The 56,428-nt window shown below is 64.1% G+C and carries 53 protein-coding genes and 1 tRNA gene (1 of these 54 cut by a window edge); 22 read left to right on the top strand and 32 right to left on the bottom strand.

From position 1 onward, the window contains the following. From lon to CT676_RS30650, 5 genes are all read right to left on the bottom strand, one after another. Window positions 1–1,505: the 5' portion of an endopeptidase La gene (lon, locus tag CT676_RS30670; RefSeq protein WP_135215995.1), read on the bottom strand. 916 nt of this gene lie to the left of the window's left edge; only the first 1,505 of its 2,421 coding nucleotides appear in the window; its start codon is at window positions 1,503–1,505; the stop codon falls past the left edge of the window. Window positions 1,506–1,829: 324 nt separating this feature from the next. Then, on the bottom strand, window positions 1,830–3,101 hold the full coding sequence (clpX, locus tag CT676_RS30665) for an ATP-dependent Clp protease ATP-binding subunit ClpX (RefSeq protein ID WP_014494834.1): 1,272 nt from the start codon (window positions 3,099–3,101) through the stop codon (window positions 1,830–1,832). 461 nt (window positions 3,102–3,562) lie between these two features. Then, the gene (locus CT676_RS30660) at window positions 3,563–4,195 is read right to left on the bottom strand and encodes an ATP-dependent Clp protease proteolytic subunit (RefSeq protein ID WP_063982958.1); all 633 of its coding nucleotides are present in this window, start codon (window positions 4,193–4,195) and stop codon (window positions 3,563–3,565) included. A gap of 401 nt (window positions 4,196–4,596) precedes the next feature. After that, on the bottom strand, window positions 4,597–5,958 hold the full coding sequence (gene tig / locus CT676_RS30655) for a trigger factor (protein ID WP_063982957.1): 1,362 nt from the start codon (window positions 5,956–5,958) through the stop codon (window positions 4,597–4,599). Between the two features lie 174 nt (window positions 5,959–6,132). Then, window positions 6,133–6,217 (bottom strand) — tRNA-Leu (locus CT676_RS30650). A gap of 154 nt (window positions 6,218–6,371) precedes the next feature. Between CT676_RS30650 and CT676_RS30645 the strand changes: the two genes are divergently transcribed. After that, entirely contained in the window at window positions 6,372–7,712 is a 1,341-nt protein-coding gene (locus CT676_RS30645) for a multicopper oxidase domain-containing protein (protein WP_135215994.1), read from the top strand. Window positions 7,713–7,717: 5 nt separating this feature from the next. Here CT676_RS30645 and CT676_RS30640 read toward each other — a convergent pair whose 3' ends face one another. Both CT676_RS30640 and CT676_RS30635 read right to left on the bottom strand, forming a co-directional pair. Continuing rightward, window positions 7,718–8,155 carry a GNAT family N-acetyltransferase gene (locus CT676_RS30640; RefSeq protein WP_135215993.1) on the bottom strand — a complete coding sequence of 146 codons (438 nt, stop codon included), beginning with the start codon at window positions 8,153–8,155 and terminating at the stop codon, window positions 7,718–7,720. Then, window positions 8,155–9,654, bottom strand: a complete 1,500-nt coding sequence (locus tag CT676_RS30635; protein ID WP_135215992.1) for an NAD(P)H-hydrate dehydratase — start codon at window positions 9,652–9,654, stop codon at window positions 8,155–8,157. Before CT676_RS30635 ends, CT676_RS30640 begins: the two co-directional genes overlap by 1 nt. 383 nt (window positions 9,655–10,037) lie before the next feature. On the opposite strand from CT676_RS30635, the gene CT676_RS30630 reads away from it, so the two are divergent. Next, a complete protein-coding gene (locus tag CT676_RS30630) occupies window positions 10,038–10,376 on the top strand; it encodes a P-II family nitrogen regulator (RefSeq protein ID WP_007603495.1) in 339 nt (112 codons plus the stop codon). A 152-nt stretch (window positions 10,377–10,528) separates the two neighbouring features. Further along, window positions 10,529–11,938 (top strand): type I glutamate--ammonia ligase, encoded by a 1,410-nt coding sequence (gene glnA / locus CT676_RS30625; protein ID WP_063982953.1) that lies wholly within the window; start codon window positions 10,529–10,531, stop codon window positions 11,936–11,938. Window positions 11,939–12,052: 114 nt separating this feature from the next. On the opposite strand, the gene CT676_RS30620 is transcribed toward glnA, so the two are convergent. From CT676_RS30620 to CT676_RS30605, 4 genes are all read right to left on the bottom strand, one after another. After that, entirely contained in the window at window positions 12,053–13,186 is a 1,134-nt protein-coding gene (locus tag CT676_RS30620; RefSeq protein WP_135215991.1) for an asparaginase, read from the bottom strand. Between the two features lie 81 nt (window positions 13,187–13,267). Further along, window positions 13,268–14,029 carry a slipin family protein gene (locus CT676_RS30615; RefSeq protein WP_063982951.1) on the bottom strand — a complete coding sequence of 254 codons (762 nt, stop codon included), beginning with the start codon at window positions 14,027–14,029 and terminating at the stop codon, window positions 13,268–13,270. Continuing rightward, complete coding sequence (locus tag CT676_RS30610) at window positions 14,026–15,429, bottom strand: nodulation protein NfeD (protein WP_085400722.1); 1,404 nt, start codon at window positions 15,427–15,429, stop codon at window positions 14,026–14,028. Before CT676_RS30610 ends, CT676_RS30615 begins: the two co-directional genes overlap by 4 nt. A 171-nt stretch (window positions 15,430–15,600) precedes the next feature. Beyond that, window positions 15,601–15,858, bottom strand: a complete 258-nt coding sequence (locus tag CT676_RS30605) for a tautomerase family protein (RefSeq protein WP_071913326.1) — start codon at window positions 15,856–15,858, stop codon at window positions 15,601–15,603. A gap of 151 nt (window positions 15,859–16,009) precedes the next feature. Here CT676_RS30605 and CT676_RS30600 point away from each other — a divergent pair, with 151 nt between their 5' ends. Then, window positions 16,010–16,987, top strand: a complete 978-nt coding sequence (locus tag CT676_RS30600; RefSeq protein ID WP_071913321.1) for a helix-turn-helix domain-containing protein — start codon at window positions 16,010–16,012, stop codon at window positions 16,985–16,987. A 50-nt stretch (window positions 16,988–17,037) separates the two neighbouring features. Here CT676_RS30600 and CT676_RS30595 read toward each other — a convergent pair whose 3' ends face one another. Both CT676_RS30595 and CT676_RS30590 read right to left on the bottom strand, forming a co-directional pair. After that, window positions 17,038–17,811, bottom strand: a complete 774-nt coding sequence (locus CT676_RS30595; RefSeq protein ID WP_071913319.1) for a gamma-glutamyl-gamma-aminobutyrate hydrolase family protein — start codon at window positions 17,809–17,811, stop codon at window positions 17,038–17,040. A gap of 90 nt (window positions 17,812–17,901) precedes the next feature. Beyond that, window positions 17,902–18,618 (bottom strand): hypothetical protein, encoded by a 717-nt coding sequence (locus tag CT676_RS30590; protein ID WP_135215990.1) that lies wholly within the window; start codon window positions 18,616–18,618, stop codon window positions 17,902–17,904. 137 nt (window positions 18,619–18,755) lie between these two features. On the opposite strand from CT676_RS30590, the gene CT676_RS30585 reads away from it, so the two are divergent. Beyond that, window positions 18,756–19,889, top strand: coding sequence for an AI-2E family transporter (locus tag CT676_RS30585; protein WP_135215989.1), 1,134 nt, complete (start codon window positions 18,756–18,758; stop codon window positions 19,887–19,889). A 76-nt stretch (window positions 19,890–19,965) separates the two neighbouring features. On the opposite strand, the gene CT676_RS30580 is transcribed toward CT676_RS30585, so the two are convergent. The 6 genes from CT676_RS30580 to CT676_RS30555 all read right to left on the bottom strand — a co-directional run bounded on the left by CT676_RS30580 (window position 19,966) and on the right by CT676_RS30555 (window position 23,652). Further along, window positions 19,966–20,262, bottom strand: coding sequence for an antibiotic biosynthesis monooxygenase family protein (locus CT676_RS30580; protein ID WP_028155908.1), 297 nt, complete (start codon window positions 20,260–20,262; stop codon window positions 19,966–19,968). Between the two features lie 99 nt (window positions 20,263–20,361). Then, window positions 20,362–20,598, bottom strand: a complete 237-nt coding sequence (locus CT676_RS30575; RefSeq protein WP_028149020.1) for a hypothetical protein — start codon at window positions 20,596–20,598, stop codon at window positions 20,362–20,364. A 70-nt stretch (window positions 20,599–20,668) separates the two neighbouring features. Next, on the bottom strand, window positions 20,669–21,889 hold the full coding sequence (locus tag CT676_RS30570) for a GGDEF domain-containing protein (protein ID WP_135215988.1): 1,221 nt from the start codon (window positions 21,887–21,889) through the stop codon (window positions 20,669–20,671). A 230-nt stretch (window positions 21,890–22,119) separates the two neighbouring features. Further along, entirely contained in the window at window positions 22,120–22,599 is a 480-nt protein-coding gene (gene rpsI / locus CT676_RS30565) for a 30S ribosomal protein S9 (protein WP_007611021.1), read from the bottom strand. 1 nt (window position 22,600) lies between these two features. Beyond that, entirely contained in the window at window positions 22,601–23,065 is a 465-nt protein-coding gene (gene rplM / locus CT676_RS30560; protein WP_008137961.1) for a 50S ribosomal protein L13, read from the bottom strand. A gap of 158 nt (window positions 23,066–23,223) precedes the next feature. Beyond that, the gene (locus CT676_RS30555) at window positions 23,224–23,652 is read right to left on the bottom strand and encodes a PaaI family thioesterase (protein ID WP_135215987.1); all 429 of its coding nucleotides are present in this window, start codon (window positions 23,650–23,652) and stop codon (window positions 23,224–23,226) included. Window positions 23,653–23,738: 86 nt separating this feature from the next. On the opposite strand from CT676_RS30555, the gene CT676_RS30550 reads away from it, so the two are divergent. The 4 genes from CT676_RS30550 to CT676_RS30535 all read left to right on the top strand — a co-directional run bounded on the left by CT676_RS30550 (window position 23,739) and on the right by CT676_RS30535 (window position 27,142). Beyond that, entirely contained in the window at window positions 23,739–24,563 is an 825-nt protein-coding gene (locus tag CT676_RS30550; RefSeq protein ID WP_135215986.1) for an enoyl-CoA hydratase, read from the top strand. A 123-nt stretch (window positions 24,564–24,686) separates the two neighbouring features. Further along, window positions 24,687–25,271 carry a CoA-binding protein gene (locus CT676_RS30545; RefSeq protein WP_135215985.1) on the top strand — a complete coding sequence of 195 codons (585 nt, stop codon included), beginning with the start codon at window positions 24,687–24,689 and terminating at the stop codon, window positions 25,269–25,271. A 127-nt stretch (window positions 25,272–25,398) separates the two neighbouring features. Then, window positions 25,399–26,679, top strand: coding sequence for an O-acetylhomoserine aminocarboxypropyltransferase (locus CT676_RS30540; RefSeq protein WP_135215984.1), 1,281 nt, complete (start codon window positions 25,399–25,401; stop codon window positions 26,677–26,679). Window positions 26,680–26,797: 118 nt separating this feature from the next. Beyond that, window positions 26,798–27,142, top strand: coding sequence for a hypothetical protein (locus CT676_RS30535; protein ID WP_063982941.1), 345 nt, complete (start codon window positions 26,798–26,800; stop codon window positions 27,140–27,142). 5 nt (window positions 27,143–27,147) lie between these two features. Here the strand turns inward: CT676_RS30535 and CT676_RS30530 are convergent, their stop codons facing one another. Continuing rightward, window positions 27,148–28,230, bottom strand: coding sequence for a COX15/CtaA family protein (locus tag CT676_RS30530; protein WP_135215983.1), 1,083 nt, complete (start codon window positions 28,228–28,230; stop codon window positions 27,148–27,150). Window positions 28,231–28,340: 110 nt separating this feature from the next. On the opposite strand from CT676_RS30530, the gene CT676_RS30525 reads away from it, so the two are divergent. Beyond that, window positions 28,341–28,556: a DUF2842 domain-containing protein gene (locus CT676_RS30525; protein ID WP_014494810.1), complete on the top strand. Its 216-nt coding sequence runs from the start codon at window positions 28,341–28,343 to the stop codon at window positions 28,554–28,556. On the opposite strand, the gene CT676_RS30520 is transcribed toward CT676_RS30525, so the two are convergent. Then, a complete protein-coding gene (locus CT676_RS30520) occupies window positions 28,553–29,596 on the bottom strand; it encodes a polysaccharide deacetylase family protein (RefSeq protein ID WP_135215982.1) in 1,044 nt (347 codons plus the stop codon). The genes CT676_RS30525 and CT676_RS30520 overlap by 4 nt on opposite strands. Window positions 29,597–29,708: 112 nt before the next feature. Between CT676_RS30520 and CT676_RS30515 the strand changes: the two genes are divergently transcribed. Then, the gene (locus CT676_RS30515; protein WP_135215981.1) at window positions 29,709–30,890 is read left to right on the top strand and encodes a GNAT family N-acetyltransferase; all 1,182 of its coding nucleotides are present in this window, start codon (window positions 29,709–29,711) and stop codon (window positions 30,888–30,890) included. Window positions 30,891–31,085: 195 nt separating this feature from the next. On the opposite strand, the gene CT676_RS30510 is transcribed toward CT676_RS30515, so the two are convergent. Continuing rightward, window positions 31,086–33,368: an exopolysaccharide transport family protein gene (locus tag CT676_RS30510; protein ID WP_135215980.1), complete on the bottom strand. Its 2,283-nt coding sequence runs from the start codon at window positions 33,366–33,368 to the stop codon at window positions 31,086–31,088. 201 nt (window positions 33,369–33,569) lie between these two features. Here CT676_RS30510 and CT676_RS30505 point away from each other — a divergent pair, with 201 nt between their 5' ends. The 3 genes from CT676_RS30505 (at window position 33,570) to CT676_RS30495 (ending at window position 37,781) form a co-directional block, all read left to right on the top strand. Further along, window positions 33,570–34,703, top strand: a complete 1,134-nt coding sequence (locus CT676_RS30505; RefSeq protein ID WP_135215979.1) for a glycosyltransferase family 4 protein — start codon at window positions 33,570–33,572, stop codon at window positions 34,701–34,703. A gap of 120 nt (window positions 34,704–34,823) precedes the next feature. Beyond that, the gene (locus CT676_RS30500; protein WP_167768209.1) at window positions 34,824–36,374 is read left to right on the top strand and encodes an undecaprenyl-phosphate glucose phosphotransferase; all 1,551 of its coding nucleotides are present in this window, start codon (window positions 34,824–34,826) and stop codon (window positions 36,372–36,374) included. A gap of 150 nt (window positions 36,375–36,524) precedes the next feature. Continuing rightward, window positions 36,525–37,781: an O-antigen ligase family protein gene (locus tag CT676_RS30495; protein ID WP_167768208.1), complete on the top strand. Its 1,257-nt coding sequence runs from the start codon at window positions 36,525–36,527 to the stop codon at window positions 37,779–37,781. On the opposite strand, the gene CT676_RS30490 is transcribed toward CT676_RS30495, so the two are convergent. Next, complete coding sequence (locus CT676_RS30490; protein ID WP_166105847.1) at window positions 37,750–38,226, bottom strand: MarR family transcriptional regulator; 477 nt, start codon at window positions 38,224–38,226, stop codon at window positions 37,750–37,752. The genes CT676_RS30495 and CT676_RS30490 overlap by 32 nt on opposite strands. 147 nt (window positions 38,227–38,373) lie before the next feature. On the opposite strand from CT676_RS30490, the gene CT676_RS30485 reads away from it, so the two are divergent. Next, complete coding sequence (locus CT676_RS30485; RefSeq protein WP_135215975.1) at window positions 38,374–39,570, top strand: FAD-dependent monooxygenase; 1,197 nt, start codon at window positions 38,374–38,376, stop codon at window positions 39,568–39,570. Between the two features lie 140 nt (window positions 39,571–39,710). Here the strand turns inward: CT676_RS30485 and CT676_RS30480 are convergent, their stop codons facing one another. The 4 genes from CT676_RS30480 to CT676_RS30465 are packed head-to-tail and all read right to left on the bottom strand — an operon-like array spanning window position 39,711 to window position 43,663. Further along, entirely contained in the window at window positions 39,711–40,886 is a 1,176-nt protein-coding gene (locus CT676_RS30480; protein WP_135215974.1) for a saccharopine dehydrogenase NADP-binding domain-containing protein, read from the bottom strand. Between the two features lie 29 nt (window positions 40,887–40,915). Continuing rightward, entirely contained in the window at window positions 40,916–42,094 is a 1,179-nt protein-coding gene (locus CT676_RS30475) for a saccharopine dehydrogenase NADP-binding domain-containing protein (protein ID WP_135215973.1), read from the bottom strand. Window positions 42,095–42,103: 9 nt separating this feature from the next. Then, the gene (locus CT676_RS30470; RefSeq protein ID WP_028155890.1) at window positions 42,104–42,886 is read right to left on the bottom strand and encodes a DUF169 domain-containing protein; all 783 of its coding nucleotides are present in this window, start codon (window positions 42,884–42,886) and stop codon (window positions 42,104–42,106) included. A gap of 60 nt (window positions 42,887–42,946) precedes the next feature. Further along, window positions 42,947–43,663, bottom strand: a complete 717-nt coding sequence (locus CT676_RS30465; protein ID WP_223154008.1) for a YdcF family protein — start codon at window positions 43,661–43,663, stop codon at window positions 42,947–42,949. Between the two features lie 232 nt (window positions 43,664–43,895). Here CT676_RS30465 and CT676_RS30460 point away from each other — a divergent pair, with 232 nt between their 5' ends. From CT676_RS30460 to CT676_RS30450, 3 genes are all read left to right on the top strand, one after another. After that, on the top strand, window positions 43,896–44,837 hold the full coding sequence (locus CT676_RS30460) for an acetamidase/formamidase family protein (RefSeq protein ID WP_135215972.1): 942 nt from the start codon (window positions 43,896–43,898) through the stop codon (window positions 44,835–44,837). Between the two features lie 200 nt (window positions 44,838–45,037). Further along, a complete protein-coding gene (locus CT676_RS30455; RefSeq protein WP_007603456.1) occupies window positions 45,038–45,235 on the top strand; it encodes a hypothetical protein in 198 nt (65 codons plus the stop codon). 72 nt (window positions 45,236–45,307) lie between these two features. Beyond that, on the top strand, window positions 45,308–45,811 hold the full coding sequence (locus tag CT676_RS30450; RefSeq protein WP_135215971.1) for a GcrA family cell cycle regulator: 504 nt from the start codon (window positions 45,308–45,310) through the stop codon (window positions 45,809–45,811). A gap of 268 nt (window positions 45,812–46,079) precedes the next feature. Here the strand turns inward: CT676_RS30450 and CT676_RS30445 are convergent, their stop codons facing one another. Continuing rightward, on the bottom strand, window positions 46,080–47,609 hold the full coding sequence (locus tag CT676_RS30445) for a porin (protein ID WP_135215970.1): 1,530 nt from the start codon (window positions 47,607–47,609) through the stop codon (window positions 46,080–46,082). Between the two features lie 407 nt (window positions 47,610–48,016). Between CT676_RS30445 and CT676_RS30440 the strand changes: the two genes are divergently transcribed. Then, window positions 48,017–48,523 (top strand): MarR family transcriptional regulator, encoded by a 507-nt coding sequence (locus CT676_RS30440; protein WP_135215969.1) that lies wholly within the window; start codon window positions 48,017–48,019, stop codon window positions 48,521–48,523. A gap of 116 nt (window positions 48,524–48,639) precedes the next feature. Here CT676_RS30440 and CT676_RS30435 read toward each other — a convergent pair whose 3' ends face one another. The 3 genes from CT676_RS30435 to CT676_RS30425 all read right to left on the bottom strand — a co-directional run bounded on the left by CT676_RS30435 (window position 48,640) and on the right by CT676_RS30425 (window position 52,093). Further along, window positions 48,640–49,758 (bottom strand): alpha/beta hydrolase, encoded by a 1,119-nt coding sequence (locus CT676_RS30435; RefSeq protein ID WP_028152625.1) that lies wholly within the window; start codon window positions 49,756–49,758, stop codon window positions 48,640–48,642. A 309-nt stretch (window positions 49,759–50,067) separates the two neighbouring features. Continuing rightward, entirely contained in the window at window positions 50,068–51,039 is a 972-nt protein-coding gene (locus tag CT676_RS30430; protein ID WP_135215968.1) for an SDR family NAD(P)-dependent oxidoreductase, read from the bottom strand. Window positions 51,040–51,184: 145 nt separating this feature from the next. Further along, on the bottom strand, window positions 51,185–52,093 hold the full coding sequence (locus CT676_RS30425) for a dihydrodipicolinate synthase family protein (RefSeq protein WP_028152627.1): 909 nt from the start codon (window positions 52,091–52,093) through the stop codon (window positions 51,185–51,187). 342 nt (window positions 52,094–52,435) lie between these two features. On the opposite strand from CT676_RS30425, the gene CT676_RS30420 reads away from it, so the two are divergent. Further along, on the top strand, window positions 52,436–52,675 hold the full coding sequence (locus tag CT676_RS30420; protein ID WP_028152628.1) for a hypothetical protein: 240 nt from the start codon (window positions 52,436–52,438) through the stop codon (window positions 52,673–52,675). 122 nt (window positions 52,676–52,797) lie between these two features. Here the strand turns inward: CT676_RS30420 and CT676_RS30415 are convergent, their stop codons facing one another. Next, window positions 52,798–53,772 carry an alpha/beta fold hydrolase gene (locus CT676_RS30415; protein WP_167768207.1) on the bottom strand — a complete coding sequence of 325 codons (975 nt, stop codon included), beginning with the start codon at window positions 53,770–53,772 and terminating at the stop codon, window positions 52,798–52,800. 164 nt (window positions 53,773–53,936) lie between these two features. Between CT676_RS30415 and CT676_RS30410 the strand changes: the two genes are divergently transcribed. Then, a complete protein-coding gene (locus CT676_RS30410; protein ID WP_231142100.1) occupies window positions 53,937–54,521 on the top strand; it encodes a TetR/AcrR family transcriptional regulator in 585 nt (194 codons plus the stop codon). 94 nt (window positions 54,522–54,615) lie between these two features. Beyond that, window positions 54,616–54,891, top strand: a complete 276-nt coding sequence (locus CT676_RS30405) for a hypothetical protein (RefSeq protein WP_244623311.1) — start codon at window positions 54,616–54,618, stop codon at window positions 54,889–54,891. The last annotated feature ends 1,537 nt before the right edge of the window (window positions 54,892–56,428 follow it).

Raw genomic sequence — 56,428 nt, 5'->3', positions numbered from 1 at the left:
TTCTCGGTGTAGCCCGCGATCCGGATGATCTCCATGCGGTCCATCAGCGGCCCCGGAATATTGAGCGTATTCGCGGTCGTGATGAACATCACGTTGGACAGATCGTAGTCGACCTCGAGGTAGTGGTCGTTGAAGGTCCCGTTCTGCTCGGGGTCCAGGACCTCGAGCAGCGCCGAAGACGGATCGCCGCGGAAATCGGCGCCCATCTTGTCGATCTCGTCCAGCAGGAACAGCGGATTGGACGACTTCGCCTTCCGCATCGACTGGATGATCTTGCCGGGCATCGAGCCGATATAGGTGCGGCGGTGACCGCGGATCTCGGCCTCATCGCGCACGCCGCCGAGCGAGACGCGCACGAACTCACGTCCGGTCGCCTTCGCGATCGACTTGCCGAGCGAGGTCTTGCCGACGCCGGGCGGTCCGACGAGGCAGAGGATCGGGCCCGTCAGCTTGTTGGCGCGCGACTGCACCGCGAGATACTCGACGATACGGTCCTTGACCTTCTCCAGCCCGTAGTGATCGGCATCCAGAACCGCCTGCGCCGATTCCAGATCCTTCTTCACCTTGGACTTCTTGTTCCACGGGATCGACAGCAGCCAATCCAGATAGTTGCGCACGACGGTCGCTTCCGCGGACATCGGCGACATCTGGCGCAGCTTCTTCAATTCATGCTGCGCCTTCTCGCGCGCTTCCTTGGAGAGCTTGGTCTTGGAGATCTTCTCTTCGAGATCGGCGAGTTCGTCGCGACCGTCGTCGTCGCCGAGCTCCTTCTGGATCGCCTTCATCTGCTCGTTGAGATAATACTCGCGCTGGGTCTTCTCCATCTGGCGCTTGACGCGCGAGCGGATGCGCTTCTCGACCTGCAGCACCGAGATCTCGCTCTCCATCAGGCCCAGCACCTTCTCGAGGCGCGTGGTGACCGACAGCGTCTCCAGGATTTGCTGGCGATCCGCAATCTTGACGGCGAGATGCGAGGCAACGGTGTCGGCGAGCTTGGCGAAATCGGTGATCGCCTGCACGACCCCGACGACCTCGGCCGAGATCTTCTTGTTGAGCTTCACATAGCTCTCGAAATCGGACACGACCGAGCGCGACAGTGCCTCCGCCTCGACCGACTTCGCATCGGTGTCGGCGAGCGCAATCGCGGTCGCTTCGTAGTACTCGCTGCGATCGGTGTATTTCTGCACGCGCGCACGCTCGAGCCCTTCGACCAGCACCTTCACGGTGCCGTCGGGAAGCTTCAAGAGCTGAAGCACGCTGGCGAGCGTACCGGTCTCGTAAATGGCATCGGGCGCCGGATCATCGTCGGACGCGTTCTTCTGCGTCGCGAGCATGATCAGCGCGTCGTTCTTCATCACCTCTTCGAGCGCGCGGATCGACTTCTCGCGACCGACGAAGAGCGGAACGATCATGTGCGGGAAGACGACGATGTCGCGCAGCGGCAGCACGGGATAGGCGTGCGTTTCGCCATGGACGATGGTTGGCCGGGGTTTTGGATTAGTCATGGCCTTTTCCTTTTGCTTTACCCCCTTGCACGCAGCCCGCCATGCTCATGCGCAACCGCCACAAGGTGCCGAGGTGATCCACAAAACCGGCCTACCATTCTAAGGTTGGACCGGGCTTGCCGGATCGGAACTGAGGCGAATCTTGAAGAGAATTTTCGCTCGCCGTCGACATTAGGTGGCTATCGACCGGGGGGGTGTCAAGTCATTGAAAGACGCGCGCCATCAGGCGCTTACGCACGCGTATAAGCGACGCAACATCGGCTGCGGAGAACCATTCCGCAGCCGCTACTATCAAAGACGATTGGAGCGTTCCAGCGCCGCAAATCAGGCGCTGGCGTTCTCGACGGCGCGATCGGACCGATCGGCGTAGATGTAGAGCGGACGGGCCGTACCTTCCACGACTTCGCGCGAAATCACGACTTCTTCCACACCTTCCAGGCCCGGCAGGTCGAACATGGTCTCGAGCAGGATCGCCTCGAGGATCGAACGCAGACCACGCGCGCCGGTCTTGCGCTCGATCGCCTTGCGGGCGACCGCGCCAAGCGCCTCGTCGGCGAAGGTCAGCTCGATGTTCTCCATCTCGAACAGCCGCTGGTACTGTTTCACCAGCGCGTTCTTCGGCTCGGTGAGGATCTTCTTCAGCGAAGTCTCGTCCAGATCCTCGAGCGTCGCCACGACCGGCAGACGGCCGACGAATTCGGGGATGAGACCGTACTTCAGGAGGTCCTCAGGCTCGACGTGGCGGAAGATCTCGCCGGTACGGCGATCCTCCGGCGCGAGCACCTGGGCGGCGAAGCCGATCGAGGTCGACCGCCCGCGCGCCGAGATGATCTTCTCGAGGCCGGCGAACGCACCGCCGCAGATGAACAGGATGTTGGTGGTATCCACCTGCAGGAACTCCTGCTGCGGATGCTTGCGGCCGCCCTGCGGCGGGACCGAAGCCACCGTGCCTTCCATGATCTTCAGCAGCGCCTGCTGCACGCCCTCACCCGACACGTCGCGCGTGATCGAGGGATTGTCGGACTTGCGGCTGATCTTGTCGATTTCGTCGATGTAGACGATGCCGCGCTGGGCGCGCTCGACATTGTAGTCGGCGGCCTGGAGCAGCTTCAGGATGATGTTCTCGACGTCCTCGCCGACATAGCCGGCTTCGGTCAGCGTCGTGGCATCGGCCATCGTGAACGGCACGTCCAGGATGCGGGCGAGCGTCTGCGCGAGCAGCGTCTTGCCCGAACCGGTCGGACCGATCAGCAGGATGTTCGACTTCGCGAGCTCAACGTCGTTGTGCTTGGTCTGGTGGTTGAGGCGCTTGTAGTGATTGTGCACCGCGACCGACAGGACCTTCTTCGCATGGCTCTGGCCGATGACGTAATCGTCCAGGACCTTGCAGATTTCCTTCGGCGTCGGAATGCCGTCGCGCGACTTCACGAGCGAGGATTTGTTTTCCTCGCGGATGATGTCCATGCAGAGCTCAACGCACTCGTCGCAGATGAAGACCGTGGGACCCGCGATCAGTTTGCGGACTTCGTGCTGGCTCTTGCCGCAGAACGAGCAATACAGTGTGTTCTTGGAGTCGCTCGTGCCGACCTTACTCATTCATGTCTCCGTCCGCGGTTCGATCCCGCTCCGCTCGATCGCTCCATTCCGGCACGCATGCCGTATGAAGTTCAAATAGAGCAAATTCCGTACCAAAAAAGACCCTACGCGTTAGATCCCGTGCGAATCACGGTCACTCGATTCTCCGCGATCATAGCCGATCAATCGTAGCCAACCATGCTGTCACCCGACTATCAAGAATTCGCTAATCGAGGGGGCGCTGGCTACCCGTGACAATACCGTGATTTCACGTCTTGGCACGGACGAAGTGATCGAAATCGCCCCGGAGTTGCTGGATTGCCACGAAAAACAAGCACGAAAGCGGAACTTTCTGCCTGTCGCGGGGCGCAAGACTGTTTTTTGCGCCGCCGCGTAGTGCGCCGTTAACGTGAACGTCGCCCTGACGATCCCGAGAAATCCCCATAGGTATTCCAGGGATCGATGTTGCAGCCCCGTTCGCGTTACTGCGGTTTCGCCGCCGGCTCTTCGGCGCGCTTGTCGATGACCCTGTCGACCAGGCCGAACTCCTTGGCGTCGTTCGCGGTGAGGAACTTGTCGCGTTCCAGCGCGTCCTCGATCGTCTTGTAGGTCTGACCGGTGTGCTTCACGTAGATCTCGTTGAGCCGCTTCTTCAGGTTCAGGATTTCCTGCGCGTGCAGCATGATGTCGGTGGCCTGGCCCTGGAAGCCACCGGAGGGCTGATGCACCATGATGCGCGCGTTCGGCAGCGAGAAGCGCATGTCCTTCTCGCCGGCGCAGAGCAGCAGCGAGCCCATCGAGGCGGCCTGGCCCGTGCACAGCGTCGAGACCGGCGGGCGGATGAACTGCATGGTGTCGTAGATCGCAAGGCCCGACGTCACCACGCCGCCCGGCGAGTTGATGTACATCGAGATTTCCTTCTTCGGATTTTCCGCTTCAAGGAACAGGAGCTGCGCGACCACCAGCGTCGACATGCCGTCCTCGACCGGCCCGGTCAGGAAAATGATGCGCTCCTTCAACAGGCGCGAGAAGATGTCGTAGGCGCGCTCGCCACGGTTGGTCTGCTCGACCACCATGGGCACGAGGTTCATGTAGGTTTCAACCGGATCGCGCATGAGTCACCTAGGGTTTTAGGAGGCGGACATTGCCAGTCTTGGCTGCCAGTTTGGCTGGATTTGCCGGAAGGCCGATGGACGCCAGTGATGCAGGAAGTGGGTAGAGGTAGAACGCTTGGTATAAGACTTGGGTACAGGGCGTACCGACAGATATAGCCCAATTCGCGCCAGACAAGTGCGGAGCGAATTAAGGCTTAATCCACGGGGCACTTGAAGCTGATTCTCGCAAACAGGCCCAGCCAGCCAGTTGGCTAGCCGGGCCCCTTTGCTGATCATCCTTAATGGAAGGCTTTCCTAGAGCCCCGTTCCGATTGAATCGGAACGGGGCTCTAGATTCTAAGTTTGACGCGTTTTCTTTACGCGAACCGGTATCCACTTCGCTCGAAAACGCTCTAGAGCCTTCAGGCTGCGGTCTTTTCCGCGTCCTCGTCCTTGTAGAGGTCCTCGCGCGAGACCTTCTTCTCGGTCACGTTGGCGAGCTCGAGGATGAAGTCGACGACCTTGTCCTCGTAAATCGGTGCACGAAGCTGGGCCAGCGCCTGGGCGTTGCTGCGGTAATAGTCCCAGACTTCCTTCTCGCGGCCCGGCATCGAGCGAGCGCGCTCGATCACGGCGCGGCCGACCTCGTCGTCGGTCACGGTGATCTTGTTCTTCTCGCCGATCTCGGACAGCACGAGGCCGAGCCGAACGCGGCGGTCGGCGATCTTGCGGTACTCGTCCTTGGCCTTGTCTTCGGTGGTATCCTCGTCCGCGAAGGTCTTGCCGGCCGAATCCATCTCGGCCTTGACCGAGTTCCACATCAGATTGAACTCCTCGTCGACGAGCGACGGCGGCGCTTCGAAGCGATGCGCCTCGTCGAGGCGGTCGAGCAGCGCACGCTTGACGCGCTGGCGCGTCGCGCCGGCGAACTCGGCAGCCAGACGCTCGCGCGCGGCTTCCTTCAGCTTGTCCAGCGATTCGAGGCCCAGCGTCTTGGCGAACTCGTCATCGATCGCGACGTCCTGCGGCGCCTCGATCGAGGTCGCGGTGGTCTCGAACTCGGCCGGCTGGCCGGCGAGCTTGTCGTTCATGTAGTTCTTGGGGAACGACACTTTCAGCGTGCGCGTCTCGCCCGCGCCGATGCCGGTGAGCTGCTCCTCGAAGCCGGGGATGAAGGTATTGGAACCGATCGCTACCTGGATGCCCTCGCCGGTGCCGCCCTCGAAGACTTCGCCGTTGATTGTGCCCTTGAAGTTGATGGTGACGCGGTCGCCCGACTCGGCCTTGGCGCCCTCGGCCTTGGCCGCATAGCCGCGGTTGCTGTCGGCGATGCGCTTGATGGCTTCGTCGACATCGGTGTCGGACACGTCAGCGACGGGCTTCTCGACCTGGAAGCTCTTGAAGTCGGCGAGCGCGATCGCGGGCACCACTTCGATCGCGACCGTGTAGGTCAGATCGGTCTTGCCGTTGAGCAGTTCCTCGACCTCGGCCTGCTCGCTCGGCATGGTGATCTTCGGCTCGGTCGCAAGCTTGAAGCCACGGTCGGAGAACAGCTGCGTGTTGGTGTCGCGGATGGTCTGGTCGATGGTCTCGGCCATCACCGAGCGGCCATAGACCTTCTTCAGGTGAGCGACCGGCACCTTGCCGGGGCGGAAGCCGTTGATGCGGACCTTGTCCTTGAGATCGACGAGTTTGGCACCAGCCTTGGCGTCGAGATCAGACGCGGGAACGCTGATCTTGAACTCGTGCTTCAAACCTTCCGAGAGGGTTTCTGTGACCTGCATGGCGTCCAATCTTCTTCTCGCTCGGCCCCGGCACGCATGCGTCGGGACGCTGTCATTAATCGAACCGGCGCGAGGCAAGACGCCTCAACGCCGGTGGTTCATCGGACCACTTCCGCCGGAAACACTCCGTGAGGAAGCAGCCCTTCGGTAATCCGTGCAAACGCTGAAAGCGCTTGGTGCGGGCGGAGGGACTCGAACCCCCACAACTTTCGTCACTGGAACCTAAATCCAGCGCGTCTACCAGTTCCGCCACGCCCGCGTGAATTTGCATCAAGACCGGCCGCGATGCCGCGGGCGGCCGGGCTTATAGCATGTGCCTGACTGTTCGCAGCAAAAAAATGGCCCGATAGAGTCAGGCTTTAAGTAGGCGCGACGGCTGGACTTATCCAGCGCTTCATGGTCCGCATCAAGCCATGAAAACGCGGATCTCTGACCCGACCCGGCGTGAGGTTTTGGCCGGACTTGGAGCTGGACTTGGAGCCGGACTTGGAGCCGGACTTGGAGCCTCCGCGGCCGGGCTGATCGCCGGCGGCGCAACCCCCGCTGTCACCGCCCAGCTCGCCCTGCAGGCAAGGCCGGCAACCCTGGCGCTCAGGCCGGGTCAGCCGGCGACACCGATCTGGGAGCTGGCCGCCGTAAGCCATATCGGGAACGTCCGTCTCAAGCGAGGCGACCGCTGCGAGGTGGTCTTCCGGAACGACCTGCCTGTCCCGCTTGCGCCAGTCTGGTACGGCCTGAATGGCCCGGCCGGGGCCGACCCGTTGCGAGGGCGTACGCCGACTGCGCCGAATGTGACTGAAACCTCAATTGTTTCAATACCAAACGCAGGAACTCTGGCAGCCGACTTCCGTCTCTTCGAAGACGGTCTGAAGCTGCCCGCGCGCCCGCTTCCGATCATCGCCGGCGAGACAAATCGCGTCCCTGTCGACCGCGACGAGGTCCTGTTGATCGAGGAATGGCGCCTGCGGCCGGATGGGACCGCGCTTCCGCCCGGCCGCGTTCCCGAGGACACGACACCGCTCTTCACGCTCAATGGGCGGACTTCATTCGAACTCTCAGCGGCGGCCGGCGAGCGGCTGCGGCTGCGCTTTATCAACGGCTCGCAACGTTCTGTTCTGGCGATCAAATTGGAAGGCCACGAGGTCCAGGTGATGGCCCTCGACGGACAGCCGGCCGAGCCATTCCCGGCGCGCAACGGCGCCCTGGTGCTCGCCCCCGGCGCACGCGCCGACGCCTTCGTGGACGCGGCCACATCGGCCCCATTCCTGTTGCATGACGGCAAGGAGGCGCGCCAGGTCGGGAGCCTCACGATATCAGGCAAGCTCGAGCGGCGCGCGCCGCTGCTGCCACCACAGCCGCTCCCCCTGAACGACCTCCCCGAGAAGCTCGACCTCAAAGGCGCCCTGCGGTTCGATGTCGCGCTCGGCGCGCCCGACGCCGGCTGGGCACGGCCTGCAAGCTTCTCCGTCTCCTCCAATCCGGCCTTCCGCGCCAGGACCGGCCGCACCGTCGTGCTGGCCCTCAAGAACCCCGGACCGGCCACGATCGTGTTTCACCTGCACGGCCATCATTTTCGCCTGCTCGACAAGCTCGACGACGGCTGGAAGCCCTACTGGCTCGACACGCTCGCAATCGAGCCCGGCCAAACCCAGCGCATCGCATTCGCGGCGACCTCACCCGGACCCTGGCTGATCGAATCCGTCGTGACCGACTGGGCCGCGCCGCGGCTGGTGCGCTGGTACGGGGTGGAGTGAGCGACTTACCGGCGCGTCCAGAGGTAGCGAGCGTCGGGCTCCCGCTCCTCGTTCCGCGCCCCGTCGGTCTGCTCAACCAGTGCGAACCCGCGCGCCTCATAGAAGCGCCGCGCCGGCGCGTTGCGCTCGAAGGTCCAGAGCTCCAGCTGGTCGCTGGCCCGCTTGGCGACATCGAGGAGTTCTGTGCCGACGCCGCACCCCTGGGCGGCGGGAAGCACATAGAGCTGCTCGACCCAACCTTCGCGGAAGGCGATGATCCCGCTCAGGACGCCATCATCGAACCGTCCCCACACACGGCACGTCGTGAAAACGCGCTCGCGGTAAAACCAGCTGTCCTCGTCAGGTGTGTGCAGCCCAACGAGCCACGGCATCGCCCGGTCAAACGCAATCCGATGGACCTGCGCGGCCTCGCCCATATCGGTGAGTGCGAGCAGCCTGAGCACTAGTACTCCACCCCGAGCGCATTATAGATCCGCCGGTGCACGGCCGGCAGCGTCTCGGTCAGGTCCTCCGCGATCAGGCCGGGCCCCGCCTCGCTTCCCGCCTCGCCATGCATCCAGACGCCGATGCTGGCGGCTTCGAAGGCCGGCACGCCCTGCGCCAGAAGTCCTGCGATGATGCCGGCGAGCACGTCGCCGGCGCCGGCGGTGGCGAGCCAGGGCGGCGCGTTGGCGGCGATGGTGGCGCGCCCGTCGGGCGCGGCGATGGTGGTATCCGGCCCCTTCAGCAGCACGACCGCACCACAGCGCTCGGCGGCGGCGCGGACGCGCTCCAGCTTCGAGCGGCCCGGATGTTTGTTGCTGAGGTCGGAGAACAGGCGCGGAAATTCACCCTCGTGCGGCGTCAGCACGACCGCACTGTCCTCAGAGGACTTGATCGATTCAAACAGCCGCTCGGGGTTTGCGGCAAAGCTCGTCAGCGCATCCGCGTCCAGCACCAGATGCCGCTGCGCGTGAAGCGCCGTGTGGACCAGATCGCAGGTGCGATCGCCGACGCCCGCGCCGGGTCCGATCAGGCAGGTGTTGTAGCGCTTGTCGCCGAGCAACGCGCCGAATTCGACCGCTGTGTCGCAGGCCCGAACCATCACCGCGGTGAGCGCGCTGGCATTGATCGCGAGCGCATCGCGCGGGGTCGCCAGCGTCACGAGGCCGGCTCCGGCCCGCAAAGCGCCACGGGCGGCGAGCCGCGCTGCGCCAGTCGCGGCGGCATCGCCCGAGACCGCCAGCACGTGGCCCCGTGCGAATTTATGGCCGTCGATGCGCGGCACCGGAAAGGCGGTGCCCCAGAAATCCGGATCGTTCTCGAAGGTCCGCGGCGCGATCTCGTCCAGCACCTGTGCGTCGATGCCGATGTCGGCGACGCGCACGTGGCCGCAATGCATCCGGCCGGGCAGCAGCAAATGCGCCGGCTTCTTGCGGAAGAAGGTGACGGTCTCGGTGGCGTTCACCGCCGCACCCATCAAAGCTGCGCTGGTGCCGTTGATGCCGCTCGGCAGGTCGACCGCGAGCACCGGGGCGCCGTTGGCGTTGATCGCTTCGATCATCGCATGCGCCTCGCCGTCGACCGGGCGACTGAGGCCCGCGCCGAACAGCGCATCGATGATCAGCGCGGGCTTGCCGATCGCCTGCGGATTGAACGGCAGCACCGGGTGCTTCCAGCCGCGCGCCGCGGAGGCCGCGTCACCCTGGAGCTGGTCGCGCTCGCACATCAGGATCACCGAGACGTCGCGCCCTTGCGCGGCGAGCTCCGCGGCTGCGACAAAACCGTCGCCGCCATTGTTGCCGGGACCGGCCACGATCAGGATCGGCCCCTCCTCCACCAGCGCATTGGCGGCCTCCGCGACCGCCTGCCCCGCGCTGAGCATCAGCTTGAAGCCGGGCGTGCCTGCCGCAATACTGAGCTGGTCGGCACGCTGCATTTCAGCGTTGGTCAGAACTTCCATGCCACTTCCCTGGTCCAAACGCCTTTTCAACAGGCACGTTCCGTACAGGCCCACCCGGCAGAACAACGATTTGCACAGATATTGAACCGATTGCCTATTTCGTAGTCTGCGGTATTTTGAGCCAGTCGGCTCCACCTATCAGAGATGCGCGTTAAAAGGCTGATAACGCTCCAATAATCAGGGCATTTGCAACTTGGCATAGACCCTGCTTTCGAGGAAGCCGCTTCGGTTCGTCGTGCTCACTGGCAATCTATCAGGGTGTGGCCGGCCGTTGTTGCCGGGCTGGTCAGGCATCCCGGCATAGCGAAGACAAGATCGTGCGTTAAGAAAAGCGCATCCTGACGAAGACGTTGCTATTTGATCGAAAGGCCGGGAGGCGCGCAGTGAAGAAAATCGAAGCCATCATCAAGCCATTCAAGCTCGACGAGGTGAAGGAAGCGCTTCAGGAAGTCGGCCTGCAAGGCATCACCGTGACCGAGGCCAAGGGCTTTGGCCGGCAGAAGGGCCACGCCGAGCTTTACCGCGGCGCAGAATACATCGTCGATTTCCTCCCCAAGGTGAAGATCGAGATCGTGATCGGCGACGATCTGGTCGAGCGCGCCATCGACGCGATCCGCCGCGCCGCGCAGACCGGGCGCATCGGCGACGGCAAGATTTTCGTCTCCAATATCGAAGAGGCGATCCGCATCCGGACCGGCGAATCCGGGCTGGACGCTATCTGAGCCGGGTGCTATCCCGCATTTTGCGACACTCCGACAAGAAAAAGGCTGCTTCGGCGGCCTGATTTTGTTTGTGCGCTCGCGCGCGAACTCGCCAAAAGCGAGAACAATCTTGCTCACCTGGAAACCGACCCGCAGAGCCAAAAGGGGTATGCATGAAGACCGCCAAAGACGTCCTGAAATCGATCAAGGACAACGACGTCAAATACGTCGACCTGCGCTTCACCGATCCGCGCGGCAAGTGGCAGCACGTGACGTTCGACATCAGCATGATCGATGAGGACATTTTCGCCGAAGGGACGATGTTCGACGGCTCCTCGATCGCCGGCTGGAAGGCGATCAACGAGTCCGACATGTGCCTGATGCCGGATCCGGTGACCGCGACGATCGACCCGTTCTTCGCCGAGACCACCATGGTCATCACCTGCGACGTGCTCGAGCCGACCACCGGCGAGCCCTACAACCGCGACCCCCGCGGCATCGCCAAGAAGGCCGAGGCCATGGTGAAGTCGATGGGCGTGGGCGACAGCGTGTTCGTCGGCCCCGAAGCCGAGTTCTTCGTGTTCGACGACGTGCGCTTCTCCGCCAACCCCTACAACACCGGCTTCCGTCTCGACTCCTCGGAGCTGCCGACCAACTCCGACACCGAATATGAAGGCGGCAATCTCGGCCACCGCGTCCGCACCAAGGGCGGCTACTTCCCGGTGCCGCCGCAGGACTCCGTGCAGGACATGCGCTCCGAAATGCTCGGCGCCATGGCCAAGATGGGCGTCAAGGTCGAGAAGCATCACCACGAAGTCGCGTCCGCCCAGCACGAGCTCGGCATGAAGTTCGACACGCTGACGCTGATGGCCGACCACATGCAGATCTACAAGTACTGCATCCACCAGGTCGCGCACATCTACGGCAAGACCGCCACCTTCATGCCGAAGCCGGTCTATGGCGACAACGGCTCGGGCATGCACGTGCACCAGTCGATCTGGAAGGACGGCAAGCCGGTGTTCGCCGGCAACAAGTACGCCGACCTGTCGGAGACCTGCCTTCACTACATCGGCGGCATCATCAAGCACGCCAAGGCGATCAACGCCTTCACCAACCCGTCGACCAACTCCTACAAGCGTCTGGTCCCGGGCTATGAGGCTCCCGTGCTGCTCGCCTACTCCGCGCGCAACCGCTCGGCCTCCTGCCGCATCCCCTACACCGCTTCGCCGAAGGCCAAGCGTGTCGAGGTGCGCTTCCCCGATCCGCTCGCCAATCCCTATCTCGGCTTCGCCGCGATGCTGATGGCCGGCCTCGACGGCATCAAGAACAAGATCGATCCGGGTCCGGCGATGGACAAGGACCTCTACGACCTGCCGAAGGAAGAGCTGAAGCAGATCCCGACGGTGTGCGGCTCGCTCCGCGAGGCGCTCGAAAACCTCGACAAGGACCGCGGCTTCCTCAAGAACGGCGGCGTGTTCGACGACGACTTCATCGACAGCTACATCGAGCTGAAGATGACCGAGGTCGAGCGCTTCGAAATGACCCCGCACCCGGTCGAGTTCGACATGTACTATTCGGGCTAAGCGGCCCAAACTCTCTGCGACAAGCAAAAGGCGCTCCGCGAGGAGCGCCTTTTCGTTTTGGGGAGTCGCAGGGTGGATTACGCTAACCCACCCTGCAGGACACGACGCGCCCAATCACCACGTTGCAGTGAAGGCGCGCTGGAGCTCGGCCGGAGCCGTAACCCCGCCCGCGATCAGCAATTGAGTGAGAACACGGGCCTTCTGCGGATTGAGGTCCTCGGACACGACGAACCCGTTCTTGTCGTCGTCAACCTCGACATTCCGGGTGACGAAGCCGGATCGGACCCGCGTCGAGCGGACGACGATGACGCCCTTCTTCGCCGCCGCTTCGAGCGCATCGAGGGCCTGCTTCGACGTGTTGCCGTCGCCGACGCCGGCCAGCACGATGCCCTTGGCGCCGTGCGAAATGGCGTCCTCGATCGGAACGGCGTCCATGTTGGCATGCGAGTAGACGATCTCGACGCGCGGCAATTGCTCGCCCGCCGGGAGCGGATAGGTCGTGCGCTTGCCGGCGGCCTGGGTCATGAAACGGATGCCGCCGGCGGTGTCGACATAGCCGATCGGGCCGTCATTGGGGGAGCTGAACGTCTCGATGCTCGTGGTGTTGGTCTTGGTGATCGAGCGGGCGCTTTGGATCTTGTCGTTCAGCACGGCCATCACGCCGCGGCCGCGAGAGCGCGGATCGGCCGCCACCTGCACCGCTTCGTACAGATTGCCGGGGCCGTCCGCACTCACCGCCGTGGCCGGACGCATCGAACCGACGATCACCACCGGCTTGTCGCCGCGCACGACATTGTCGAGAAAGAACGCGGTCTCCTCGAGCGTATCCGTGCCGTGGGTGATGAGGATTCCATCGGCTTCATTCTTGTCGAAGGCGTCTTGGATGCGGCGGGCCAGGGCAAACCAGACCTTGTCGTTCATGTCCTGGGATCCGATCGACGAAATCTGCTCAGCGTTCAGCTTCGCGAGCTTGTCCAGGCCCGGTACCGACTGCATCAACTGCTCCCCGGTGATCTGGCCGGATTTGTACGCGCCGGTCGCGCGCGCGTCGGCCTGGCCTGCGATGGTACCTCCCGTCGCAAGCACGAGAATGCGCGGCAGGCTAGCCGCCGTCGCGTCCTTGCCCGGCTCTGCGGCCTGCGCCGCATCGATCCCCCACGACCAAAGTGCGAGGGCGACCAGCGGGACGGTGAGCATCAATGTCCGATTTCGGCGGCGGCTTGCTGGTCTGGCGGCATGCTTCATCATCGAATTCTCCTCCCGTTTAAGTTGGGAGCAATATTCGACACCTCCATTTGGGCCGAAGATGGGTCATCCTGCCGCTGATGGCTACGGGTTGTCGCGCCGCGGCACAAAATGGTCGAGCAGGCCCGTCGGCAGCGGAAAGACGATGGTCGACGACCGTTCGCCCGCGATGTCGTGCAGGGCCGCGAAATAACGTAGTTGCATCGCCTGAGGCTCCTGCGCGAGAATCCGGCCGGCCTCGACGAGCTTTTCGGCAGCCTGCTGCTCGCCCATCGCATTGATCACCTTGGCCCGCCGCAACCGCTCCGCCTCGGCCTGTTTAGCAATCGCGCGCACCATGGTTTCATTGAGATCGACGTCCTTGATCTCGATGCCGGTGACCTTGATGCCCCAGACGTCGGTCTGCTTGTCGAGGATCTCCTGGATGTCCGCGTTCAACCTGTCGCGCTCGGCGAGCATCTCGTCGAGCTCGTGCTTGCCGAGCACCGAGCGCAAGGTGGTCTGGGCGAGCTGGCTGGTCGCGGCCATGTAGTCGCCGACCTTGATGATGGCCCGTTCGGGGTCGACGATGCGGAAGTACAGAACGGCGTTGACCTTGACGGAGACGTTGTCCCGCGAAATCACGTCCTGCGGCGGCACGACCTGCACCATCACCCGCAGATCCACCTTCACCAGTTGCTGCACGATCGGAATGAGGATGATGAGGCCCGGGCCCTTCACGCCGGTAAAGCGGCCGAGCGTAAAGATGACGCCACGCTCGTACTCGCGCAGGATTCGAATAGCCTGGGACAGGAACATGATGACAAGCAACGCGAGCGCCGCATAGGTCAGATATTCCAGCATCATGATGTACCTCCCTCGCCTGTTGGTGCGCGCCGTATCAGCAGCGTCAGGTCGACGATGTTGGCGACTTCGACCGTCTCTCCAGGCTTGAACGTTTCGGCGCCGCGCGCCTGCCAGCGCTCACCATGGGCGAAGACATGACCTTCGTTCCCATTCCAGTCGAGAACCTCGGCGGGCAAGCCTCGCATGGCCTGCGCGCCGACCAGTGCAGGAGCCCTGCCGACGCGCCGAAGCGAACCGAGCACGACGAGCGCAAAGCCGGCGAACACTGCTGCGGTGATGCCGATCACCCACCACGACAGGTGGTAGCCCGGCGCCTCGCCCCTGAAAAGCATCAGCGCTCCCAGCACGAACGCGATGATCCCTCCGAGCCCGATTACCACGGTCGGGTTGAAGGCTTCGATGGTGAGAAGCACGAGTCCAACCAACATCAGGGCGAGGCCGGCATAATTGATCGGCAGCAGATTGAGCGCATAGAGGCCGATCAGCAGGCAGATCGCGCCGACGACTCCGGGGGCGACGGCTCCAGGAGACATGAACTCGAAGATCAAGCCGTAGATGCCGACCATCAGGAGAATGAACGCCACGTTCGGATCGGTGATCACCGCCAGGAAGCGGGATATCGGTCCGGGATCGATGGCTTCAACGACGGCATCCTTTGTCACCAGGCGTTGCGTCTTGCCGCCTGCGACCTCGACCACGCGACCATCGATCTGCCTCAGCAATTCAGCCTGATCGCGCGCGACGAGATCGATGGCATGAGCCTCTAGCGCGGCGTTCGCAGAGAGCGTGGCAGCCTCACGGACCGCCTTCTCCGCCCAGTCCACATTGCGGTTGCGCAGCTCCGCAAGGCTGCGGATGAAGGCAACCGCATCATTGGTCGCCTTTGCCGTCATGGCATCCTTGGGCTGATCCTTGGACTCGCTCTGCTGGTCACCGTCCTTCTTGTCCTTGCCGCCCTTGTCCGCCGGTCCGCTCGGAAGACCCGGCAGCGGCCCGCCGATCTGCACCGGCGTCGCGGCGCCAATATTGGTGCCCGGCGCCATCGCCGCGATGTGGGTCGCATAAAGGATATAGGTCCCCGCGCTCGCCGCGTGGGCGCCGGAGGGAGCGACGTAACCGACGACAGGGATCGGCGAGGCCAGCACATCCGCGATGATCTCGCGCATGCTGGAATTGAGGCCGCCGGGCGTGTTCAGTCTCAGGAGCACGACCTCGGCACGCCGTTCGCTTGCCTTGGCCAAAGCCTCCTTCACGTAGCTGGCCGACGCAGGGCCTATGGCTCCGTCGATCGAAACGATCAATGCAAGACGGCCGTTCTCCTCCGCTGAGCTGGGAAGGAGGCAGCAGATCAAAGCCACGACGCCAATCGCCGCAACGAGGGCCGCCTTCATGGTCTGCACGGCAGGGCTCCCTTGCAGAACATATGGTGGGCGTCTTGCGAACCTCAATGCGGCCGCGTGCAGGCCATGGTCGTGATTGTGCGATGCAATGGAAATCGCCCCGCAGATCGATTGAGCACAGGGCGGTGGCGAACCATGCCTTGGGCTGGTCCGCCCGCGCACGCTGCGCTGCTACGGCCGTCGGACCCGCACGCCATCCGCGCCGATCGTGCCGAACATGCCGGCGATGATCTCAGGCGTCGGCTGCATGCCGCCCAGCGACCAGTGCGCCGGCTCCTGCTCCTCGATCCTGACCCAGACGTTGCGGCGGAAATCCGGGTTGCCCTGCCCTTCGACCTCGACCAGGAGATCGGTGACGCGTTCGAGCAGGGTCTTCTTTTGCCCGGCATCCAGGATGCCGCGGACGGTGGAAATGGTGACGTAAGGCATGTCTCTCTCCAATGATGTCGTGTGACGACGGCACGAGACTGGACCTGACAGCGCCGGCAAGGCAGTGGCGGATGAGACAGAGATCGGGCAATTTCCGCCACGCAGCCCCGCGCCGATCGGCTAGGATCGCCGCGCCTGTCCTGGAGGTCTCATGAAGCTCGCAATTCTGGCGCTGGAAGGCTGCATGCATTCGGCGATCGCCGGGGTCGCCGACATCCTGTCGCTCGCCAATCACGTGATGCAGCAGAGCGGTGCGAAAACGCGCTTCGCCTGGGAGGTGCTTTCGCTCGACGGCAAGCCGGTGCGCGCCGGCGGCGGCCAGATGGTCGCCGTCGATGGCGCGGTCGGCAAACGCGGTCGCTTCGACGCGATCCTCGTCCCCGGCAACCTCGTCGATCACGTCACGGCGGAACGCCTGCAACCGCAATATGCCCGCGCCGGCGCCTGGCTTCGGCAGCAGCATGCGAGCGGCCGGCTGATCGGCGCATTCTGCAGCGGCGTGTTCCTGCTTGCAGGCAGCGGCCTGCTCGACCACCGCCGCGCCACCATCACCTGGTGGCTGCAAGGCGAGCTGCGGCAGCGCCATCCCACCATCGACCTCGCTGCCGACGCCGTCATCACCGTCGCGGACCGCATCGTCTGCGCGGCCGGACCAATGTCGTGGGTCGACCTCCTGCTCAGGCTGATCGAGATGGTCGACGGCAAGGAGATTGCAAAGCTCTGCGCGGACTACGTCGTCATCGACACCGCGCAACGCACCCAATCGATCTTCATGCCCATCGGCTATTTGCTGTCGCAGGACCCGCTGCTGACCAGGGCCGACCTGCTGGTTCGGCGCACCGGCAAGAGCCCGATGACGGTCAAGCGCCTCGCCGATGCGCTCGGCCTCAGCGAGCGCACGCTGAACCGGAAGTTCCAGGAGCTCACGCGCGAGCCGCCGCAAGCCTTCATCATGCGTCGCCGCGTCGAGCACGCGCGCACGCTGCTGGAGACGACGGCGCAGCCGATCAAGACCATCGCACGCACGGCCGGCTATGAGGACGAGAGCAGCTTTCGCAAGGCGTTTCGCAAGCTAACCCTGATGTCGCCGCAGGCCTATCGCGCAAGACGGATGGTGCAGACGGCGTAAGCCGCGAAACCAAGGCGCCGTTCAGTCGAGGGCTGCGAGCGAGCTTCTTGCTACGCCGCCGCGCGCTGGCGCACAACCATCGCCTCGCCGAACGCCTCGAACAGCTTGCGGTTGATCGGATTGCGCTGCGGGTCGTATTCGGCGTGCCATTGTACGCCGAGCGCGAAGGTCGGGGCTTCCGCGATGCGGATCGCCTCGATGGTGCCGTCCTCGGCGACGCCCTCGATCAGCACGCGCTTGCCGGGATCGAGAATGCCCTGGCCATGCAGCGAATTGACCCTGATCTTCTCGCAGCCAAGCAGTTTTGCGAACGCGCCGCCCGGCGTGAGGTCGACGTCGTGACGGTCGGCGAACACCACGGTCGGATCGGGATGAATCTCGCCGTTCTCGAGCCTGGGCATGCGGTGGTTCATGCGGCCGGGGATCTCGCGGATCTCCGGATGCAGCGAGCCGCCGAAGGCGACGTTCATCTCCTGCAGGCCCCGGCAGATGCCGAACAGCGGAATGCCGCGGGACACGCAGGCGACCGACAGCGCCAGCGCCACCTCGTCGCGGTGGATGTCGTAGGGCTCGTGCCGCTCGCACGGATCGACATTGAAACGGGTCGGATGGACGTTGGCGCGGGCGCCGGTGAGCACGATCCCGTCGACCACATCGAGCAGCGCGCCGATATCGGTGATGTCGGGCGCTCCCGCAAACATCATCGGCAGGCCGCCGGAAACCTCGGCCACAGCGCGCAAATTGCGCTCGCCGACCATCTGGACCTGAAATCGATTTTCGACGCGATGGGCGTTCCCGATCACGCCGACGACCGGCTTTCTCATCTCCCGTTCCGACCTCCCGCGTAAGAAGATTCTCCAAACATGCCCTCGGGATGGAACAAATTCAACAGAAGGGATCGCGGGACGGCAATGCTATTTTCGCGCAAATGCCTCCCGGGCCTCGGTTGTCCCCACGACGGGCAGGCCGGCGGCCTTCAGCGCGGTTGCCGCCACGTCGCCCGGCGTGGCCAGCCAGGGCAATTTCGCCTCGATTCCGCGCGTCACGGGCTCCCCGAGCACCCCGCCGAAATCGATCGGCCAAAACCCGTTGGGTACCACCTCGGCGGTGAGGCCGCGGACGGCGTAGCCGTCGCCCAGAACCGTATCCGCATGGTCGCCGGCGACAAGGCGCGCGGTCTTGGGGTCTTTGGGATCGCCAAAGCTCACGAGCACGGGGACCAGCTCCCCCTGCACCGGGACAATGCCGGCCTGCCGGCTGATGTCGTTGAACGAGACGCGGTTGCCGCGCGCGGCGCCATAGGCACGGAGCGCGACATAGTTGATGTCGTCGAGGTCGAGCTTGCCGCCCTGCTGATGCGCCAGCAATGCCACCAGGTTCTTGCCTTTGCCGCCGTCTTGGCCGAGATCGACGAACACGGCCTCCCCGCGCATCGTGGTGCGGCCGCCGCGGTTATAGTTGCGGTCAGGCACCACGGCGAGAACACCGGACCCCGTCTTGATCCCGTCAGGCGTCGTCACCTCAACCGTGAGGCGGTATTTGTGGCCGGGCCGGTTGATCCGGATCTGGTCACCGATCACGATCACGGCCAGAAGCCCCAGCAGACCGGCCCATTTGCTGATGAAACTCAAGCGCCCCCCACCTGTTTTCTCCTCGTCGCTCTGCACCGTTCGCGCGACAGCGTCAAACCAGCGCGTTGACGCGGTCTTGATCGAAAGCGCGTTTGTCGAAAGAGTGCCCCGCCCGCAGCCGCCGAAAAGGACATGATGTGACCATCCTCGCAGACCAACGCCCCACGACCCGCACCGATCTGGCTTGGGCAATTTCGGTCGGCGGTATCGGCGTCGTGCTGTTCACGGCGATGCTGGTCTTCACCTGGTATTTTGCGACCACGCTGCTGCTGATCTTCACCGGCATGCTGCTCGGCGTCGGCCTCAACGCACTGACCAACGCGCTCGGCCGCCGCGTGCACCTGCCGCATCCGGTCCGGCTCGCGATCGTCTGCGTCGTGCTTGCGGTGCTGCTCGCAGGCGTCGCCTATCTCGGCGGCGCCACCATCGCCGAGCAGGCCTCGCTGCTGAGCAAGACCATCAAGTCGCAGATCGGCAACGTGAAGACCTTCCTGGACAACCACGGGATCGACACCAGCTTCTTCGATCTCGGCAGCGCTGCATCTGACGCTTCGGCCAATCCACCATCGGACTCGACACCCTCGCCAGCAGCACCCCCGCGCGGTTCCTTGCCCGGCGCCGGCGCGCTGGCCTCCAGCGGTGGCGCGATCGTGAGCCAGACCTTCAAGCTCCTGCTCGGCACCATCCACGGCGTGGGAAACATCTTCATCGTGCTGTTCCTGGGGCTGTCCTTCGCCGCCCAGCCCGGCGTCTACCACGACGGCCTGTTGTTCCTGGCGCCGGCGAGGCATCGCACCCGCGTCACCCTGATCATCGACGGCATCAGCGAGACGCTGGAACGCTGGCTGATCGCGCAGATCGTCGTGATGATCGCTGTTGGCATCGTGACCTGGATCGGGCTTGCCATCATCGGCATCCCCGGCTCGTTCATCCTGGGGATTCAGGCGGGCCTGCTCGCCTTCATTCCGACCGTCGGCGCCATCATTGCCGGCGTCGTCGTGGTGCTCGCGAGCCTCGCCTCGGGCTGGATTCCGGCGCTGTCGGCCTTCCTCCTCTTCATGGGCGTGCACGCGATGGAGAGCTATGTGCTGACGCCGATCCTGCAGCGGCAGGCGCTCGACATCCCGCCGGCCACGCTGTTCGCGTTCCAGATCCTGCTCGGCGTCGTGTTCGGCATCTGGGGCCTGGCGCTGGCGCTGCCACTGGTCGCCATCGCCAAGGTCATGATCGACCACTTCAAGACGTATGAGGCGCCGCCCCTGGCAGCATGATCCGGAAAAGTGCGCAGCGGTTTTCCGAAAAGATCATGCTCAAGCGACGAGGCGGCGTAAGGCGTCGTGAAGTCGCTCAGGTCGTCAGCACGGTCTCGGTGTGCTCGACCTCCGGGGGCGAAGCAAAGTACTGACCGACGAGGCCGCGCCATTCGGTGAAATTCTCCGAGCCGCGGAAATCGACGGTGTGGTTCTCCAGCGTCGCCCACTTCACCATCAGCCGGTAGCGCTGCGGCTTCTCGATCGACTTGTGCAGCTCGAAGCCGTGAAAGCCCTTCGAACCGCCGAAGGCGGCCTTGGCCTTGGCGACGGCCGCCTCAAAGTCCTTCTCGCTGCCCGGCTTGACGTCGATTTGCGCGATCTCGGTGATCATCGGTTTCCACCCTGTTTGTTTAATGGGTGTGTCTACCGTAGACCGCAACGAAGAAAAAGGCACCGAATCGGCGCCCTGACCGGTCAAAAATGCGTGCTCTCAGGCCAACAGCAGAGCGGTGCCTGCCACGATGAGCGCGCAACCGATGAACAGCGCGAGCGGCCAGTAGCTACGGCTTTGCGTGTAGCGCCCCTGCGCGCGGCGCTCGGTGATCAGCGCGCGCTCGTATTCATCCGCGGTGGAGAACACGCAGGCGAAGCCGCCGCGTGCCGAGGCCGCAGCGGCTTCGAGCGACATCAGGGCAGCCTGCGGGTTCTGTCGACGGATCGATTCCATGACCGCAATGGTAGGGATCGAATGGTAAACAGCGGATTACCGAAGGCGCCTCTTGAGGCGCCTCTTGGCTTCAGGCGGTGGCCGGACGCGCCTGCGGCGCACCAACCCGCGCCGCGCTCTGGCGACGCCAGTTCTCCAGCGACAGCGGCAGCTCCTCCGCCGCCTCGACGCGGTTACGACCGCCGCGCTTGGCCTGGTAGAGCGCTGTGTCGGCCGAGGCCAGCAACACCTCGAGCTCGGTGCCGGCCGGACCGCCGGCAACGCCGATGCTGACGGTGGTGTCGACCGGGCCCTCATCGACCACGACGCCGGAGGTCTCGAACGCCTCGCGCACGCGCTCGGCAACCAGCACGCCCTCCTCCAGCGAACACGGCAGCAGGGCGGCGAACTCCTCGCCGCCGATGCGGCCCGACATGTCGGTCATGCGCAGGTTGCTGACGACGACGGTCGAGAACAGCTTCAGCATCTCGTCGCCGGCAGGATGGCCGAAGCGGTCGTTGATCGACTTGAAATGATCGATGTCGAAGATCATCACGGTCACGGGACGGCCGGCCTTGGCTTCGCGCTCGATCACGCGCCCGCAGGCTTCCGAGAAGCCGCGGCGGTTGAGCATGCCGGTCAGGGGATCGGTGGACGCGGCGGTCCGGTGCGCAGTCACCGTGCGCTCCGACACCAGCATGAAGATCACGAACACGGTGCCGACGGCATAAAGGATGAGCTCGACCGCAAACACGGTGACCCAGATGCTGCTGGAGAAGCCGGCATCGTTCGGACGCAGGAAGCTGCCGAGCACGATCGGCAGCATCAGCACGCAGCCGTGCATCACCGGCACCACGAAGGCCGGCCAGCGCCGTTGCAGGCTCTTGCGCCGCTCAACCCAGAGCTCGCTCGCCGTCAGTGCCGCATAGACCGAGACGATGCCGGCGCCGACGATCATGCGCAGCATGGACGCGGCGGGATCAAGCAGCGTCACGGCGGCGGCCCAGGCCAGCGCGCCGACAAGGAGACCCGGCCAATTCGGCTTGCGGCCGTGGAAGACGCGCGCCGCATTCCACACCATGCCGCAGGCGACGAAGCCGACTGCGTTCAGCGCAAGGTAAAGATGCGGGCCGAGCTTGTCGCCGGCCGCGGTCCATAGCGCGACGGACGCTGCGCCGAGGAGATACGCGGTGCCCCACCATTTCAGCGCGGGGCTGTTCTCCTGCTTGCCGAAAAACACCATCATGGCGCCGAGCAGTGCGGCAACCATGGTGGCGACCAAATAGAGCGTGATGCTATCGAGCGACATCATGTCGGCCCCCTTCTAGACATAGCAAGTTACGCGATCGGCCCAGCCGACTTGCGCGCCCTTCCAGATGCGACGCTATGTCCCGCGAGTTCCATTCAGGTTTTCACGCGAGGCCAAGTTTTCGGGAAACACGTCATCAATTTGCATACAAACGAACAACAAAAAGGGCGCTGAAATCAGCGCCCTTTTGCATCTCATTGAAGCCGCTTTCGCGGCGAATGTGACCGAAGCGATTAACGCTTCGAGAACTGGAAGGACCGGCGGGCCTTGGCCTTGCCGTACTTCTTGCGCTCGACCACGCGGGAGTCGCGGGTCAGGAAGCCGCCCTTCTTGAGCACGGTACGCAGCTCCGGCTCGAAATAGGTGAGCGCCTTGGAGATGCCGTGACGGACGGCACCGGCCTGGCCGGACAGACCACCGCCGGCAACCGTGCAGATCACGTCGTACTGGCCGGAACGCGCGGCCACCGAGAACGGCTGCTCGATCATCATGCGCAGCACGGGACGGGCGAAATAGACCTCGACCTCGCGCGAATTGACCGTGACCTTGCCGGCGCCCGGCTTGATCCAGACGCGGGCGACCGCGTCCTTGCGCTTGCCGGTGGCGTAGGCGCGGTTGAACTTGTCGACCTTCTTCTCGTGCTTGGGCGCGTCGGGCGCGGCCGCCGTCTTGAGCTGCGAGAGCTGGTCGAGCGACTGGATGGATTCGGCCATGTTATGCGGCCCTCGTGTTCTTGCGGTTCAACTTGGCGATGTCGATCTTCTCGGGCGTCTGGGCCTCGTGAGGATGATCGGCGCCGCCATAGACGCGGAGGTTGCCCATCTGGACGCGACCGAGCGGACCACGCGGGATCATGCGCTCGACGGCCTTCTCGAGCACGCGCTCGGGATGCTTGCCCTCGAGGATCTGGCGCGCGGTGCGCTCCTTGACGTGGCCGACGTAACCGGTGTGCTTGTAATAGGTCTTCTGCTCGCGCTTGCGACCGGTGAGGACCGCATGCTGCGCGTTGATGATGATGACGTTGTCGCCGCAATCAACGTGCGGGGTGTAGGTCGGGAGGTGTTTGCCGCGCAGGCGCATGGCGACGATGGTTGCGAGACGGCCGACGACCAGACCCTTGGCGTCGATCAGTACCCACTTCTTCGTCACCTCAGCCGGCTTTGCCGAAAAGGTTTTCATATCGGAGTTTCCGTGGACGGGAGATATCGGCGCGAACACCGCGCCGGACTGGGCGGTTTTCTAGAGAAGAGACGCGCAACGGTCAATGCCCCATAGCGGGAATTACAATAGCAAAATCAATATCTTAAAATTATGGTACTATATTACCTGCGAAAAGCTCAAACATTTGGAATGGAATAGGTCGAGGTGACATGGGCAATGGGATCGGGCGACGTGCCGGACAGCAGCTTCACCTCGCCGACCGCCAGGCGCTTGCCGAGCTTGAGCAGCCGCGCTTCCGCGAGCACGTCCTGTCCCGGTAGCCCCTTACGCAGGAAGTTGATGTTGAGATTGGTGGTGACCGCGAGCCCGATCGGCCCGATCGCGGACAGCAGCACCACGTACATCGCGAAATCCGCCAGTGCCATCAGCGTCGGGCCGGACACGGTTCCACCCGGCCGCAGCATCCTTTCGCTGTAGCGCTGGCGCAAAAGGCAGGTCTGGCCGTCGGCGCTCTCGATCGTGATGTCATCGCCGCTGAAGGCCTGGGGAAACTCGTCACGGAGAAACTGCTCGACCTCCGCCACGCTCATTTTCGCTAACGCCATGCTTCGCCTCACCCTCGCTTCGCATCCCCTGTTACATTAAGTTATCTGCGTCATCCAATTGCAAGAATCCAACCGGGAACGCTTCGATGTCCGCCCAGGCCGCCCGCGCCCCCTCCCCGCAACCGTCGAGCCTGCTGCGCGAGACCATAGGCCCCATCGCGGTCCTGACGCTGAACCGTCCGGCCGCGCGCAACAGCCTGTCGCAGGCGATGATCGCAAGCCTGCATGCCGAGCTCAATGAGATCCGCGACGACAAGGCGGTCCGCGGCGTGGTGATCGCCGCCAACGGCCCCGCCTTCTCCGCCGGCCACGACATGAAGGAGCTGACCGCGCGCCGCACTGACCCGGATCGCGGCCGCGCCTTCTTTGCCGAGATGATGACCGCCTGCAGCGCGATGATGCAGGCGGTCGTGCATTTGCCGAAGCCCGTGGTCGCGGCCGTCCAGGGCATTGCGACCGCGGCCGGCTGCCAGCTCGTGGCAAGCTGCGATCTCGCGATCGCCTCGGAAGCGGCGAGCTTCGCCACGCCGGGCGTCGATATCGGCCTGTTCTGCTCCACGCCGATGGTGGCGCTGTCGCGGAACGTGCCGCGCAAGCAGGCGATGGAAATGCTGCTGACCGGCGAGCCGATCGCGGCCACGCGCGCCCGCGAGATCGGGCTCATCAACCGCGTGGTCGCGGCCGGCACCGAGCGCGAGGCCGCAATTGCCCTCGCCGAACAGGTCGCGCTGAAGTCGGCCTACACCGTCAAGCTCGGCAAGGAGGCGTTCTATCGCCAGGCCGAGATGAGCCTTGCGGACGCCTATCGCTATGCGGCAGAGGTGATGACCGAGAACATGATGGCGCGCGACGCCGAGGAAGGCATCGGCGCGTTCATCGAGAAGCGCACGCCGACATGGCGGGATGAATAGTCAACTCCTCATCCTGAGGAGCCGCGGAACGCGGCGTCTCGAAGGATGGAGGCCCGACTGTGGCCTCATGGTTCGAGACGCGCGGGCCGCGCTCCTCACCATGAGGGTCAGAGAAAGAAAAAGATGAACCACGACGCCTATCCCGACAATTACATCCGCGGCATCCTCAACAGCGTGAAGTCGATCGCGATGGTCGGCGCCTCGCCCGTCAATGTGCGGCCGAGCTATTTTGCGTTCAAATATCTGGCGCAGCGCGGCTATGACATGATCCCGGTCAATCCCGGCCATGTCGGCAAGGATCTGCTCGGAAAGCCGTTTGTCGCCTCGCTCTCCGACATCGGCCGCCCCGTCGACATGATCGACATCTTTCGCAACTCCAGCCACATCATGCCGGTGGTCGAAGAAGCGCTCACGCTCGATCCGCTGCCGAAGGTGATCTGGATGCAGCTTGGCGCGCGCGAAGACGCAGCCGCGGCGAAGGCCGAGGCCGCCGGGATCAAGGTCGTGATGAACCGCTGCCCCAAGATCGAATATGGCCGCTTGTCGTCCGAGATTTCCTGGATGGGCGTCAATTCACGCACGCTGAGCTCCAAACGGCCGCCGGCGCCGACGCAAGGCATGCAGCTATCCCTCAATCGGATGAGTGTCGGCGGCGGCGACACCGCAGCTTCCGATCGCGCTGCAAAGAACAAGACCGAGCAAAGCTGACGCAATAAACTTCCGTTGCGCGAACGTGACAATCGTAGCGCCGTGATGTGAAGCGGCGCCTTGACGGCGGGCGCGTCGCCGATCAGCATGCCGCGCGATTTCAGATCACAAGAACAGGACGCCCTCAATGAGCGATCGCCTTCCGGGATTTTCAACCCTCGCCGTGCATGCCGGTGCACAACCCGATCCCACCACCGGTGCGCGCGCGACCCCGATTTATCAAACCACCTCTTTCGTCTTCAACGACGCCGACCACGCCGCCTCGCTGTTCGGCCTGCAGGCATTCGGCAACATCTATACCCGCATCGGCAATCCCACCAACGCGGTGCTGGAAGAGCGTGTTGCCGCACTCGAAGGCGGCACCGCCGCGCTTGCGGTCGCCTCGGGCCACGCCGCACAGGTCGTGGTGCTGCAGCAATTGCTCCAGCCCGGCGACGAATTCATCGCCGCGCGCAAGCTCTATGGCGGCTCGATCAACCAGTTCTCGCATGCGTTCAAGAGCTTCGGCTGGAACGTGGTGTGGGCGGATTCCGATGACATCGCAAGCTTCGAGCGCGCGGTGACGCCGCGCACGAAGGCCATCTTCATCGAGTCCATTGCCAATCCCGGCGGCAGCATCACCGACATCGAGGCGATCTCGACGGTGGCGCGCAAGGCGGGCGTGCCGCTGATCGTCGACAACACGCTGGCCTCGCCCTACCTGATCCGCCCGATCGACCATGGCGCCGACATCGTCGTGCACTCGCTGACGAAATTCCTGGGCGGCCACGGCAATTCGCTCGGCGGCATCATCGTCGACGCCGGCACGTTCGACTGGTCCAGGGGCGGCAAATATCCGATGCTGTCGGAGCCGCGGCCCGAATATCACGGCATCCGCCTCCAGGAGACCTTTGGCAATTTCGCTTTCGCGATCGCCTGCCGCGTGCTGGGCCTGCGCGATCTCGGACCCGCGCTGTCGCCGTTCAACGCCTTCATGATCCTGACCGGCATCGAGACGCTGCCGCTGCGGATGCAGAAGCACTGCGACAACGCCAAGGCCGTTGCAGAATTCCTCGCCGGCCATCCGGCGGTGGCCTCGGTGAGCTATGCGGGCTTGGCAAGCGACAAGTACAACCAGCTTGCACGCAAATACGCGCCGAAGGGCGCAGGCGCCGTGTTCACCTTCAGCCTGAAGGGCGGCTATGACGCCGGCGTCAGCCTGGTGTCGAAGCTGCAGCTGTTCTCGCACTTGGCCAACGTCGGCGACACCCGCTCGCTGGTCATCCACCCGGCCTCGACGACGCACAGCCAGCTCGACGACGCCGCCAAGGTGAAGTCCGGCGCCGGCCCCGACGTGGTGCGGCTCTCGATCGGCATCGAAGACAAGGAAGATCTGATCGCCGATCTGGAGCAGGCGCTGGGGGCGTAGCTTTCCTGGTCATTCCGGGGCGTTGCCTCGCCCCGGAATGACAGCCCGCGTTAACAGTCATTAACCATATCTACCGCATACATCGTCCTTGGATCGCCCCTTTGATTCGGAGCCGACGATGCTGCGCTGGATGGTGCCTGCCCTTGCCGCCATGCTGACGGTCTCAGCTGCCGTTGCCGCCGATCTGCCGGCCACAGCGAGACGGCGCGCTGCCGTGCCGCCGCAGGACCCGCCACAGGTCTATGTCGAGACCGATCCGGATGCGCTGATCTCGCCGGCCTATGGCATCGGCAGCTACATCCGCAACCTGCCGGGCACGCCGCTCCTGCCCGGCTCCAGCACCTTGCCGGGCTATTATGGCCGGCCCTGGAGCTACGATTATCAGGGCCCGTACTACGGCGGACCACAGGTCGGCTATTTCTGGCGCCTGCCCTACGCGTGCGGCGTCTACGGCTATTGCTGACCTGATCAGCCGGCCTGACCGACCGGAACCGCGCGCGGCTGCGCCTGTGCAGATTGTCGCGAGGCCAGCCGCTCCACCTGCATCACTGCAAGCGTGAGCACCACGATCGCAACCGCTTGGTGCGAAAGCGCGAGATCGATCGGCACCTGGTTGAGCAGCGTGAGGATGCCGAGCACCGCCTGCAGGCCCACCGCGCCCAGCAGCAACAGCGCGCCGCTCGCAGCTCGGCCCGCGCTTGAACGCACCGCATCGAATGCGTGCAGCGCCGCCAGCACGAACAGCGCATAGGCCGTCATGCGGTGCTCGAACTGCACCGTCAGCACGTTGTCGAACATGTTGCGCCACCACGGCGTCTCGAACCAGAGCCGGTCGCCTGCGGGAATGAACGCGCCGTCGATCTGCGGCCAGGTGTTGTAGGCACGCCCGGCGCGCAGACCCGCGACCAGCGCGCCGAAATAGATCTGGACGAAGGTCACGATGAGTAGCAGCACGCTCGTGAATCTCAGCCGCGCGGGCGCAACGATCTGCGGACGCTCGGCGAGCCGCCGCACCGTCCAGACGATGCCGGCAAAGATCAGCAGCGCGAGCATCAGATGCGTCGCGAGCCGATATTGCGAAACCTCGACCCGTTCCGTGAGACCCGAGGCCACCATCCACCAGCCGACGGCGCCCTGGAGTCCGCCAAGCGCGAACAGCAGCCACAGCCGCCGTTTCAACTCGCCCGACAGGCCGCCGCGCCACAGGAAGAACAGGAACGGCAAGAGATAGGCAACGCCGATGAAGCGGCCGAGAAAGCGGTGGCTCCATTCCCACCAATAGATCTCCTTGAACTCGGACAGGCTCATGCCGGCGTTGAGCTCGCGGTATTGCGGGATCTTCTTGTAGGCCTCGAAGGCCTCGGTCCACTGCGCCTCCGACAGCGGCGGCACGCTGCCCGTGACCGGCTTCCATTCGACGATCGAGAGGCCGGATTCCGTCAGCCGCGTCGCGCCGCCGACCAGCACCATCAGCGCGATGAGGGCGGCCACGGAAATCAACCACCAGCGCACGGCGCGATGCGGGTTGGTCGGAGCGAAAATCGTCGTCATTTCAGGGACAAAACCAAGCCTTGTTGCAAAGAGACTTGAACCGGACTGCGTGCCCCTTATAGTCCCCCGCTCCCGCAGCGCAAGTTACGCGAAGGCCGCAGCATTCCGCCATGACGATCCGCACCCGCAAGTTCCTCGGCGCCATCCTGCTCCTGGTGCTGGCCACTGTCTGGGCCCTGCTCGGCATGGCGCTGGCGCAGATGCCGTGGATCGCCGAGTCCGGCTGGCGGCAGGCGATCTACTACGTGGTGGTCGGCATGGGCTGGGTGCTGCCGGCGATGCCGATCGTGAGTTGGATGCAGCGGCCGGATCGCGTCAAATCTTAATTCGTAACGCTGCCGGTCGGTTTCACCGGCGCGAAGGCAACACCGGACACCAGCACGCGCAGCATGCGCAGTGATTGTATCCGGCCGTCCCAGGAAATCCGCGGCAGTGCGTGCAGATTGGTGCGCCCCTCCGCGTCCACGATGCCAGAGATGGTCGAGACGGCGCTGGCAAAGCCGGCCTCTTCCGCCATGACGACGTGGCTGCGCCGGAAAGACGAGCGATCGCCGAACGGAAAGGCCAGATGCCTGATATCGCGGTCGAAGGCCGCTTCCGCGACCGCCTTGCCCATCGTCATCTCGCGCAACGCGGCGGCGTCCTTCATGTTCGCGAGAACGGGATAGTTCACCGTCGCGCTGCCGACCGTGACCAGCGGATCCGCCGCAAGCTTTACCAGATCCTCCCAATCCATCGAGGCTTCGCGCGTGAGCGCAGCGAGGTCGATCCGGTAGCGCGTGCAGAGATCGGCGATCGCGGCCGACAAATCCGCCGGCGGCAACGAGCGCAGCCAGCTCTCGACGAACGAAAACAGCGCCTGCTTCTCGGCGTTGCCCGTGACGGTGAAACGTTGCTCTTTCTCGCCCATCATCAGGTTGATGCGGCTCTCGCGCGCGATCATCCGCTCGAGCCCGAGCCACCAGCCCTCGCCGACTCCATCGGGAAACGCGGTGGGCACATAGATCGTGAACGGCACGGCGTGGCGCGCCAGCACCGGATAGGCGAAGCTGATGAGGTCCTTGTTGGCGCCGTCGAAGGTCAGCGCCACGAAGCGCCGATTCTGCGGCAGCGTCACCGCGCGGCGGCAGACATCGTCCATGCCGAGGAAGTCATACCCCCACCGCTTCAGCGCATGAATGGCGCGATCGAGGAATTGCGGACTGATTTCGCTTTCACGCAGCGGCTGAAACGCGCCGCGCCGCCGCGGCCGCACGTGTTGAAAGCGCAGGATCGCGCCGGCGCCGCGGCTGCGCAGCACAGCCTGACCGGTGAACCAGGCCAGCTCAAGCCGCAACCGCTCCAGCCATCTGTCGTCGGATGCCAATATCCCACCTTCGCGTTCGCCTGATTGTCATTACCCTTTGTTGACATTTCTTTGCAAAGGTCGGCCACAGGCCGAAATACGCAAATTTTTCGTTTCTCGACAGGTTTCGTGAATGACCATGGCTGCGGCGATGCAAAGCCGGACGGCAGAATCGCCAGCGCGGTCGAAAGCGAGCCGTATCGCGCATGTCGATATCGTCACCGATCTGGCCGAGGCAGAGACGGTCTGGCGCGCGCTCGAGGAGAGCGGCCACCTCTTCACGCCCTACCAGCGCTTCGACCTGCTCGGCCCATGGCAACGGCTGGTCGGCAGCCACGAAGGCGCCAGTCCCTTCATCGTCATTGCCCGCGACGCCGAGCGCCAGCCGCTCCTGCTGCTGCCGCTCTCGCTGCGGCAAGGCCACGGCGTGCGCACGGCCTGCTTCATGGGCGGCAAGCACACCACCTTCAACATGGGCCTGTGGAACGCCGAGTTCGCCGCCGAGGTCACCATCGCCGATCTCGACGCGCTGCTTGCGCCGCTGCGCGAGCATGCCGACGTGCTCGCGCTGACGCAGCAGCCGCTGCGCTGGCACGACCAGCACAACCCGTTCGCGCAACTGCCGCGGCAGAGTGCGATCAACGGCTGCCCTCTCCTGGCGATGGAGCCGGGCGGGCCGCCCGCATCGCGGATCAGCAACTCCTTTCGCCGCCGCCTCAAGAGCAAGGAAAAGAAGCTCCAGGCGCTTGCCGGCTATCGTTATCACCTCGCCACTACGGATGCGGACGTCACCCGCCTGCTCGACTGGTTCTTCAGGGTCAAGCCGGCGCGGATGGCCGAACAGAAACTGCCCAACGTCTTTGCCGAGCCCGGCGTCGAAGCGTTCATCCGCAGCGCGTGCCTGTCTGCGCGCGGCGAAGGCCGCGTCATCGACATCCATGCGCTCGAGTGCGACGACGAGGTGATCGCGATCTTCGCCGGCGTCGCCGACGGCCAGCGCTTCTCGATGATGTTCAACACCTACACGATGTCCGAGCACGCCCGCTACAGCCCCGGGCTGATCCTGATGCGCTACATCATCGACCGCTACGCCGAACGCGGCTACCGCTCGCTCGATCTCGGCATCGGCTCGGACGATTACAAGCGCATGTTCTGCAAGGACGACGACGACATTTTCGACAGCTTCGTGCCCCTGACCGCGCGCGGAAAACTCGCGGCGATGGCGATGTCCTCGCTGAGCCACGGCAAACGGCTGGTGAAGCAGAACCAGGTGTTGTTCGATCTGGCGCGGCGGCTGCGGCAGACGTTCGGGTAGGCGTCACAGCCTCTGGTCTCGTAGGGTGGGCAAAGCGAAGCGTGCCCACCACGTCTCCCGCAGTCGTTGAAAGGTGGTGGGCACGGCGCAAATGCGCCTTTGCCCACCCTACGATTCCGAGTTCGTGGAGAAAGCCCCCTCACCCGGCTTCGCTTTCGCGAAGCCACCCTCTCCCGCAGGGGCAGAGGGTGAGAATTACGCCGCCACCACACGCGGCGTTTCCACAGCGTCCGACGGCTGCACCGGCCTGCTCAGCATCGTCACCTCGCTGAAACCGACCGCCTTCAGCTGCTCGCACATCAGCGTGCGGGCGTCCGGCGCCATCGACGCGTCGGGCACCACGACGGCGCGGGCATGCGCCGTCAAGAGTTCCGCTGGGAGGTCCGAGGCGCTGCCGGCGTCCACCAGCACGTGGTCGTAGGCGCGGAGCAGCGCATCGATCGCGAGCGTCACCCGTGGCGATTGCAGCAGGCTGCGGTCGAAGCCGGGACGGCCGGCCATAACCAGGTGCAACCGCGAGAGCTTGTCCCGGGTGATGATCTGCGCGAACGAGGCCTCGCCCTGCATCAGCTCGGCGAGGCCGGGAGCCGAAGCATCGACGGACACCGCGGCGATGGTCGGCGAGGATGCGGCGAGATCGACCACAACGACGCGCGCCTCGCGCGCCAGGTGCCGGGCCAGCGTCAGCGTCGACAGCGTGATGGCTTCGCCGGCCGCGGTGCCGAGCACCGTGACCTTCTTCGCCGCCGGTCCCGCAGCGCGCAGGTTGTCGGCGAGATGCTCGATCTCGGCGAATTCAGTGACGTCGGCATCGGCCGTCATCTCGGGCTGAAGCGGCGTAAGGTCTTCCACAACCGGATCGAGCATCGGCTCGGCCACCGACGGGACGACCGGCTGGACCACCGGCTCTTGGCGCACCGGCGCCTGCGTCTGCGCCGGCGTGAACACCGCCACCGCGCGTGGCGCGGTCTGGCGCAGCAGCTCGCCGGTGACGACGACGCCGGACGAGAGCAGCAGCGTCGCGATCGTCGCAATCAGCACGATCGGCAGCTTCTTCGGATAGGCCGGCGTATTCGAGACGATGGCGCGCGAGATGATGCGGCCTTCCGCCGGCGCGGTATCGATGCTTTCGCGGGTGCTGGCCTCGCGATACTTCCCAAGATACGTCTCGAGCAGGTCGCGCTGCGCCTTGGCTTCGCGCTCGAGCGCGCGGAGCTGGACGTCCTGACCGTTGGTCGAGGTCGCCTGCTTCTTGAGCTGGTCGAGGCTCGCCGTCAGGCCGTCGACCCGGCCACCGGCGATCCGCGCATCGCTTTCGAGCGAGCGCGAGATCTTGGCCGCTTCGTCGCGAATTTGGTTGTCGAGGTCGCCGAGCTGCGCCTTCAGCTCCTTGATCCGCGGGTGATTGCCGAGCAGCGTGGACGATTGTTCGGCAAGCTGCGCCCGCAACGTCACCCGCTGCTCGGACAGCCGCCGCATCAGTTCGGAATTCACCACCTCGGACGCTTCGATCGGCTTGCCGCTCTGGAGCATCTCTTTGATCAGCCGCGCCCTGGATTCAGCATCCGCCCTCATCGAGCGCGCGTTGTTGAGCTGGGTATTGACCTCGCCCATCTGCTGGTTCGAGAGCGTGGTGTTGTTGGTGCCGACGAACAGCGACGATTTGGAACGGAAGTCCTCGACCTTGGCTTCGGCGTCGGAGACTTTCTTGCGCAGATTTTCGATTTCGCCCGAAAGCCACTGGCTGGCGCTGCGGGCCTGATCCTGGCGCGCATTCTGCTGGAGCACGAGATAGCCGTCGGCGATCGAATTGGCGACGCGCGCGGCAAGGTCAGGATCGGCGGACTGGAATTCGACCACGATCACGCGCGACTTGTCGACGGCGTAGGCCTGGAGCCGCTCGTAATAGGCATCCAGCACCCGCTCTTCCGGCGTCATCGAAAACGGATCGCGACCGATGCCGATCATCGCTGCGAGCGACTTCAGCGGCGAAATGCCTTGTAGCACCGGATCGAATTCGGGGCGCTCCGCGAGCTTGTTCTTTTTGATGATCTCGCGCGCGAGATCGCGCGACAGCACGAGCTGCACCTGGCTGGTCACCGCCTCGGGATCGAGCGACTGCCGCTCTTCGGTGCTGCGGTCGCTGCTCGGCCGCAAGAACACGTTCTCGCGGCCGTCGATCAGGATGCGGGATTCCGACTTGTAACGCGGAGTGACGAGATTGACGGCGGCGATCGACGCGACGAGCGCGAGCACCGTCGGCACGATGATCCAGCCGCGCTTGCGGGCGAGCACCGCGCCGAGCGCATGAAGATCGATATCGCCGGATTCGGCTTGTGCCTGCTTCGCAGCAACGGGCGCAGGCTCTGCTTCAATCTTTCGCGCGGCTTCGGTCGATTTGGCTTCGGCCTTGGGCTTCGAAATAGCCCGCTCGACCACCGCCTTGTCCTTGCCGGCACGCCAGAACGCTAAACGCATCGAACACTCCCACAGGGCAACGCTGCGACTCTACCTCAACCGGGGCGATTACACTCCATTAAGGTTGCTGCTGGGTTAATCGCGCCCTGCCGCGACCGGCGCGCACGGCGCCGACACCGTTTGTTAACCACGAGGGCTCTTAATCCATCTCGATATTTCGAGAATTGTTCGAGCATTCGCCGTCGAGCGCTGGTTCTGATCATGCCCCCCTCTCCCGACCGGCCGCTCCGCATCCTGCACGCCGTGCGCGCTCCCGTGGGCGGCATCTTCCGCCACATCCTCGATCTCGCCAACGGTCAGGTCGATCGCGGTCATCACGTCGGGATTCTCGCCGACAGCCTCACCGGCGGCGAGCGCGCGGACAAGGCGCTGGCCGAACTCGCGCCGCGGCTGAAGCTCGGCGTGCACCGGCTGGCGATCCGCCGCGAACCGTCGCCAGACGATTTTCTGGTGTGGCTGCGGATGCGGCGCCTGATCGCCGCGCTCAAACCCGACGTCACGCACGGCCACGGAGCCAAGGCCGGCGCCTTCGTCCGCATGCGGCGGCGATCCAACGACGCCATCCGCATCTACACCCCGCATGGCGGCTCGCTGCACTATCCCCTCAACACCTTCAAGGGCGAGTTTTACGCGCGGCTCGAACGCACGCTGATGGACGCGACGGACCTGTTCCTGTTCGAGAGCGCGTTTGCGCGCGATACCTATCAGCGCATCGTCGGCACACCCAAGGGCGTGGTGCATTGCGTCTTCAATGGCGTAACGCCGGAGGAGTTCGAACCTGTTAGCATCGCCGACGATGCCACCGATCTCGCTTATGTCGGCGAGTTCAGGCACATCAAGGGTGCGGATTTGCTCGTCGATGCGGTGGCGCGTCTGCACGAGGGTGGCAAGAAGGTCACGCTCACGCTCGGCGGCGACGGCGAGGAGACGGCGGCGCTGAAGGCGCAGGTCGAGAAGCTCGGCCTCTCCAACGCCATCCGCTTCATCGGTCACGTCAAGGCGCGCTACGGCTTCTCCAAGGGGCGCCTGCTGGTCGTGCCCTCGCGCGGCGATTCAATGCCGTACGTCGTGATCGAGGCTGGAGCTGCCGGCATTCCCATGATCGCGGCCCGCGTCGGCGGCATCCCCGAGATTTTTGGGCCCGAGAGCCCGGCGCTGTTCGCGGCGAGCAACGCCGAGGCCATGGCCGAAGCGATCGCGGCCGCGCTCGACGATCCGCAGGCGACCGCGCAGCGCGCATCCGCCCTGCGCGAGCGCATCTCCGCGCATTTCTCCCAGCAGGCGATGGTTGACGGCGTGCTCGCGGGTTATCGCGACGCATTTGCCAATCATTAACCATCCTTAAGACCGCTTTAGAGAATCTTCCGATTTGTCCGATAATCGACGTGCCAGGGGATGCTCGCCCGGGGCGCAACGCTGCGACCCGCGGGTTTTTTGGAATGGACGTGGACGCCCGTGGAACCGCTCAACGCACGCTCGATGCTCGACGCCGCGACAAGCGCGGCGACGAAGCCGGCTGACCAACCGTTTGTGGAGCGCCGTCGCCGGCTCTCGCCCGCCGCGCTCGACGTCGTCAACCAGAAGGTCGCCCGCGCCTATTCGCCGATCGTGATCACCGGCTTCGTCCGCCTGGCCGATTTCGCCCTGCTGAGCCTTGTCGGCATCGCGCTCTATGTCGGCTATGTCATGCCGCTCGCCGGTTCCTTCAGCTGGGTTTATCCCGCGCAGATCATCGCCGTCGCGGTCGCCGCCGTGGTCTGCTTCCAGGCCGCCGACATCTATCAGGTGCAGCTGTTCCGCGGTCAGCTCCGGCAGATGACGCGGATGATCTCGTCCTGGTCGTTCGTCTTCCTGCTGTTCATCGGCGTATCCTTCTTCGCCAAGTTCGGCAGCGAAATGTCGCGGCTGTGGCTTGCCGCCTTCTACTTCCTCGGGCTCGCCGCGCTCATCTCCCAACGTCTGGTGCTGCGCTCGCTGGTGCGCGCCTGGGCACGCCAGGGCCGGCTCGACCGCCGCACCATCGTCGTTGGCTCCGACAGCAACGGCGAGCAACTGGTCGAGGCGCTGAATGCCCAGGAGGATTCCGACATCCACGTGCTCGGCGTGTTCGACGACCGCAACGACAGTCGCGCGCTCGACACCTGCGCCGGCGCGCGCAAGCTCGGCAAGGTCGACGACATCGTCGAATTCGCCCGCCGCACCCGGGTCGATCTCGTGCTGTTCGCGCTGCCGATCTCGGCGGAGACGCGCATCCTGGAGATGTTGAAGAAGCTCTGGGTGCTGCCTGTCGACATCCGGCTCTCCGCGCACACCAACAAGCTGCGTTTCCGTCCCCGCTCCTATTCCTACCTCGGCGAGGTGCCGACGCTCGACGTGTTCGAGGCGCCGATCACCGACTGGGACCTGGTGATGAAGTGGCTGTTCGACCGCATCGTCGGCGGCCTCGCGCTGCTCGCAGCCCTGCCGGTGATGGGACTGGTGGCGCTGGCGGTGAAGCTCGACAGCCCCGGCCCGGCGCTGTTCCGTCAGAAGCGCTTCGGCTTCAACAACGAGCGTATCGACGTCTACAAATTCCGCTCGATGTACCACCATCAGGCCGACCCGACCGCCTCCAAGGTCGTGACCAAGAACGATCCGCGCGTCACCCGCGTCGGCCGCTTCATCCGCAAGACCAGCCTCGACGAGCTGCCGCAGCTCTTCAACGTGGTGTTCTCAGGCAATTTGTCCCTGGTCGGCCCGCGTCCGCATGCGGTGCAGGGCAAGCTCCAGAGCCGCCTTTTCGACGAAGCCGTCGACGGCTATTTCGCTCGTCACCGCGTCAAACCCGGCATCACCGGCTGGGCCCAGATCAACGGCTGGCGCGGCGAGATCGACAATGAAGAGAAGATCCAGAAGCGCGTCGAATTCGACCTCTACTACATCGAGAACTGGTCGGTGCTGTTCGACCTCGTCATTCTCCTGAAGACGCCGGTCTCGCTGCTGACCAAGAACGAGAACGCGTATTGAGTTGAGTTTCTCAGTCATGCCCCGGCTTGACCGGGGCATCCAGTACTCCGCAGCGCCTGCCGTCTTCTGCAACGCGCGCCGCGGAATACTGGATCGCCCGGTCAAGCCGGGCGATGACAGCTTGTTTGTGGCGTATAGCGTGAGCGTGTGATGGCGTATGCGGCAACAGCCGGGGAGATGAATGCAGCGGTTCGCGCTGCGCCCGGCGTGCTGGCCATCCAGCGCGCGCTGGTGTGGCTGGCCGGCGCCTCCGGCGCCATCGTCTTCATCGAGCCGAGCCCCTATGAGATCGTGACGCTGCTGGCCGCCGTCACCTTCTTCGCGACCGGCCTGCGCCTGCGGCTCGTGCTGATGCCGCTGATCCTGATGCTGGTCCTGCTCAATATCGGCTACACGATCAGCGCGGTCCCGCTGTTCGAGCAATCCGAGGTGGCGAGCTGGATCGCGACGTCCTGGTACATGGCGGTCACCGTCGTGTTCTTCGCGATGGTCACTTCGGAGGACACCGCGGCCCGGCTCGACATGCTCCGCCGCGGCCTCGTGGTCGGCGCGATGGTCGCCTCGCTGTCGGCGGTCGCCGGCTACTTCCATCTGGTTCCCGGCGGAGACGATCTCCTCACCCTCTACGGGCGCGCACGCGGCACGTTCAAGGACCCGAACGTGCTCGGCGCCTTCCTGATCCTGCCGGCGCTGTTCGCGCTCCAGAGCGTGGTCTCCGATAAGTTTGCCAAGGCGTTCCGCAACGTCATCGCTTTCGGCATCATGTCGCTGGCGATCCTGCTCGCGTTCTCCCGGGCCGCCTGGGGCGGACTGGTGCTGACCTCCGCCTTCATGCTGGCGCTGATGGTGCTGACCAGCCGCACCAACGCGCAGCGCTCGCGCATCGTCGTCATGGCGATCGTTGCCGCGGTGCTGGGCCTCGCGCTGATCGCGGTGCTGCTGTCATTCGATTCCACCGCCGAGATGTTCAAGCAGCGCGCAAGCTTCGACCAGAGCTATGACGAAGGCCGCTTCGGCCGGTTCGGCCGGCACATCCTCGGCGCGGAGATGGCGCTCGACCTGCCGTTCGGCATCGGCCCCCTGCAATTCCACCGCTACTTCCCCGAGGACACCCACAACTCCTACCTCAACGCCTTCATGTCCGGCGGCTGGCTCTCCGGCGTGTGCTATCCCGCGCTAGTCTTCACCACCGTGATCATGGGTATCAGGCACATCTTCGTCCGTGTGCCCTGGCAGCGCGCTTATCTCGCGATCTTCTCCGCCTTCGTCGGCACCGTCGGCGAGAGCTTCGTGATCGACACCGACCACTGGCGGCACTTCTGGATGATGCTGGGCGCGATGTGGGGCATGATCGCGGCTGCGCAGGCTTACAAGATCAAGTCTCGCGACGAAGCTTCTTCAGTTTGAGATCGGGCCGCTTTTCCGGCGGCGTATCGAGCAGTCCCTTCAGCGCCTCGGTTGCCGCGAGCACGCCCTTGTAGCCCTCGGTCGCGAAGCGCAGCAGCAGGCGCAGCTCTTCGTCGGAATAGGCGCCGAACACCTTCTCCATCGCCTGCTGCATCGGCACGTAGAGCTGGCCGATCTTCATCGCCGTCTCAGGCACGACGGAAATGAAGACCTTGCGGCGGTCTTGCTCGTCCCGTTCGCGGCGCACCAGTCCGGCCTTCTCGAGCCGGTCGACCACGCCGGTGATGGCGCCCGTCGTCAGCCCCGTGACCTCGGCAAGCCGGCCCGCGGTAACGCGGCCCTCGAGATAGAGGATGTCCATGCATTCGAGGTCGGAATTGGCAATTCCGGCAACGTTCGCAACCGTTTGGCCATAGAGCACACCCTGCGCGGACGACCGCCGCATCGCTTCCTCGAGCTCCTGCAACAGCGCCGCGCGCGCCTTCGTCCTTGACAAGGCTGACCTCATATCTTAGTCGATATATATCTTAGCTACTAAGAGATTTAGCAGCCGTAATTTCTCCTAGCACCACGGAAACGTCGGGAGCAAGCCATGTCCAACCGTCCCCGCAAGGCCCTGATCATCGGCGCCGGTATCGCCGGGCCCGTCACCGCGATCCTGCTGCGCCGCGCTGGCATCGAATCCGCAATCTACGAAGCCTGGCCCTATTCGAAGGGCATCGGCGGCGGCCTCCAGATCGCACCGAACGGCATGCATGTGCTGGACGAGATCGGGCTCGCGAACGAGTTGATCAGCCGCGGCTCGATCGCGGAATCCTTCGATTTCTATTCGCAGAGCGGCGAACGGCTCGGTTCGATCAACCGCGACATGGCGCGGCGCTTCGGCCAGCCGGCCGTCAATGTCTGCCGCGCCACGCTGAACGAAATCCTGATCGACAAGGCCTGGTGCGCCTGCGTCTCGCTCTATTTCGAGAAGCGCCTGATCAAGATCGAGGACCGCGGCGACCAGCCGATCATCGCCTACTTCTCCGATGGCACCACGGCCGAAGGCGACTTCCTGATCGGCGCCGACGGCGTGCACTCGATCGTGCGTCGCCAGGTCGTGCCGGACGGTCCGCAACCGTTCGACACCGGACTGATCGGGTTCGGCGGCTTCGTGCCGCACGCCGTCCTCGATGGCAGGCCGATCGGCCGGCACGTCGAGACCACCTTCGGCAAGAGCGGGTTCTTCGGCTATGGCTATTGCAGCCCGGATCCGAACGACGGCGTGATGTGGTGGAGCACGCAGCCCGCGCACGGCATGGACGCGGCGATGTTCCGCGCGCTCGACCACGCGACGCTGAAACAGCATCTGCGCGGCTTCCATCACGGCTGGCACGATCCGATCCCCGACATCATCGACGCGGCCGAGAACATCGTGGTCACCGACACGCTCGACGTCGCGACCTTGCCGACATGGTCGCGCAAGCGCTCGCTGCTGATCGGCGATGCCGCGCATGCGACCAGCCCCCACGCGGGCCAGGGCGCTTCGCTCGCGCTCGAGGATGCGATGCGGCTCGCGCGGCTGATGCAGGAGGGCCAGGAGCTCGGCGCCACCTTCCAGGCCTTCGAGGCCGAACGGCGGCCGCGCACGGAAAAGATCGTCGCGATGGCCCGCCGCAACGGCAACAGCAAGCGCGAGTTCAGCGCCACCGGCGCATGGGTCCGCAATCAGATGATGAAATGGCTGTTGCCGCTGGGCTCGAAGAGCATGGAATTCATGTACGCGTATGATGCGCGGGCGGCGTAGCGGCAATCTCACTGTCATCGCCCGCGAAGGCGGGCGATCCAATACGCCGCGGCCTCTCGATTCAACAACACTGTCTCTGGAATACTGGGTCGCCCGGTGAAGCCGGGCGACGACACCGTCATTTAGGCACGCAAAAGCGCCTACCCCTCCACCTCGAACCTCAGCCCTGCATTCTCCCGCAGCCGCTTGATCAGCTTGTGCTGCATCGCTGCCCCCGGGGTCCACAGACCGGCCGGGACATCAGGCGTGTCGCGCAGCAGGCAAACCGCGCATTCGGAAACCATCTTCGCCGTTGAGGCATAGCCGGGATCGAGATCGCCCTTCACCGCCGCGCGAACCTGACGGCCGTCGGGCGCGATCGCGACATAGAGCACGTCGTAATGACCGCTGTCGCGCTCTTCCTTCGACGGCCCCTCGCCGGGCTTGAGCGCTTTGGGGCCGGTCTTTTCGCTATTGGCGGCCATGACGAGCTTCGCGTTGGCCTGCCCTTCGTCCCCCGTCCCCGTCAGCACCATCTCGTCGTAGACGAAATCCCGGCCATACGGGAATCCCATCAGCATGTTGGAGCGATGGACGTTGCGCGTGTTCAGCGTCGCCATAGCAAACGGGGCGGACCAGGATTGCAGGTCTTCCTCGAAAACGGGCTTGTTGCCGCGCGGCTGTTTCGGCCCCTCGAAGCCGGGCGTGAACGCGAAGGGGTCCTTGAGGATCGACACCAGGCTGAGATCCTGCGCGACTGCTTCGAAGGTGACCCTCGCGCTCGCCGAGGTGCCGCCGGAGAACTTCCAACTGAGGTCGCGGACGCGCCCCTTGACGCGCGGCGCCGGCGCTCCGAACACGCGACGGGCTTCCTCCTGCACGAAGAACGCACCGAGCTCGAACGGGATGGAATCGAAGCCGCAGGAGAACATGATGCGCGCGCCGCTCGCCTTCGCCGCCGCGTCATGCCTGTCGATCATCTGCTTCAGCCAGATCGGCTCGCCGCAGAGATCCATGTAGTCGGTGCCCGACGCGACGCAGGCGGCGAGCAGATCGGAACCATAAAGCTGGTAGGGACCGACCGTTGTGACCACCAGCTTCGCCTGATCGACCATCGCGCGCAACGACGCAGGATCGGCTGCGTCCGCCACGATCAGCGGCGTGTCAGCGGGTGCGCTGATCGCATCGCGAACGGAGGCGAGCTTGTCCCTGCTGCGCCCGGCCATCGCCCATGTCGGCGCGCCGTCACCGGCGTAGCTTGCAGCGAGATATTCGGCGACGAGCTGGCCGGTGTATCCCGTTGCGCCGTAGACGACGATGTCGAACTTCGCGGACACGGATCACGCTTCCTTGGGAGCCGTGGACCTTACGCTTCCACTCCGAACGTCAGCCCAGCATTGTCCCGCAGGCGCTTGATCAGCTTGTGCTGCATCGCCGCGCCCGGCGTCCAGAATCCGGCCGGGACGTCTGTCACATCGCGCAACAGGCACATCGCGCATTCGGAGATCATCTTCGAGGTCGAGCCGTAGCCGGGATCGCGGTCGCCGGTGACGCCGGCGCGAACCATGCGGCCGTCGGGCGCGATCGCGACATAGAGCAGGTCGAAGCGGCCGTTCTCCCGCTCTTCCTTCGACGGCCCCTCGCCCGGCTTCGGCGCGTTCGGACCGGTCTTCTCGGCGTTGGCTGCCACCACGCGCTGCGCGTTGGCTTCGCCCTTCTCGCCGGGACCCGTCAGAACCATCTCGTCGTAGACGAAGTCCTGGCCGTAGGGAAAGCCCATCAGCATGTTGGAGCGATGGACGTTGCGCGTGTTGATCAGTGCCATCATGAACGGCGCGGCCCAGGATTGCAGATCCTCCTCGAGCAGCGACCTGTTGCCCTTCGGCTGCTTCGGGCCGGTGAAGCCCGGCGTCAACGCGAACGGATCGTTCAGGATCGCGATCAGGCTGATGTCCTTGGCGACCGCATCGAAGGTCGCCTTCGCGCTCGCCGCGGTGCCGCCCGACAGCGTGCCGCGCATGTCGCGCACGCGGCCTTTCACACGCGAGGCCGGAGCGCCGAACACGCGTTTGGCCTCTTCCTGCACGACAAACGCACCGAGCTCGAACGGCACGGAATCGAAACCGCATGAGAACACGATACGCGCGCCGCTCTCTTTGGCGGCCGCCTCGTACTTGTCGATCATCTGTCGCATCCAGATCGGTTCGCCGCAGAGATCGAAATAATCGGTGCCGGTGGCGACGCAGGCCGCGAGCAGTTCCTCGCCATAGAGCTGATACGGGCCGACGGTGGTAATCACCGACATCGTCTGCTCCGCCATCGCCTTCAGCGAGGCCGCGTCCGACGCATCCGCGACAATCAGCGGCGTATTCCCGGGCGCGCCGATCGCGTCGCGTACCGACTTGAGCTTGCCGAGGCTACGGCCTGCCATCGCCCATTTGAGCGCGTGGTCGCCCTTGTAATGCTGAGTCAGATATTCGGCGACGAGCTGGCCGGTGAAACCGGTCGCACCGTAGACGACGATGTCGAATTTCGCTGAGCTCATGGTCGACCTTTACTTCTTCGCGTAACTCACGCCCATGCCGGCGCGGACGTCGCTTTGAATCCCATAAGGCGGAATCGGATAGCGCAGGCCGTTCTTGGCCAGCGCCTTCATACCCTCGATCGCCTTGGCGAGATGCGAGGGCTTCAAGGCCATCAGCATCTCCTCGTCCGGCACGCCGCCATAGCGCCGTTCGGCATAGCATGGCAAGGACAGGCTGGGCTCACCGGTTTTCAGCGCCCGCCCCCAGGAATCCGCGCAGGCGGTCTCACCGACCACCCCCCATTCGAACTTCTTGTAGCCGGTATATTGCAGCCCGTTGATCAGGATGATCATCTGCCCCGGCGTCGCATAGACCAGGCAGATGTCGGGCGGATCGAGCCGCCCGCTCGCGAGCGGACTGACCGCAAGCGCCTGATACTGCCCAAACGGAACCACGTCCAGCGCCTCCTGGCGCTTGCGCGCGTCCTCGGCGGTGCCGTGCCAGACCCCGACATAGTTTTCGCCGGCGAGCCATTTTTCGTCCTGCGGCGCAAGCCCGATCACGGCGCGACACTGCGCACCGACAAGATCGTCGGCAGTGATACCGACCGTCCAACCCAGACGTGCAGCCATGCTGACGATCTGGTCGGTGGTGTGGACCGCGTTCGGCCGCCGGATTTTCGGGATCGCCTCCATGTCGGCGGTGCGCGCGAACAGCTTCATGCCGATCACCGTCGTCTTCAGCCGCAGCAGGCTGTTGAGGTCGGCGACGAGGCCGGCAAGATCGATCCTGTCTGCGCTCTGCTGCTGCATGGCGTCCTCCCGACCGACGATCGCGCGCCGGTACTCTGTTCTTGTTCTGCGGCTCTCGTTTTAGTCCTTACCCGGTCCCGGAAGCAACTCGCCGGTCCGCCCCATGATGCGATACGCCAAAAGGCCGATCCATTCGCGCACGGCGACGTCGGTCTTGCCGAGACCATCTGCCCCATTGCGGGTGAAGGCGAAGAGCCCGTCGCGCCCACCCATCCGCCAATCCACCGGATAGGCTTCGACATCGAACCCGGCCTTGCGGAAAATCCCCATCGCGCGCGGCATGTGGAAGGCCGACGTGACCAGAAGCCAGCGTTCGCCCGGCTTCGGCGTCACCAGCTGCTTTGTGAAGATCGCGTTCTCCCAGGTGTTGCGGGAGTCGCGCTCGAGGATCAGGCGCTCCTTCGGTATGCCCAGGCTTTCCAGGATCGGCGCGGTGTAGTCGGCCTCCCTCGCCTCCGTCGCGACCAGGTTCGCCGAGCCGCCGGTGAAGACGATACGCGCGTTCGGATAGCGCCGCGCGAGGTCGGCCGGCGCCAGCATGCGATCGGCCGCGTGCGCAACCACGGGCGTGCGATGCGCCGCCGACAGATCGGTGTCAATCGAGCCGCCGAGCACGATGATGCCGTCGGGGGCGCCCCGCGACGGGTCCCACGCCGGGAATCGCGACTCCAGCGGATACAGCAGAAGATTGCCGATCGGCGAGAACGCGACCAGCGCCAGCAGCACCAGCGTGGTCACGGCAAGCTTGCGGCCGACCGCGGCAAACCGCGTCGCCATCAGCAGCAGCGACAGGATTCCGAGCTCGATCAGGAGATTGATCGGCAGCAGAGCGGTGCCGAGGGTCTTGGAAAGAACGAAATACAGGGGAGCCTCGCTGGAATGATCGTGCCGGGCTTGACCGGCCCGTCCATCTTCAGAAATCTTCTTGAAAGAGGATCGATCGCCCGGTCAAGCCCGGGCATAACAGGTTCTCATGACGAGTTCTGATGAAACCGATTGGACGCGGCTAATGACCCATCACCACCTGCATTCAAGCCCCGAGACCTGCCATTGGGGCTTCTTCGAAGCCGCGCTCAAACCCGTCCTCACCGTCAAAAGCGGCGATGAGGTGACGGTCGACACCATCAGCGGCGGGCCCGACATGCTGCCCGACCGCACCAAGTTTCACATTCCGCCGGAGATGTTCGAGGTTCACGCCAAGAACGAGCGCATGCTGCCCGGCCACATCCTCACCGGCCCGATCGCGGTCGAGGGCGCCGAGCCCGGCGACGTGCTGGCGGTCGAGATCCTCGACGTCCAGCTCCGGCAGGATTGGGGCTGGAACATGATCAAGCCGCTGTCCGGCACCCTGCCCGACGATTTCCACGAAACGCGCATCCTGAATATCCCGCTCGACCGGTCGCGGATGGTCGGCCGCATGCCCTGGGGCCTCGATCTGCCGCTCAAGCCATTCTTCGGCGTGATGGGCGTCTCGCCGCCGCCGGCCTGGGGCCGCATCTCCTCGCTCGTGCCGCGCGCAATGGGCGGCAATCTCGACAACAAGGAGCTCGGGGCCGGTGCGACGCTCTATTTGCCGGTGTTCGTCCCAGGCGCGATGTTCTCCTGCGGCGACGGCCATGGCGTGCAGGGCGACGGCGAGGTCTGCGTCACCGCGATCGAGACCGCGCTCCAGGGCCGCTTCCGCCTGACGCTGCGCAGGGACCTCAGGTTCGACTATCCGCGCGCCGAGACGGCGACGCATTACATGACCATGGCCATGGATCCCGACCTCGACCAGTGCGCGGTGCGCGCGCTGCGCGACATGATCGTGCTGCTCGGCGAGACGCGAAACCTGTCGCGCGAGGACGCCTACACGCTGTGCAGCCTGGCCGCCGACCTGCGGGTGACGCAGACCGTCAACGGCTGCAAAGGCATCCATTGCATGATCGAAAAGGCGATCGTGCACGGCTAGCTCCACCCGCCTGCCCGGACCCGTCTCCACGCCGCCGCCGCTCGGCATCCCGCGCGGCGCGCGGCGCTGCGCCTGATTTTCCTAGTGATTCCAATGAGCTGAAACACCGGTCTCGCCCGGATTTGACTCCCACCCCTGAACCTAAATAGAGTCTTAATCGTTACTTTTATGTACCCGAGTAAGAGGCTAGCGTTCGGGCCATGGCCACCGAAAAAGCCGAGACTGACCGCATTCCCGTAACCTTGGCGCTCTCGACCATCACCTATCTGGAAAAACTGGTGAGACAGGGCACCCACGGCACCAGCGTTCCCGGCGTCGCACGCACTCTGATCGAGGAAGGCATCCGTCTCGCCATCAAGGACGGCCTTTTGTCGATTCGCGACAACGGCAGAACGTGAGGGCGCGCCGGACGTGAGGCGGACGGATCTCGAGAGGCGGATGGCCGACATCTGCAACCTGGGACCGTTACAATGCCTGTTCTCTCACCAACTTCTTCACCGACTGCTTCTTCACCGACTTGGACCAACGAACGAATTGAGCTTCTGAAGCAGCACTTCGAGGCCGGCCTCACCTGCAGCGAGATCGCTGCCGACATCGGCGTCAGCCGCAACGCGGTGATCGGCAAGCTGTCCCGGCTCAATCTCACGCGCGGCAGGACGACCGACGAGCGCAAGCTCGAGCGGAGCCTCGCGCCGCGGCGCGGGACGAGAGCCGTACCTCGGCTGCAATATGAGATGCTCGCCACGATCTACGGCGACACCGACACATCTGCGGTCGCGGGTCCGATCGACGATGCCAACCGCTGCTCGCTGCTGGAGCTCGCCGAGAATCGCTGCCGCTGGCCGATCTCGACGCCGGGCGCAGACGACTTCTGCTTCTGCGGCAATACCGCGCCCGACGGCCAGTCCTACTGCGTCGGCCACAGCCGCCTCGCCTACCGGCCGAACTCGCGCGCCCGTGTGATGCGCGGCTGAAGGAAAATCCCAAAACGAAAAACCTCCGGCGGGGCATCACCGGAGGTTTCTGGAGGCTTAGCATGAAGCTAAGAGCCGTGACTTTCGTAATCGGCTGAAAACAAGATAGCTGATCAACTCAGGTAAGTAAATAAGTTTGAGGGCGATCGATTCGCATAGCTCGTCTTCGTCGTTTGCAACGTGTTGCCGGATTTTCCGAAGGCCGCTTTCATGAAAAAGCCCCGGCGGTTTCCCGCCGGGGCTCTATCAGATCGGAACGGTCTTCAGCTTACCAGTTGCGCTGGGCGCGCAGCAGCAGGCTGTAGGTGTCCTGGTCCTTCAGCTCGTAGGTTGCCGCAGGCTTGGCAACCGACGCCAGCGCCGGGGTGGTGATCACGCCCGAGTACTTCTGGTCGAGGTGGCTGTAGACGAAGTCAGCCGAGAAGGTCAGGTTCTTGACCGGCGTCCAGCGGGTGATGACGCCGATCTGGCCGATGTTGAAGTCCGGGTTGCAGGTGCCGGTCAGCGAGGCGAACGCAGCGCTGCCGCAGATCAGGCCCTTCGCCGTGCCGCTGTAGTTGACCGCAGCCCACGCGCCGTAGAGCGCCGTATTCCAGTACGGGTTCCAGTTGTGGGTGTAGGCACCACGGAAACCGTAGGTCTTGGTCAGCTCGAGCTGGCCGTTGGGACCGAACACCGCGTCAGACACGCCGGCAAAGCCGATGCTCTGATACGCGCTGCCCGAACCGCCGAACATCGAGTAGCTGGTCGCCGCCAGCGACTGGAAGTTGTAGCGGCTCGCGCCGTCGGTATAGACGCCCGAGATGTTGATCACGTCGCCAGCACCGGTCGGGATGTTCTTGATCTGCAGAGCTAGCTGAACGGCCCAGCCCCACTTGTCTTCCGGATGACCGGTGACTTCGGACGCGCCGTAGTAGGCGACGTGGTTGTCGTGCGCAGCCACCGACGCCTGGAACAGGCCCCAGGCCTGGTCGACACGAACCATGCCGACGATGTCGGGCGACCTAGTGCCGCCGATATCGTTCGAGCCGTAAGCACCGCCGAGGACGCCGCTGGTGGACATGCCGGCGGTGTTCCAGATGTTGGTCGTGAAGAACTGGGTCTGGTCCTGCGCCGAAACGGTCGCGGTCACGCCCTGGCCGAAATCGGCCGTGTAGGTGAACTGGGCGACGCCGTTCACGGAGCCGCTGCCACCGACGAGCTGGTCGAAGTTGTTGCCGGGATAGTTGGTCCAGGGCGCGTCGAACTGCGACACGGACTTACCCATGGTGAAGCCGGCGAACTGGATGAACGCATAGTAGACGCCGAGCGTACCACCCGAGATCGTGCCCGAGCTTGCGTTGTTCGGCGCAGACACGCCCGTGCTTCCGAGTTGCGAGTAAACGGTCGCGCCTGTTGCCGAGCCGCTTCCCGTATAGTTATCGGTCGTCCAGGTGAACACCGCGTCAAAGTAAGTGCGAACCACCCCGTACTCAGTCGCGGTACGGGTATCGATGTTGAGGTCCTCGCGAGCGCGCGCCAAATAGTAGTTCGACAGGCGGTTGTTCGCGCCGGAAACACCGTTGTAGGCGGCGCTGTAGTTGCCGCCGGCATTGAGCGCGACTTCAGCACGCAGATAGCCGCCGAGCTTGATGCAGGTGTCGGTGCCCGGGATGTAGTAGAAGCCCGCGCCGTAGAGCGAGCAGATCTTGACGTACTCGACCGCCTTGGCCTTGACCGGAAGATCGGCCGCTTGTGCTCCGCCGACGGCGATCAGACCCGCCGCAGTGCCGAGCAAAAGGCTCTTCACCACATTCATATAAAACCTCCAAGTTGCTCATTTTACGGAGACCGGACCGTGAGGCCCCCCAGATCCCCGTCTTTTCAAATCCGCTCGGCCGCTTCGCGCTTTTGGACACACCCGCATCGACGCGAGGGACGTGAGCGAACCACCTGCAACGGGACGATTGAGTACCCCCCACCGTCACGGGCCAATATGCCTGCGCCGTTCCGCTAATCAAAATAGTTTATTTAGTCAGCTTTGTTGTTTCACTAAACCTGTGCCCCGCGCGCAACACCGCGAGTGAGGGAATATGCTGAGCTGATCATCTTTGTAGTTTTAGTGACAAAATTACCCTGCTCTGCACTTGCGTCAGGGCAGACTTGCGTGGACTATGGCCGTGCAAGACACCGGCCGGAAAAGAATCAGATCACGGGAGTGACGCTGTGTCAGCGACCAGGAAGGAAGGGGCGCGCCTCCGCTCCATCGGCAATCTCGATATCATCAGGCGTTTCACCTGGGAAATTTCGTCGATCAACATGTATCTGGAGGAGTTGCGTCAGTTCTGGGCGAGAACGCTGGGCATCAGCGGTCCGCAATGGCTGATCCTGATGGCGATCTCCGACCTCGACAAGGACGACGGCGTGCCCGTCAACCTGGTCTCCAAGCTGCTCCACGTCGATCCGTCCTTCGTCACCACCCAGTCCAAGCTGCTGGAGAAGAAGGGCCTGCTGCGGCGGCGGCCCTCGCCGACCGACGCCCGCGTGGTGCGGCTGTCGCTGGTCGAGAAGACGCAGAAGCACATCGCAAGCCTCAACGAGCAGTACAAAACGATCCGCGAATTCGTCTTCCAGGAATTCGACGAGAACGAACTGACCGAATTCACCGGCAAGCTGGCGACGCTGAAGACCCGGCTCGAAAAGGCCTGCGTCAGGATATCCCTCGACTACTAAAACATGATCCGGAAAAGTGCGAAGCGGTTTTCCGAAAAGATCATGCCCAAGCAACAACCTAAATCGCGATGACGATTCATCCCAATCTCATCGCGCTTTAAGACAGCAGGCGGCGTTCAGATCCGCCGCCCCGTGGCGCCCAGTTGCGATTCCAGCCAGTCGAAGATGTATTCGTTGGCAAGGCTGGGATTGTCCGCATGGGCCTGCGCCGCGCCGGTCTCCTGCGCGGTGAACACCTTCAGCACGATGTCGGAGCTGCCGAGTCGCGACTTCTGCACGATCTGGCGCGCCCGGTCGGCCTTGAGCCAGCCGTCCTCGCCGAGCGTGATCAGCACCGGACAGTCGACGCTCGAGGCCATCAACGGCGCCGACGGCACCGGGACGATGCTGAGGTCGCTCATCGCAAAGCGGCTGGCGAAGAAGGATCGTTCGTGCAGGTCCCACAGACCGCCGTCGCAGACGGCCGCGGCGAGCCTTGGCTCCTGCAACACCGCGCGCGCGACGAAGGAAGAGCCCCACCCGTCGGCCACGATGGCGACGCGATCGAAATCGACGTCGCCGCGTGTCTCCAGATAATCCATGACGCTGGCAATCGAGCTCTCGAGGTCGCGGCGCTGCAGGAGCGTGTCGGTATAGTCGTCACGCTGGTCGCCGAGCAGGTCCAGCGCGAGCATCGACAGTCCGCGTTCGCGCGCATGCGGCGCGAGCTTGAACAGGAATTCTTCCTTGCGGTGTCCGGGCTCGCCGATGCAGATCACGGTCGGAGCCCGCTTGCCGGCCGGGGACGCAGGCAGGAAATAGCCTTGCAAAACGTGTCCGTCATCGGCCCAGGGAATCGTGACGACCTCGCCAGCCGGACCGCGCGCGGTGAGGAAGCGGCGCGCGCATTCCTGCATGGCGAGCACCGCGACCCAGCGGCGCTCGTCGGCCTGGTCCAGCGGCATCGCGGCCGCGCCGTAGTAGTTCATCGCCCGCAGCCAGTTGCGCTGCGCGGTCGCCATGTGGCCTTCCGCGAACGCCGCCTCGGCACGCTGCCGGTTGGCTTGCGCCAGCCGCTTCCATTCGCGGTGCCAGGACTGCTCACCGCCCTGCTTGAGCTGCCGCGCGATCATCAGGCATTCTGCGATGGTGGCGCCACCCTCCTGCGCCGCGGTGAGGAGCCGCGTGAATTCAGCGGAAATATCCTCTCTCTCCGGGCAGAGGATCCAGTCGTCGGAGAGGCATGCGGGTATCATCGGAGCTACGCTTTATGATGGCGTTACCCCTGATCGACTAAACTATTTTGGTTCACCAACCAAGCTGCCGTGCGCCGAATGAGACCCGTTTCACATCACCATCGCTTGAACATTGCTTGAACGACGGAGCATGTCGCATGCGTGACATTCCAAATCGTCATAAGGCGTCGGAAAGTGGCAAGAGGTGGCACGTAAAGTTACCTGCGTAACATGTAAATTACCTGTGTAATAATACGTCCGCACCTCTTGCCATGATGGTCGTCATACCTACATACGCGGACGTTCGTTGACAGTCTCAGCCAAACCGAATCAACCGAGCCGCCAGCCAACTTCCTGCGTAAAGCTTTCATAGAAGGCGCGGTCGTAGGCCTGCTCCGGCGTTGCGCGCACGCGTTCGTCAAGGCGCTTTGCGTCTTCGCCCACAAGAATGCGCCACCGGTCCGCCTTGACCCCGTTGAGGATGATCTTCGCGGCCTGCGCAGCAGTCGTCGGCGCGTCCTCGAGGAAGCTGCGGGCGCGTTCGGCGAACGCAGCCTGGATGTCCTCGTCCGACATCTTGTCAGCATCCGGCACGCCAGCCGCGACCATGCGCTTGCGGGTCAGCGCGACCTCGTCGGCATTGAGCCGCTCCGACCCGTCGGCGCTCTGCACCTTGCGCGAATTGGAGACGATCGAGGTGCCGATATGGCCGGGCATCACCACCGAGCATTTGACATGCGGCGCGTGCAGGCGAAGGTCGTTGATCAGCGCTTCGGTAAATCCTTTCACCGCGAACTTGGCCGAACTGTAGGCGGTGTGCGCCTGCCCCATGCCGATCGAGGCCCAGAAGCCGTTGACGCTCGCGGTGTTGACGATGTGGGCCTCGTCCGCCGCCACCAGCATCGGCAGGAAGGTGCGCACGCCGAGATAGACGCCGCCCCAGCAGATGTTGAACGTACGCTCCCACTGCTCGCGCGTGTTGGTGAACAGGCTGCCGCCGCCACCGATGCCGGCATTGTTGAACAGGAGATGGATCCGATCGGTCTTCTGCAGCTCGGCGAGCTCATCGCGAAACCGCTTGAGATGATCCTCGATCGAGACGTCGGCGACATGGGTCGTGACCCGCAGGCCCTGCGGCAGCTTCTCGACCTCGCAGAGCCGCTTGGTCTCGGCCATCGCGGCCTCCGAGACGTCGCACATCGCGACATTGCAGCCCTCGGCGACGAGCTGCCGTGCGAGCTCGCGTCCCATCCCCGTGCCGCCGCCGGTGATGACGGCGATCTTTCCTGCAAAATCCTTCATCGGACTTCGGTCCCTCCCCTTGTCGGTATGTTTCTTCACAGCTGGCGCCGCGCATCGCGGCGCGCGCAAAATGTAGCAGCGCCGCATCCGCAGGTAAAAGCGGATCGGCGCTGCCATCTTCACATCAGTTATTTCGGCCCGCGGACTATTCGGCCGCTTCGACGCGCACCCCGTTCAACGCGCCGAGTGCCTCCAGCGCCTTGCGGGTGGCGGCCTGCTGCGCCGGCGAGGCCTCCGGCATCGGTGCGCGCGGATAGGTCCTGGGCAAGCCCTGGAGCGTCTGGGCGTAACGCGTGCAGGCCGGCAGATTGTCGGCAATCACGGCGTTCCACAGCGTCAACAGCTTCTTGTGTAGGTCGAGCGCGCGCGGATGGTCGCCCGCCTTCACCGCATCCCACAGCGCGACGGAGGCATGCGGCGCCGCGGTCAGGATCGCGGCGATCGAGCCATGGGCGCCGAGCGTGTAGGACGGATACATGAGGGCATCGACCGCGCTGTAGATCAGCTTGTCCGGCGCCATCATCATGAGATCCGCGAACAGCTTGAGATCGCCCGCGCTCTGCTTGACGCCGACCACCAGCGGCACCTCGGTCATGATCCGCACCAGCAGCGCCGGTGACAGATAGGACCACGGCACCACGTTGTAGATGATGATGGGCATGCCGGTCTCGTCCGCCATGGCGCGGAAGTGCGCGACCATCGCCTCGTCATCGGGCTTGAACAGATAATGCACCGGCGTGACCTGGAGCGCTGCGACATTCATGTCGCGCACGAGCTTGCCGCGACGGATCGCATCGCGCGTGGAGTCCACGATGATCCCGGCGATCACGGGAATGCGTCCCTTCACCGCCTCGACCGTCGCGGCCATCAGGTCGCGATATTCCTCGTGATCGAGCGTGTGGCCCTCGCCGGTCGAGCCGCCGGCCGCGACGCCATGCGCGCCGGCGCCGATCATCCAGTCGACCTGGGGCGCCACGAGCCCAAGGTCGATCTCGCCGTCCTTCCGGAACGGCGTCGTCATCGGCGGGATCACGCCGGTCGGTCGTGCCTTCATGGTCTGCCCTCGCGTTTCCTTTGGTCCTGTGGCGGTCCCGCTCTCCTGACGAGTATCCGTCCGCTTTCGAGCCTATCGGCTGCGCAGGCCTTGTGAAGGGGCGCTTCGCGCGGCGCTGCCCCCACAATCGCTCATTCCTGCGATCCTTCCTCGCCCTTTTCCTTGGGGATTCCCCGTATTTGCCCGGCTTCGGTTTAGGGGCAATTTTTTTACAATCCGAATCATCAAATGAGGTTGGACGCTGGGTCGAGTCGGCCAGGTCAGCGTGTTGTTTGTGTCACAGGCTCTGGCACTCCGCTTGCATCCTCTTCGTGGTCTGAAACTACCGATGAGGTGACAGGAATGTTCGTGACCGTGGTTGCCGTGCTCTGCCGGCTGAGCGCAGCCAGCTCAGGCAGTTGCATCGAGGAAATCGTGACCGACAGCAACATGACGCCCGAGATGTCGATGATGCAGTGCGCGATCGGCGCACAGGCCCCGCTTGCCAAATGGATGGGCGAGCATCCGATCTATCACGCCAATTGGCGCCTCGAGCGCTACAAATGCGTGCCGGGTCACTACGAGATCAAGGGCCACGCCTAAGGCCCCGCAAGAGTACGGATGAGGAAATGCCCCGGAGGTAGCCTGGTCTCTCCGCGCGGGCACCGCTAGCGCCAGACCCCATTGCGGCGGCGCGCCCCTGTGACGACGATCACGCCTTCCCTTTAAGCCACTGCACGCAGAATGATCGCACGCGCCTGTCGCCCTTCCGGCGTCGGCATCAGCGCGAAATTGTGCGGCTGGTCACGGAGCAGATGCAGCTCGACCGGCACGCCCGCCGCCCTCGCGCGCTCCGCGAGATCGACGCTGTCGGGATAGAGCAGATCGCGCGTACCCGAGAAGATCGTCATCGGCGCGAGCGAACGGAAGGCACCGTTGAGCGGACTGACGAAGGGATGGCCGACATCGAGCTCGCCGGCATAGAGCCGCCCTGCCTCAAGTATCCCCGGAATGTCCTGGATCGGATCGCGGCCTGCGATCTCGACCTGCTCCGGGCGGCTGACCGAGGCATCGGCCGCGGGCGAGATCAGCATCAGCCGGCCCGGCTGCCGATGCCCGCGATCGCGCAGCCACTGGCATGCGGCGAGCGCCAGGCCCGCGCCGGCGGAATTGCCGACCACCGTGACCTTTGCGGGCCCGACATCCTCCAGCAGCATCCGCAACAGCTCGGCCGTCGTCGGTACGAGATCCTTGGCGGTGGCACGCGGCGCAAGCGGATAGATCGGCACCACGCAGACGACGCGCGCCTTGCGCGTCATCTGGCCGACGAAGCGCCAATGCGCCGGCACGATCTCGTTGATGAAGCCACCGCCGTGCAGGAACATGACGTGGTTGCAGCCCTCATGGCCCGAAGATGGCGCCGTGTAATAGACCGGCCATCCGCCCATCTTGGTCAACGTCACCTCGACGCCGCGCCCCAAACCCGTCGGCTCGTAGGAGGCCGGCTGCAATGCGAGTTTCTGCACATGCGCCTGCACGGCCTCGGCCGAGGCAAGGTGCTTCTTGAACGGAAGCTGCCGCAACAGCGCGTTGAAGCAACGACTCTGCAGGCTCGGCGCGGGATCGCCGGATGGCCGCATCCCCAACAGCCGGCCGCCCGGACAGAACTGGAAGGCCGATGCGATCTTTGCAACGCTCATGTCAGGTCTCCTCCAGACCGGGCTCTCTGTATGGGCGACGAAAAGGCTTGTGTCGACCGCCGCCACATGCGGATATAATGCGAGCATTCGCTCGCTTTTCCTACTCGCATTCGGATCGCAGGCCCATGGCGCGCAAACCGCCGACAAAACCCCGGAAAAATGCCTTGCAGGCGCGATCGCGCGCCACCGTCGACGCGCTGGTCGAGGCAACCGCTCGCATTCTGGTCCGCGAGGGCTTTGAGAAAGCCAGCACCAACCGGATCGCCGAAATCGCCGGCGTCAGCGTCGGCTCGCTCTACCAGTATTTTCCCAGCAAGGAGGCACTCGTCGCCGCCGTCATCGACCGCCACAACGAGGAGATTATGGGCATCGTCCGTGCCGCCCTCACCGAGGTCGCCGACCTGCCGATCGACAAAGCCGTGCGCCGCCTCGTCACCGTCGCGATCGAAGCCCACCGCATCGATCCCAAACTACATCGGGTGCTTGCCGAGCAGATCCCGCGCACCGGCCAGCTCAAGGACGTCGAAGCCTTCAACCGCGAGGTCCACACCCTCGTGCGCGCCTATCTCGAAAGCCGTCGCAACGAGATGCGCAAGATCGACCCGGGACTGGCGACCTTCATCTGCGTCAGTGCGATCGAGGCGGTCGCGCACAACACGGTGCTGAACCAGGCCGAGATGCTCTCGGAGAAGATGGTGAGGACGCTGGTGGATGAGACGACACGGATGGTGGTGGGGTATTTGAGGTAGTTTGCGAAAACGTCGCCTCATGCACGCTCTACGCGGGAGAGCGGGCATCCCGCTAAGCAGTTGATTTATCTGCGGGCGGCATTGAGCCGAGCCCATGGCCATGAGTTTTCCATTTTTGATGGCGATCAATTCAGCTTTCCTATTGAGGACAAAACATATGCCCAAGAAAAATTGCCTGATAGTCCATGCCGCCGGAAGACAGCTCGACCTACTGCGCGGAGAGGCTTCCCGCATTGCGAGGGCGAACAAGGTCGACTGGTGGATCGATCGTGCCGACGTCGGCACACTTTTTTGCTTTGAAGACGCAAATGCTGCAGATGCCTTCGCTCGCACCTGCGACAACTTCGGAGTCCGATGCCAAGACGGCTAGCTCAAAAACCCCGCCGACTTTGTGAGCCGGCGGGAGTTGAGTGAATACCTACGAAAACCGGCCCATCGCCAAACGCGCGTCGGACGGTGGGGCCGTTCCGGGTGGATGGCGAGACCTTGAGGAGGTCCAGATTCGCCACAGACCGATTTTTCAATCTCTCCCTTGGAGAGTCGTTCCTCAGACGCCGCGATGCCAATATTTTTGTGATCTGGCGCAAAAGGAAGGCCCCAGCCAATGGGGAAGACCGGGGCCTTCACAGGCCTTGCGATGGATCACACGCAAGACCGATCGCTGGATAGCTGCAGGAGCGCTCGTTTCTCCTGCGGAACCAATCTCGACCCAAGTTGGCTGCAACTCCAGATGAGTCGCGAGAGCCAGCATTCCAGCAGCCAAATCGGGGCTAGAGTGTGTCCGAAGTTGAACTAGACGCGGGCGAAACCAACGTGCTGAAGCCGCGATCCAACTCGAGTGTTTCGCAAATCATCGATTCTTCGTAGGCCGAACCCGCGGCGAGCGACTAGGGCGCGTGGGTGAAGATATCCACTCGTCGATTTCGTCTGGCTCTACTCGCCACGAAGGTGAGACGCCATCGGCTGTCCGGGCTGTGACACGGTATCGGCGCTTACGGAGCTTGGCTGCCAAATTCTTCGCGCCATCTTCGTCTCGACATTCAATAGAAAAATTACCGTAACAAACAACCCAGCGCTTTCGACTTACTTTTCGTTTGGATCGCGCTGAACGCTCCATCTAAGGGACCCCGTGAGTCCCCAAGCCCGTCCCAGTATCAAGACTCCATTCTTACCAAACCGTTTAAACCTGTCCGCGACCTCGCCAAGGGCAGCGGACTACCACCACCGTAGCAACCCCGATCTCGCGTCCACAGGTGGTCGTCCAGTTGGATCATGCCTGCGAAGCCATTGACGTCGTTAAGCACACCTACCGAGCATGCGACGCGCGCGATGGCTCCGAGAGCGGATTGTGTCCATTGGTCCCAAAGACAATTCACGCCAGCGCCAGGCGTCGTTGAACTTCTGGAACCAATGGCCCAACACGCCGATCGAGACTCTCGCTGGCTCGCCGCCGAGCTGGTGGAGCGGCCCCGACCAGCTCAAAGACGTCGAAGCCTTCAACCGCGAGGTCCACACCCTCGTGCGCGCCTATCTCGAAAAAGGTACAAGCTCTTCGCAGCGATGGAGTGCCCGACGAGGTACTCAAAGGCGTAGTCGATCATGCCAATGAACGGATGAAGACGACAGTCAATGCTGTGTCAGAAGAGATTGTCATTAAGTTTCCGGACGGAAAAATACAAGAGACACGGCGAAGAGAGCTCAAGATTGAGCTAACCGGGGCTTTAGGAGAAATCGCGAGCCGAATTGACCATGGATTTAGTTTCGAAGTCCGAAAACTGTCAAGCCAAAGGATGGAGAGGAGGAATCTCTGACCTTGCCCCCAAGTTTTATCCAGTCCTGAGTTCGCCCCGGCTGTTGGATTTGCCCGGTTGGACGGTGGCAGCGGCGGGAGCCGGCGCGGAGCCCTC

Source organism: Bradyrhizobium sp. MOS001 (genome assembly GCF_004634465.1).
GTDB classification, from domain to species: Bacteria; Pseudomonadota; Alphaproteobacteria; order Rhizobiales; family Xanthobacteraceae; genus Bradyrhizobium; species Bradyrhizobium barranii.
The sequence above is the reverse complement of the archived record's forward strand: the minus strand, read 5'-3'. Positions and strand labels throughout refer to the sequence as shown.

What these genes read in the sequence shown, in the direction of transcription:
- CT676_RS30525 (WP_014494810.1), top strand. Translation starts at nt 28,341, where the DNA reads ATGACGATCCGCACCCGCAAGTTCCTCGGCGCCATCCTGCTCCTGGTG.
- CT676_RS30635 (WP_135215992.1), bottom strand. Translation starts at nt 9,654, where the DNA reads ATGGAAGTTCTGACCAACGCTGAAATGCAGCGTGCCGACCAGCTCAGT.
- CT676_RS30430 (WP_135215968.1), bottom strand. Translation starts at nt 51,039, where the DNA reads ATGAAGGATTTTGCAGGAAAGATCGCCGTCATCACCGGCGGCGGCACG.
- CT676_RS30455 (WP_007603456.1), top strand. Translation starts at nt 45,038, where the DNA reads ATGGCCACCGAAAAAGCCGAGACTGACCGCATTCCCGTAACCTTGGCG.
- CT676_RS30460 (WP_135215972.1), top strand. Translation starts at nt 43,896, where the DNA reads ATGACCCATCACCACCTGCATTCAAGCCCCGAGACCTGCCATTGGGGC.
- CT676_RS30470 (WP_028155890.1), bottom strand. Translation starts at nt 42,886, where the DNA reads ATGCAGCAGCAGAGCGCAGACAGGATCGATCTTGCCGGCCTCGTCGCC.
- tig (WP_063982957.1), bottom strand. Translation starts at nt 5,958, where the DNA reads ATGCAGGTCACAGAAACCCTCTCGGAAGGTTTGAAGCACGAGTTCAAG.
- CT676_RS30555 (WP_135215987.1), bottom strand. Translation starts at nt 23,652, where the DNA reads ATGGCGTTAGCGAAAATGAGCGTGGCGGAGGTCGAGCAGTTTCTCCGT.
- CT676_RS30450 (WP_135215971.1), top strand. Translation starts at nt 45,308, where the DNA reads ATGCCTGTTCTCTCACCAACTTCTTCACCGACTGCTTCTTCACCGACT.
- CT676_RS30515 (WP_135215981.1), top strand. Translation starts at nt 29,709, where the DNA reads ATGACCATGGCTGCGGCGATGCAAAGCCGGACGGCAGAATCGCCAGCG.
- clpX (WP_014494834.1), bottom strand. Translation starts at nt 3,101, where the DNA reads ATGAGTAAGGTCGGCACGAGCGACTCCAAGAACACACTGTATTGCTCG.
- CT676_RS30420 (WP_028152628.1), top strand. Translation starts at nt 52,436, where the DNA reads ATGTTCGTGACCGTGGTTGCCGTGCTCTGCCGGCTGAGCGCAGCCAGC.
- CT676_RS30600 (WP_071913321.1), top strand. Translation starts at nt 16,010, where the DNA reads ATGAAGCTCGCAATTCTGGCGCTGGAAGGCTGCATGCATTCGGCGATC.
- CT676_RS30605 (WP_071913326.1), bottom strand. Translation starts at nt 15,858, where the DNA reads ATGCCTTACGTCACCATTTCCACCGTCCGCGGCATCCTGGATGCCGGG.
- CT676_RS30595 (WP_071913319.1), bottom strand. Translation starts at nt 17,811, where the DNA reads ATGAGAAAGCCGGTCGTCGGCGTGATCGGGAACGCCCATCGCGTCGAA.
- CT676_RS30505 (WP_135215979.1), top strand. Translation starts at nt 33,570, where the DNA reads ATGCCCCCCTCTCCCGACCGGCCGCTCCGCATCCTGCACGCCGTGCGC.
- CT676_RS30535 (WP_063982941.1), top strand. Translation starts at nt 26,798, where the DNA reads ATGCTGCGCTGGATGGTGCCTGCCCTTGCCGCCATGCTGACGGTCTCA.
- CT676_RS30540 (WP_135215984.1), top strand. Translation starts at nt 25,399, where the DNA reads ATGAGCGATCGCCTTCCGGGATTTTCAACCCTCGCCGTGCATGCCGGT.
- CT676_RS30580 (WP_028155908.1), bottom strand. Translation starts at nt 20,262, where the DNA reads ATGATCACCGAGATCGCGCAAATCGACGTCAAGCCGGGCAGCGAGAAG.
- CT676_RS30510 (WP_135215980.1), bottom strand. Translation starts at nt 33,368, where the DNA reads ATGCGTTTAGCGTTCTGGCGTGCCGGCAAGGACAAGGCGGTGGTCGAG.
- CT676_RS30615 (WP_063982951.1), bottom strand. Translation starts at nt 14,029, where the DNA reads ATGATGCTGGAATATCTGACCTATGCGGCGCTCGCGTTGCTTGTCATC.
- glnA (WP_063982953.1), top strand. Translation starts at nt 10,529, where the DNA reads ATGAAGACCGCCAAAGACGTCCTGAAATCGATCAAGGACAACGACGTC.
- CT676_RS30490 (WP_166105847.1), bottom strand. Translation starts at nt 38,226, where the DNA reads ATGCGGCGGTCGTCCGCGCAGGGTGTGCTCTATGGCCAAACGGTTGCG.
- CT676_RS30495 (WP_167768208.1), top strand. Translation starts at nt 36,525, where the DNA reads ATGGCGTATGCGGCAACAGCCGGGGAGATGAATGCAGCGGTTCGCGCT.
- CT676_RS30545 (WP_135215985.1), top strand. Translation starts at nt 24,687, where the DNA reads ATGAACCACGACGCCTATCCCGACAATTACATCCGCGGCATCCTCAAC.
- CT676_RS30620 (WP_135215991.1), bottom strand. Translation starts at nt 13,186, where the DNA reads ATGATGAAGCATGCCGCCAGACCAGCAAGCCGCCGCCGAAATCGGACA.
- CT676_RS30465 (WP_223154008.1), bottom strand. Translation starts at nt 43,663, where the DNA reads ATGGCGACGCGGTTTGCCGCGGTCGGCCGCAAGCTTGCCGTGACCACG.
- CT676_RS30575 (WP_028149020.1), bottom strand. Translation starts at nt 20,598, where the DNA reads ATGGAATCGATCCGTCGACAGAACCCGCAGGCTGCCCTGATGTCGCTC.
- CT676_RS30530 (WP_135215983.1), bottom strand. Translation starts at nt 28,230, where the DNA reads ATGACGACGATTTTCGCTCCGACCAACCCGCATCGCGCCGTGCGCTGG.
- CT676_RS30485 (WP_135215975.1), top strand. Translation starts at nt 38,374, where the DNA reads ATGTCCAACCGTCCCCGCAAGGCCCTGATCATCGGCGCCGGTATCGCC.
- CT676_RS30570 (WP_135215988.1), bottom strand. Translation starts at nt 21,889, where the DNA reads ATGATGTCGCTCGATAGCATCACGCTCTATTTGGTCGCCACCATGGTT.
- CT676_RS30405 (WP_244623311.1), top strand. Translation starts at nt 54,616, where the DNA reads ATGGCCATGAGTTTTCCATTTTTGATGGCGATCAATTCAGCTTTCCTA.
- rplM (WP_008137961.1), bottom strand. Translation starts at nt 23,065, where the DNA reads ATGAAAACCTTTTCGGCAAAGCCGGCTGAGGTGACGAAGAAGTGGGTA.
- CT676_RS30425 (WP_028152627.1), bottom strand. Translation starts at nt 52,093, where the DNA reads ATGAAGGCACGACCGACCGGCGTGATCCCGCCGATGACGACGCCGTTC.
- rpsI (WP_007611021.1), bottom strand. Translation starts at nt 22,599, where the DNA reads ATGGCCGAATCCATCCAGTCGCTCGACCAGCTCTCGCAGCTCAAGACG.
- CT676_RS30475 (WP_135215973.1), bottom strand. Translation starts at nt 42,094, where the DNA reads ATGAGCTCAGCGAAATTCGACATCGTCGTCTACGGTGCGACCGGTTTC.
- CT676_RS30550 (WP_135215986.1), top strand. Translation starts at nt 23,739, where the DNA reads ATGTCCGCCCAGGCCGCCCGCGCCCCCTCCCCGCAACCGTCGAGCCTG.
- CT676_RS30660 (WP_063982958.1), bottom strand. Translation starts at nt 4,195, where the DNA reads ATGCGCGATCCGGTTGAAACCTACATGAACCTCGTGCCCATGGTGGTC.
- CT676_RS30435 (WP_028152625.1), bottom strand. Translation starts at nt 49,758, where the DNA reads ATGATACCCGCATGCCTCTCCGACGACTGGATCCTCTGCCCGGAGAGA.
- CT676_RS30415 (WP_167768207.1), bottom strand. Translation starts at nt 53,772, where the DNA reads ATGAGCGTTGCAAAGATCGCATCGGCCTTCCAGTTCTGTCCGGGCGGC.
- CT676_RS30645 (WP_135215994.1), top strand. Translation starts at nt 6,372, where the DNA reads ATGAAAACGCGGATCTCTGACCCGACCCGGCGTGAGGTTTTGGCCGGA.
- CT676_RS30445 (WP_135215970.1), bottom strand. Translation starts at nt 47,609, where the DNA reads ATGAATGTGGTGAAGAGCCTTTTGCTCGGCACTGCGGCGGGTCTGATC.